Genomic DNA, 57,671 nt, shown 5'->3' with positions numbered 1-57,671 from the left:
GAAGATATTTCTAAAGTTGGCATTGTTTTACCGTTATAAATTCTTGTTGTTTCTAAATGAGATAAAAAGCCTGTGCCCTTTCTGGGAGAAAAAAAGGCACAGCAAAGCCGTAAGACGGTGCTTGGCACATCTCAAGTTTTGTTTTGCTAAGTTTTAAGTAAAAATGACTTAAAGCCTGAAAACCTTATGGCGTTCAAGCTGCTGTAATTTTTTAAGCTGTGTCGTTATAGCTTTTGGCGCTCAAGGCCAAGAAATGATGGATGTGCATAGCCAACTCCTGATTTTGGGAGTTCTGCCAAAGCATTCATTTGGAATTATGGTGGCAGAACGAGCAAGGGTTAGCAGACTGATAGTAAGAAATCAGCACACCCGAAGGTGTCCCTCACTCGTCCTACCGCAACGAGCGAGGGACGATTGATACACATAAGACTACTCCTCAGAAGGAATAATCTGATGCTCTTACTATGCGGTCTGCTAAAACCGGCTGGCAATGTGGCCAGCACGCAAAGCATAATCTGAGAGTTTGGATGTGTCAATGTGGCTTTAATAACAAGTGTTTAAATTTCTTATTGTTTTTCATTAGATTAACTAAATTATTATTTAAGATATTATATTTAATTATATTTTTAAATGGTTGTGTATTACTGACTATATGTGGAACAGATGTAAATTAAGTAATGGTGACAGGACAAAAGTGGAGTAGCAGACTGACTCAAGAACCAGTACGCACAGAGGCGTCCCCACTTTCACCCTACCATAATGGTAATGAAGCCCACCCAGTTATTCTTAAAGAATGGCGGCGAAACGAAAGAAGGTTAACAGACTGGCTTTGAGTACCCAGCACGCACGAGGCGTCCTTCTTTCATTTCGCCATAATAGAGAAGTTTCCACCAATCATTTTCAAATAATGGCAGTAGAACGAAAGGAAGTTGACAGACTGCCCCAAGGATTCAGTACGCACTAAGGCGTCTCCCTCTCGTCCTACCATAGTGGTAAGCAGACGAGAATAATTTGGAAGACTGCTTGTGTCAATATTGAAAAATAACGTAAGTTATTAAATTTATTATTATTTTTTAGATTTATTAAATTATCATTTTAAATTTTATAAAAAGTGGAATTAGACAGTCTCTGTCTGCCCCACTTGGTGATAAGCACGGTTAAAGTAAACCAAACTTTGGTCATGTTGGCTTTGTTTAATCGCCACAATCGGACATATAAAAATCGTGTGTGTGCCGACTTGTTGAATTTGCTCAATCTCACAATCGAAGCTCACCAAAGCATCTTCCAACACAGGTGCGCCTGTTTCTAACTCAATCCATTCGCCATGTTTAAAGCGTTCTTCTGGTGTGAGCTTAGATGAAAATGCTTTTGAAATATGTTCGTGGTGCGCGCCTAACACATTTACGGTTAAGATTTTGTTATCTAGGAAATGTGCATGTGAACTCGCAGCTTGGTTCATACAGACCAATAATGTCGGCGGTGTGTCAGTCACACTACAAACAGCAGAGGCAGTAAATCCAAAACGGCCAGACATGCCTGCCGTGGTCACAACACTAACCGCACTTGTGAGTAAAGACATTGCATTTCTAAAGTCTGTTGCTTGAACCATGACATTATTCCTAAATTGAACCGTACCTTGTCCTGTGTGTTTGCTATACCGCCCAACTCCATCAGGAAGGTACTATCGACATGCGATCTGATTAGAGCGACATGTAGTAAGTAAAATGAGGGTTACTTGTTTGATTATCAACCACCATCAAAAAAGTAACCCTTTATACCACTTATTGGTAAATATTAAGCAGTAAGATCATAACCCGTAAGTTCTCGGCGAACGATTTCTGCACCTGCACTTAAGGCATTTAGCTTGCCGCGTGCCACTTCACGAGAAAGAGGTGCCATACCGCAGTTTGTGCACGGGTAAAGCTTGTCAGAGTCTACAAACTGAAGCGCTTTACGTAGTGTGTTGGCCACTTCTTCCGGTGTTTCAATCTGGTTCGTTGCAACATCAATTGCGCCGACCATGACTTTTTTACCACGAATAAGTTCAAGCAAGTCGATTGGCACACGAGAGTTGTGACATTCTAACGAGATGATATCAATGTTAGAAGTTTGAAGTTTCGGGAAAGCTTCTTCGTACTGGCGCCATTCTGAACCGAGTGTCTTTTTCCAGTCAGTATTGGCTTTAATACCGTAACCATAGCAAATGTGCACCGCAGTTTCACATTTTAAGCCTTCAATTGCACGCTCTAAAGTTGCAATACCCCAGTCATTTACTTCGTCAAAGAAGACGTTAAATGCAGGTTCATCAAACTGGATAATATCTACACCAGCAGCTTCTAACTCTTTCGCTTCTTGGTTCAAGATTTTGGCAAATTCCCAAGCAAGCTTTTCACGGCTCTTGTAGTGACCATCATAAAGCGTATCAATCATGGTCATTGGGCCAGGTAACGCCCATTTAATTGGTTGATCAGTTTGCTGACGTAAAAACTTTGCATCTTCAACAAATACAGGCTTTTGACGAGACACCGCACCTACCACAGACGGTACGCTTGCGTCGTAACGGTCACGAATACGAACTGTTTCGCGCTTCTCAAAATCTACGCCATTTAAGTGCTCAATAAATGTCGTCACAAAGTGTTGGCGGGTTTGTTCGCCATCGCTGACAATATCAATGCCTGCAAGTTTTTGCTCGTGAAGTGCTAAACGTAGCGCATCTTTTTTACCTTCAATTAAGCCTTCGTTTTCGAGTTTCCACGGCGACCAAAGCTTTTCAGGTTCTGCAAGCCAAGACGGTTTAGGTAAGCTGCCAGCAGTTGAAGTCGGTAATAACTTTTTCATAATAAATGACCTATATGTTGATTAATTAGGAGCGTAATTCGCAGACCACTGCTCAAGAATCGCTTGGTATGGTTTGATAAATTGCTCTTCAACAAACTTCCCCTGCTCTATAGCCAAACGGCTACGTTCTTCACGGTCATACACAATTCGAGTAAGTGAATAATCTTGGTGCTTCAAGCTTGGTTGATAAGACTTTCCAGCCACTGAATTTGCATTGTAAATTTCAGGACGGTAAATCTTTTGGAACGTTTCCATCGTGCTGATGGTACTAATCAACTCAAGGTTGGTGTAATCACTCAACAAATCGCCCGTAAAGTAGAACGCTAACGGCGCAACGCTATGCGGCGGCATGAAATAGCGAACCTTTAAGCCCATTTTTTGGAAATATTCATCAGTTAATGAATAGTCCTCTTGCTTGTATTCAACACCCAAAACAGGATGTTCGTTTTCAGTACGGTGATACACCTTACTTGTTGAAACGCTTAGGCAAATGACTGGTGCCTTTTTAAAGTTGGCTTTATAAGTCTCAGAGTTAATAAAGCTCTTAAATAAGTTACCGTGTAATTCGCCAAACTTTTCTGGCGTGCTAAACGTAGACTTGTTTTTGTTGTGGTCTAACAACAGCACACTAAAGTCATAGTCACGTACATAAGACGAGAAGTTGTTACCTACAATGCCCTCGATGCGTTCATTGGTCTTTTTATCAACAATATTGGTTTTCAATATTTCGATTAAAGGAAGCCCGCTAGTACGGTTTTCGGCATCAATATTCATTTCAACTGAAATGATTTCAAGTTCAACGCCATAGCGGTCGCCCTTAGGGTTGTCCCAATGAGCTAAGGCATTGAAACGATTGTCGATCATCCGTAATGTGTTGCGCAAATTTTCTTCGCGGCTCATCCCTCTCGCCAAGTTAGCAAAGTTGGTTGTAATACGCGTATTGTCTGCTGGACGATAGTTCTCATCGAAACAAATACTCTTAATCGTAAATGTAAATTCTTTACTCATTGTGATCAGTACCCTAATTTCTGAGATAAACCTAAAAAATCTTTTTGCTCTTTTTGAACTTTCCAACCTTGTCAGTTTTGTGCCTTATGGTCTTATCAAAAGTGAATAACTGGAGCGCTTCAGAGCATGGATAGATTTATACCGCAATCACAACATGAATAAAAATGATTTAGTCTCATTCAAAACTGAGTGAAATTCATGTTTAGGGTTTAATAAATAAGTATGAAGTTAAATATTTTTCATCTTAGGGAATTTTAGACAGCAGAAATTCAATATACAGCACTCGCTTTGTTGTGCCTGAAAATTTAGAATTTATGATTATTTTCAGTTAATTAAATCATTTTTCTTTAAATAAAACAGATAAGCCTAGAGCAATTTATGTTGACTCTCATTCATCTCTGCTTTTAGCCATTCTAAAAATATGGTTTTGCGTGGATCTTCCTCAAAAGCACTATGAGAAAGTAAAAAATAGGCTGAATTATCTCGCACAACAGGTGAATTTTTTTTCAGTAAGTTCCACTCAAGCTCTTTTTCAATCATATAAATTGAGATGACCGTTGCGCCAAGTCCAGCCAAACAGCCTTCTAAACATAGGTAAAAATGTTCGAGTTCAACTTTGGTGTAGCCTTTTAAGCTTTGCTTTAACTCAGCAATGCGACTCATGTTTTTGAAAAAATTTGGTCTAGAAGTCGAAATGAGTACGTCGTTGGTTTCCGATGGCTTAGTTGCTTGAACTAGAGCGATATATTCATCGGCAATCTTTTCGCCATAAATATGCTCTCCCCAATCAAAGTCATTTCTGCAGAGTATAACAGCCTGCCCAAAGCTGGCCTGACCGATCTACCATAATGAGCATAGCTGATCAGACCTTTTATGCAAAAAAGCCGCTTTAGAGCAGATGTTTTCTATCCTCTTTTGAATTAAACAGACTTCCATATCTGCCACCGAGTTTGCGGTGTAACACATTTAACAATGTGCTAAATCAATTAATAAAGATAACAAAGTGTTGTCAACACATTATTTAATTGCTCGTAGTAAGGTGTTATGTCAAGATAGCAAGGTGTTATATCTACTAACACCTTGTATCAAATGATCTTCGGCTATGTATGATCATTAAGCTTTATCAAAATTAATTTTTATATAAGTTATTGATCAATTTATCTTTTAGGATTTTAAAGACAATTTATGAAAATTGAATCGTTCGCAGTTACTGGGTTGCATGGTACACGTGGTCCAATTTATCTAGAGTTTCATAAAGATTTGAATATATTGTCTGGCAGAAACGGTGCTGGTAAAACAACAATTCTTAAAATGATGTGGTATTTCATTAGTGGGAATTTAGAAAAAGCATTAATTGAAGTTCCATTTAAATCTGCAACTTTAAAAACAGATTTATATACTATCTCTGTTACTGTCAATGATGGTCAAGATAAACCTTATGAGGTAGATTTTAAATTTAATGATAGCTTACCTATAAAACCATCATCATTATATGACATAGGATTTGAGAAAATGAATCCTAGAGTTAAACATGTTATTACTAAATATCTTGGTAGTTCATATTTTTTCCCTACATTTAGAATAATTGAAGGTGGATTTACTATTGAAAAATATGATATTAAGCATGAGTTATTGCAGTCTTTTTTAAAAAATAAAAATAATAGCGATTCAGATTCAATTGACTTATTAAATAATTTCAAAGCATTGTCAAGTAAGCTTTCTCAAAATGATCATGGATTTATTACATCTGTATCAGCATCAAATATTAATGAAATACTCATTAGTAAATATGCAGAAATAATGTCTTTAATTCAGCCATACCAAAATGAGAGACGAAAATTAACTGAAGAAATTATAGAAAATGTATCCTTAAAAGATGGAAAGGTTATTATCGAAAAAGGTTTGGAAATTGATAAAGTTGCCTCATTTCAAAATAAAATGAGTGACATCGAAGAGCAGATTAATTTTTTTAGAAAACCTTTAAAACGATTCCATGATTCAATGAAATTTTTCCTGCATAATTATGAATTTCATTTCAGTAAAAATGTACAATTTACTGATGATAGATTAAATGATGAAAGAAGAGACCCTACCAACTTTGAAAAATTTTTGGGTATTGATTTAAGACAAAAATTTCAAGATTTAAATGTTTTATCTTCGGGTGAAAAACAAATTTTAACACTGATTAGTTACAATTCTTTTTTTGACAATACAATATTTTTTATAGATGAACCCGAAATTAGTTTACACGCAGATTGGCAACGTATTCTTTTTAGAATTTTGATGAAACAGAACCCAACAAATCAATTTATCATTAGTACTCATTCACCTTTTATTTATAGTAAATATCCTGATAAAGAACTTTGCATTGATCCAAAATCTGACCGTGGAAATGAGGATGGTTCTTTATAATGAGTGAAGCGGTTAAGGAACAAGAGGCAATTGATACATATGTAGCTCAAATCGAGCGCTCAAATCTTTTTACTATTGTGATTGAAGGTAAAGATGATCTTCTTGTCTATAGAGAATTTGAAGCAATTTATGATGAGTTAAATTGCTTTGTAAGTGTGCTACCTGTAGGAGGACGAAATACTGCACTTGGTATTTTTAAAAAATTAAAAAACACTTCCCATATCAACCGTACAATTTTTATTGTCGATCAGGATGAATGGATAATAAAAGGTAAAGACCCTGTTTATAATCATGATCGTATTATTTGTACGCATGGTTATTCATTTGAGAATGATATTTTTATTGATGGAAATCTTGAAAATGACATGCAAACAAAAAATCCTATAGTTTTTAATAATGAATTACCAATAGTTTTACAATGGTACGCACTTGAAATGAGCCGTATTTTAAGTAGTAAACCAACTGCAAATCTAAAAATGCATATTGATAATTTATTTAATCAAGCATCTATTTATACTGTTCCACAAAGTGGGGAAATTTTCCCAACACCATTATTTTCTCGTTTGCAGTCAGAATACCCTCACTTATTAAGAGGTAAGACATTATTGCAATTTTATATAAGAGTAATGAACAACCGACCGGGTTTTAAAAATGCTCATAGTGTTATCTCTACTGTAGAAAATGTTACTAAACATAAAGGTTCTTGTTTGAACCGTATCTTTCAGGAAGTTGATAATTTAGTTAAAACATCCTAAATAAAAAAGCCGCTTAAAGCGGCTTTACTTATAAAGCTTTAACACAAGTACCTACCTCGACATTTGTGTTTATTGTATTGGCAGTACAACCGACTAAAAGTAAAGTAATTAATAAAATTCCATTTGTCATTAAGAGTCCTCCAACTCAGGAGATAAATTAAGATTTGGAATAAGTTCTATTTTATGTCTATTAGGTGTGATCCTGCTTTTTACTAATTTTCAGTAGAGCCGCTTAATTTTTCAGCACCTTTTTAATCTATTACTGTTAATATAAAAATACATGATAGATTTCCCAATCCTTCATATCTCTATAAATCAAGGATGATGAGCGAATACATTTATTATGGAAATCAAGCAAATTAAATATTTTTTGACGGTCGTTGAATCGGGCAGTATTGGAAAAGCTGCCCAAAAACTCGATGTGGGTGCTTCAGCGATTAGTCAGCAAATTAGTAAGCTCGAGCAAGAGTTAAGCATTCGCTTATTACAGCGTAATGCTTTTGGTGTGACTCCAACTCCTGCTGGCCTTGCCTTTTTAAAGCACTCGCAACTTATTTTGCGTCAAGTGAACTTCGCCATAGATGCTGCACATTCAGCACGGCTTTCAGGTCATGTTAGCCTTGGTTTTCCACCGACCATTACTGCTTTAATTGGCATCCCTTTAATGAAACTAATGTCTGAACGTTATCCAGATATTCGTTTAGAGATTGTAGAAACGCTGTCGGGGAACCTGATTCAGTCGATTAATTCGCGTCAGCTTGATATCGCCATTATTTTTACCAATGAAATTGATAAACAGTGGTCTATACAGCCTTTGGTGCGCGAGCAAATGTATTTAATGGCACGCAAAGAAGTGCTCGAAAAATACGGACTTAGCGAATGCATTAAAAGCGGAATTATTCAGTCACAGCAAATTGGCGATATTCCTTTAGTGTTGCCACGTCAACGCCATAGCTTACGAAAACTGCTTGAGCACAAGATTGGACAGCTCAATGTCGTCTATGAAATTGATGGCTTGCATTTGCTTATGGACAGTCTGATTCATCTTGATCTTGCGAGTGTTCGTCCCGGTAGTGCTTGCTTACAAGAGTATAAACACAAGCTGCAATTGCTTAAGGTTGTCGACCCGGAAGTTGAACGAATTAACTATTTGGTGAGCCTTGCCGAAGAAGAATTATCACCTGCCGCACTTGCTGCCAAGTCAGCCATTAAGGCATGTGTGAAAGAATTGATTCAAAACCAGATTTGGCCATGTTCTGAAATTATTTTATAAAGGGTCATTAATTTTTCTAAATACCTAATTAATTTTCTCCTCTCACTCCCTCCTGCTTTTTAAGATTACATTTTCCTTCGAATGATAAGTGGTTTTCTGTTTATCGAAACATAGATGTGTAGTTTGAACTGGAAACAAGGCATCACATTTTCTACGAAGGACACCTTTAAATCTCATCTCTAACCCATTTCCTATTTAGGTTTATTGATTGAATCAGTTTACGTCCAAACCTTGAAGATCGTGAATGTTTCCATTTTGTTAGGCCAAGGAGGTCTCCAATGGATGTCGTTAATAACCGTAGGGCTACTTTTAAAAAAATATTAAATGTAACGAGTGGCAACTTTTTAGAACAGTACGATTTTTTTCTTTTTGGTTTCTATGCCACCTATATCGCAGCAAAGTTTTTCCATTCTGATAATGAATATGTCTCTTTAATGATGACATTTACCGTGTTTGCTGCGGGTTTTCTTATGCGTCCTCTCGGCGCTATTTTCTTGGGTGCCTATGTCGACAAAGTCGGTCGTCGTAAAGGTTTGATTGTCACTTTAAGTCTTATGGCAATTGGCACCATCTTAATTACCTTTGTGCCGGGTTATGAAACCATTGGTATTATCGCGCCAATTTTGGTGGTAATTGGGCGTCTATTACAAGGCTTCTCGGCAGGTGTTGAATCTGGCGGTGTTTCAATTTACCTCGCTGAAATTGCAACCGATAAAAACCGTGGCTTTATTACTAGCTGGCAGTCTGGTAGCCAACAAATTGCGGTTGTATTTGCGGCCTTACTTGGTTACTGGCTCAACACCATTTTAACTCATGCTCAAGTAGGTGAATGGGGCTGGCGTATTCCGTTCTTAATTGGCTGTTTAATTATTCCTTTAATCTTCTTGTTCCGTCGTACTTTAGAGGAAACTGAAGACTTTAAAGCGCAAAAAACTCATCCATCTTCAAAAGAAATTTTCAGCACACTTGTAAGCAACTGGCGTATTGTACTTGCCGGCATGATGATGAGTGCGATGACTACGACAACTTTCTACTTTATTACGGTTTACACCACCGTGTATGCAAAACGCACTTTAGAAATGTCGGTAACAGATAGCCTTTTAGCAACCGTGTTTGTAGGTTTATCGAATTTCTTCTGGTTACCAATGGGTGGATTACTTTCCGACAAAATTGGTCGTCGTCCAGTATTAGTGGGTATTACGACACTTGCGATCTTTACCAGCTATCCGGTTTTAAGCTGGTTGGTGAGCGACATTAGCTTCTCAAACCTACTTATTACCCTTGCTTACTTCTCGTTCTTCTTTGGTATGTACAACGGCACTATGGTCGCAACACTTGCCGAAGTGATGCCAAAACGTGTACGTACCGTTGGCTTCTCTTTAGCATTTAGTCTTGCAGCCGCGATTTTTGGTGGTATGACTCCAATGGCATGTACCTTCCTTGTCGAAAATACAGGTAATGCAAGCACACCAGCGTTCTGGCTCATGCTCGCTGCGGTATGTAGTCTCATCTCAAGCTTGTATTTATGTCGTGGTTCTAAACAGAAAGACCCTGATGCAATTGCTGAACCTGCAAAGGTTAGCGCTTAAAACAACTCATTCCTTAACCTGAAATTTTAATAAACAGTACGGCAGACCTTAAATCTCCGTACTGTGCTTTCTTGCAATTCAAGTGAGGCACCATGAAAAAGTCCCCTATCTTCATAACCATTTGCCTAGCTGGTGCAGGCTTAGGATCTACATTTGCCAATGCAGATACGCTCGAAGTAATTAGCTCAGGCGGTTTCTATTCATCTATGGAAAAACTCATTCCAATATTTGAAAAGCAAACCGGTCACACGGTTCACCTCTCATCTGGTTCGTCTATGGGTGAATCACCGACTGCAATTCCAAATCGACTCAATCGTGGTGAACGTTTTGACATTGTTGTGTTGGCTGCTCCTGAACTAAGCAAACTCGCAGAAAAGGGTTATGTTGACCCAAACTCACAAAGCGCTTTGGTGAATTCAAGCATTGGCATGGCTGTGCCTAAAGGTGCACCAAAGCCAGACATTAGCTCTGCGGCAAAATTTGAAAAAGTTTTATTAAATGCCAAGCACATAGGCTATTCAGCAAGTGCGAGTGGTACGCATCTTGAAAAAGATGTTTTCCCAAGCTTTCCACCTGTCGAATACAAAGTAATTTCGAGTAAAGCAGAAAAAGTGGTAGGTGACCGCGTTGCAAAACGTATTGCCGAAGGCCAGTTTGATATTGGTTTCCAGCAAATTAGTGAAATCAAACCTTTTACCGGCAAATATGGTCAAGTTGAGTTAGTTGGTCCAATCCCTGCGCCTTACCAAAAGGTTACCGTGTTTGCTGCTGGTATTGGTAAAAACTCGGAACATGCAAAAGTCGCAAAAGAACTTATTCAATTTGTGAAATCGCCTCAAGCGACACAAATTATTGAAGAACAGGGTCTTGAGCAGGTTAAACAATAAAAGCTCTAAAAGGCAGCATTTTGAGAGGATGTTGCCTTTACTCTTTGAACGGTTTACGCAGCGTAATAGAACAAAATGTAGAGCAATAAACCAGTGTAGAATAATTAACAAAGGTCAAAGTAGAATTTGCCGTGGAACTTAAACAATTAAAGTATTTTATTGCAGTGATCGAGTCAGGAAGCTTGGGTAAAGCTGCAAAAAATCTCGATATTGGAACGTCTGCATTAAGTCAGCAAATCTCAAAATTAGAAAGCGAGCTTTCTATTCGCCTTTTACAACGTACTGCTTTGGGTACGGTTCCCACCCCTGCGGGTTTAGCTTTTTTTCAACAAGTTCAACTGGCGCTTAGGCACTTAGACCATGCTGTAGATTCTGCACACTCTTCACGTTTAAGTGGTCATGTCACCGTCGGTTTTTCGCCAAGTGTCGCATCGGTTATTGGCACGCACTTTTTAAAACTCATGAGAAACCGTTATCCCGACATTAAAGTCCGTTTAATTGAAGGCTTATCGGGTGACCTCAAAGCCTTGGTGAATGCAAGGCAGCTCGATGTGGCTATCATCTTTAGTGACGATGTCGACCCACAATGGGCCATACAGCCTTTAGTCAAAGAACAGATGTTTTTAATCTCGCCAAAAGAAGTACTGAGTCAGTACCATCTTGAAAGCTGTATCGATACTCAAACCATTACTCATTCACAGCTTAAAGAACTTCCACTGATTTTACCAAGCCAGCGACATGGACTGCGTTTGTTGCTCGAACAGAAAATTCACCAGCTTAAAGTGGCCTATGAAATTGATGGGCTGCATTTGTTAATGGAAAGTATTAGCCAACTCGAAATGGCAACCATTCAACCTGCGGGTGCATCATTAAACTCAAGGCAAGACTTATGTTTGCTACGCGTTGTAGAACCTGCCATTGAACGTATTAATTATTTAATTAGTCTCTCTGAAGAAGAGCTCTCACCTGCCACCTTAGCCACAAAAGTGGTGATTCGTGCCTGTGTAGCAAACTTGATTAATGAAAAGCGCTGGCCCGGTGCGGAACTCATAAACACTTAAGCCATTAGTGTTTATTTTTGCTAAACACCCATTCAAGCCTAGCCCCTCACTTCATCTTCCCTTTTGAAGCTACATTAGCCCTAGCTGAGAAAGGGAGAAATCCATGCATGATGTAATTGTGATTGGTGGTGGGAATGCCGCACTGTGTGCCGCACTCACAGCAAAAGAAAGCGGCGCTTCTGTGCTTGTCATAGAAGCAGCACCCAAAGAGTGGCGTGGTGGTAACTCACAACACACTCGTAACCTTCGCTGCAAGCATGATGCTCCTCAAGATGTATTGGTCGATGCCTATCCCGAAGAAGAATATTGGCAAGACCTACTTAAAGTCACTGCGGGCAAAACCAATGAACACTTAGCCCGTCTGGTTATTCGTAGCACGGCGACTTGCCGCGACTGGATGCGTAAACATGGTGTGAATTTTCAGCCGCCGCTCTCAGGTGCCTTACATGTTGCACGTACCAATGCCTTTTTTATGGGTGGCGGTAAAGCCCTCATTAATGCGTATTACCGAAGTGCTCAAGAGCTTGGCATCGAAATTTTATACAACACAAAAATTAAAGATCTAAAGTTAAACCAAGGACACTTTGAAGCCGCAATTGCGGAAGATGGCCGTGTGTTTAAAGCCAAAAGCTGTGTATTGGCCGCAGGTGGTTTTGAATCAAATCTCGAATGGTTAAGAGAAGCATGGGGACAAAATGAAAACGGCGAATGGCCTGCCGATAATTTCATTATTCGCGGAACCCGCTTTAATCAAGGCAACTTACTCAAATTTATGATAGATCAAGGCGCCGATATTATTGGTGACCCATCACAATCACATTGCGTCGCTGTAGATGCACGCGCACCATTATATGACGGCGGCATCTGCACCCGTATTGACTGCGTTTCTTTGGGGATTGTAGTCAATAACAAAGCCGAACGTTTTTACGATGAAGGCGAAGACTTCTGGCCAAAACGTTATGCGATTTGGGGTCGTCTTGTTGCCAAACAGCCACAGCAAATTGCCTATTCGATTATCGACTCAAAAGCCATTGGTCGCTTTATGCCCCCTGTGTTTGCAGGTGTAAAAGCAAATAGCATTCAAGAGTTAGCCGAAAAAATCGGGCTGGATGCAAAAACCTTATGCCATACCGTAGAAGAATTTAATCAAGCCTGTGTGCAAGGCACCTTTAACCATACCGTTTTAGATGACTGCACCACCGAAAATATTATTCCCAACAAAACCCACTGGGCCGTTCCTCTCGATCAACCACCCTTCTATGCCTATGCCCTTAAACCCGGCATTACCTTTACCTATTTAGGCTTAAAAGTAGAAGACGATGCTGCTGTGCGTTTTAACAATAAGCCAAGCCGCAACCTGTTTGTCGCAGGTGAAATGATGGCAGGCAACGTACTCGGACAGGGTTATACCGCAGGCGTTGGTATGTCGATTGGCACGACCTTTGGGCGCATTGCCGGAAAAAATGCAGCCCACTATGCACTTTCACAAGGAGTTGAACATGAATGCTAGTACCAAAGCCCTAATTCCAGTTGTTCAGCTCTCTGACCATGAGCAGGAAGTTCAAAGAGCGCTACAGATTTGTAATGCTTGTCGCTACTGTGAGTCATTTTGTGCTGTTTTTGCGGCTATGACCAAACGTCTTGAGTTTAACCAAGCCGATATTCATTACATGGCAAACCTCTGTCATAACTGTGGTGCTTGTTTACATGCTTGCCAATATGCCCCACCGCATGAGTTTGGGGTAAACATTCCAAAAGCGATGGCACAAGTACGTTTGGAAACTTACCAAGAGTTTGCGACACCTCAGCCTTTAGGCCGACTTTATAAGTCTGTTGGGATTCCTTTTGTTTCGGCGTTATCAGCTATTTTCTTCTTATGCATGTTAGCTGTGGTGTGGTACAAAGGCACCGACCTGTTTGCAGGCTATCAAGGTAATTTCTATGCAATTTTCCCGCATAACTTTTTAGCCCTATTGTTTGGAGCAACCTTTACAGTTGCGATTGTTTTGCTCGGTATTGGAATTAGCAAATTCTGGCGACAGACGTCTAAAGTCATTCATGGCAAAGTTGAGAAACCCGATCTGGTTCAAGCTACCCAAAACGTATTAACACTTAAATATTTAGATGGTGGTCATGGCAAAGGCTGTAATGAGCAAGATGACCGGTACACACAAATCCGCCGCGTGTTCCATCACCTGACATTTTATGGCTTTATGCTCTGCTTTGCAGCCACAGGTGTAGCGACTTTATATCACTATTTCCTTAACCTGCATGCGCCGTACCCTATCTTTAGCTTGCCTGTTATTTTGGGTACGTTGGGTGGGTTTGGCTTAGTGATTGGACCATCTGGCTTGCTTTATTTAAACCTTAAACGCCATCCGTTGCATGGTGACCGTGAGCAAAGACCTGTAGATCGAGGCTTTATTTTCCTTTTAATTTTAGTCAGTACTTCAGGCTTAGCTCTCATGGCATTTCGCAATACCCCTTACATGGCACTTTTACTGATTTTCCATTTAGCTACGGTCATGACATTCTTTATTACCATGCCTTTTGGAAAGTTCGCACACGGTTTTTACCGCAGTGCTTCTTTACTTAAATTTGCCATTGAAGAGCGTATTTCGAAGAAGTCATAATGTTTAAGATTAGAAAAACTTCCTAATAAAAAACCGCTATAAAAGCGGTTTTTTATATTCAACTACAATGATAATTGAATGGACATATTGAAAACGGCAATAGCTTAAGCAATTTTTCCATCAATAATGCCTTTCTCTTTTAACGCAGCTAGCTCTTCTGCCGTTTTAAATCTCGATAAGATTTGAGCAGTATTTTCACCAAGCTCTGGCGGTGCATGATGATATTCAACGGGAGTATCAGACAGTTTGATGGGTGAGCCAATGGTTTGGAAGTTTTCATTTAAACGATGAGGAATGTTCACCACCAAGTTGCGATGTACAATTTGTGGTTCAGCTAAAGCATCTTCAATAGAGTTGATAACACCTACTGGTACTTTTAACGCATGAATCATGTCGACCCATTCTTTGGCAGTTTTCTGCAAAAAGTGCTCGGACAATAAAGGAATCAGTTCATTTCGATATTTTACGCGGTCTTGGTTGCGCACAAACTTATCATTTTCGAGCAACTCTGGATAACCAATCGCAATACACAAATCTTTAAACTGTTTGTCGTTGCCACAAGCAATAATAAATTCTTTATCTTTAGCCTTAAAAGTTTGATACGGCACAATACTTGGGTGTTGATTACCCATGCGTTGTGGGGCTTTACCTGAAGCTAAATAATTCATTCCCTGATTTGCCAGTGCCGCGACCTGTACGTCAAGGAGTGACATATCAATATACTGACCGCGTCCTGTGTGTGAGCGTGCAATCAGTGCCGCTTGAATGGCAATGGTGGAATACAATCCAGTTTGAATATCTACCACAGCCACACCAACCTTTTGCGCACCACCACCTGCCACATCATCAGGCTCGCCAGTAATGCTCATTAAGCCAGACATACCCTGAATAATAAAATCATAACCGGGTTCTTCTGCACGTGGGCCATCTTGCCCAAAACCGGTAATCGAGCAATAAACAATGTTCGGGTTCAACTCACTTAATGACGCGTAGTCCAAACCATATTTAGCCAAAGACCCTGTCTTATAATTTTCAATCACGACATCGGCAGTCTTGGCAATTTCATAAATTAAGGCCTGACCTTCTGGTGTGGTAATGTCCACTGCAACCGAATATTTATTGCGGTTGGTACACTGGAAATAACCAGATTCACGGGTCATGTTTCCATCTTGATCGGGCATCCAAGGTGGCCCCCACATACGGGTGTCATCACCGACTCGAGGACGTTCAATTTTAATCACTTCCGCGCCAAGGTCTGCCAAGATTTGCCCACACCAAGGCCCTGCAAGCACACGACTTAAATCTAAAACCCGAATTCCTTGTAATGCACCCATAACGATACCCTTATCTTTTTAGAAGGTACTAATGCACCTCCCTGTCATTGTTTATGATTGTTTTTGCGGATCGTACTGACGATCTTTAATAAATAAGCCCGGCAATACACCCGCAACAAAATACGCAGCGCCCATCACAATAAAGGCCATGGTAAACGTACCGCCCGATGCCAAGAAACCAATGGTAGCTGGTGCAATCGCTGCCCCGACACGACCAATGTTGTAAGCACCGCCAATGGCTGTTCCGCGCACATCGGTTGAAAAACTTTCAGCCATATAAGTCGCATTCACACCGTATGGAATGCCATATAAGAAGCCAAAAGTGATTAATAAATACAGAATATTGTCAGGGGTATTGAAGAAAATAATGATTGGCAAAAACACAGCACTGGCAATTGTTCCAAACACAAAAACAGCACGGCGATTAAATTTGTCAGCAAGATACCCTGCTAAAATTTTGCCTAGAATCATTGCAGTATATGAACCCACCATATAACTGGTTAAATTTTTAAAGTTCATATGCACTTCTGTTTCTAAATAACTTGGCATCCAGTTGTTAATACCGTAATAACCAAACTGTAAGAAGAATGCTGTGGTCATCCACAACAAAAACATTTTACGGTGCTTAAAGTTATTAAAGATTTGTTTGTAGATACTGCTACTTTTTGGCTTTTCAGCCACCACTCTTTCTTTAGGCTGTCTGTTGCCTTGTAAGCTTTCAATTTTGGTGAGCTGCCAAGATTTTGGCTCCGGCACAAATCGTTGCAGGAAAATATTAACGAAAGCAGGTACTACGGTCAGGAAGAATAAAACGCGCCAGCCATAATCTGGAATAATTGCGCCAGCTAATAACGTTGCAGCAATATAACCTACAGTCTGGCCCGTCTGTAACGTGCCCAAGACCGTTGTACGGTAAGTGGTTGGCACATATTCAGCCATTAAGGTATTACACGCCATATAGAGTGCTCCGATTCCTAAAGCACCTATAAAACGTAGAGCCATAAATTGCTCGAAGCTTTGCGTAAAGCCTAACAAACAAGTCGCTACAGAAAAGAAAGTCACCGAGTTGGCAATGGTCCGTACGCGACCAAACTTGTCACATGCCCAGCCACCCAAAATACCGCCAATACCCATACCCGCCAAAGAAGCACTGCCTAATGCACCCGCTTGAAAGGTACTTAAACCAAACTCTGCCTTTAAACTGGTCAAGCTATAAGATAGCAGCATAATATCAATACCATCGACCACCATTGCAAAATAGGCAAATAACAACGCCCATTTCCATGTATTTGGTCCAATCTTTTCATATGTTCCAAGGTTACTTGGAAATGTGGTTCTTAATTCTTTCGATATTACTTGAACGTCATTGTTCATATTTAGTTCCTCATTTTCCCAAATGAGTCATCGGTAGCTTACTTATGTTTTCTGCATGACTTAATCTTCTATATTTTCATCATCTTACATTTGGTTTTAAGTACACAGAGACACATCTTCACATGAGTATCCTTACGATGAATCTTGTCATTTTCCATAAATTTTTGCGTAAAAATCCCTAAAGGTGCTCCCGAAAGAACACCTCTATTTTTAAAAATGAGTGTGTTAGTTACTAAATGCGGCAATGCCAGTTTGTGCACGACCTAAAATCAAGGCATGAACGTCATGTGTACCCTCGTAGGTATTTACAACTTCAAGATTGACCAAATGACGTGCCACACCAAACTCGTCACTAATGCCGTTTCCACCCATCATGTCACGCGCCATGCGGGCAATATCAAGCGCCTTTCCACAGTTGTTGCGCTTAATGAGAGACGTGCCTTCAACTGATGCAATGCCATCATCTTTCATACGACCAAAACGTAAAGCCACTTGCAAACCCAATGCAATTTCAGTTTGCATATCTGCCAGTTTCTTTTGAATCAACTGATTTGCGGCCAACGGACGACCAAATTGTTTGCGGTCCATGGTGTACTGATGGGCGGTATGCCAGCAGAACTCGGCAGCACCCATTGCACCCCATGCAATGCCATAACGAGCGCTATTCAAACAGGTAAATGGGCCTTTCAAACCTCGAATTTCAGGGAACGCATTCTCTTCAGGTACAAAAACGTTATCCATTACAATTTCACCTGTAATCGAGGCACGTAAACCGACCTTGCCATGAATTGCTGGTGCAGATAGGCCTTCCCAGCCCTTTTCTAAAATGAAGCCGCGAATATCACCGACATTACCTTCAGCAGAAACTTCTTTTGCCCAAACCACAAATACATCTGCAATTGGACTGTTGGTAATCCACATTTTGGCGCCACTTAAACGATAACCACCGTCAACTTTTTTAGCACGTGTAATCATACTGCCCGGATCTGAACCATGATCAGGTTCGGTCAAACCAAAACAACCAATGTATTCACCAGTAGCAAGTTTAGGTAAGTACTTCTGCTTTTGCTCTTCAGTACCAAATTCATGAATCGGAACCATCACCAATGAGCTTTGCACGCTCGCCATAGAGCGGTAGCCCGAGTCGACATATTCAATTTCACGCGCAACCAAACCGTAACTCACATAGTTCAAACCCGCGCCACCATATTGCTCAGGAATGGTTGGGCCAAGTAAGCCAAGCTCTCCCATTTCACGGAAAATAGATGGCTCTGTTGTTTCATGACGAAATTGTTCAAGTACACGTGGTTGTAAACGTTCTTGACAATAGGCATGAGCCGCATCACGAATCATGCGCTCATCTGGGCTAAGCTGTTGCTCAATTAAAAATGGGTCTTGCCAATTAAATTGAACTTTTGCTTTTTTTGTTGTCACCATGTGATTCATCGCATCCTCTGCTTGATTTGATCTTCTTTATTTAACTCGATGTTATGCGTGAAAAATTCAGTAATCAAACGATAAATGTTCATGCAGATATGCGACTTACGCATATTTAAAATGGGTCGCATTAAATTTAGATATTTAATTGGTTGTATTTCATTAAAAATGGCTTATTTTTATACTAAACTCGGATATCTGCATTTAGGTCATATGCTGTTTTGAAATATGATGACAAATAAAAGGATTTGTTTATGCGAAGAAGTATCCCGTCCATTCAGGGTCTAATTTGCTTTGAAAGTGCAGCAAAACATCTAAGTTATACCTATGCTGCGCAAGAGTTATGCATTACCCAAAGCGCGGTCTCTCGCCAAATTCAGCAGTTAGAAGATTTCTTGGGTGTTGAACTCTTTATACGTACTCGGCATGGTGTTGAACTCACCATTGCAGGACAACAATATTTTAAAAGTATTAAGCCCTACTTATTAGGTTTAGAGAAATGTACAGCCGATGTGATTTCTCATAAGGGTTTAGGTGGCACACTAAAGTTAGGTGTAGTACCTACCTTTGCAACGCGCTGGTTGTTACCCAAGCTCCATCTTTTAAATCAAAAACACCCTGAAATTACGGTTCACTTAGAAACCAGTACCAAGCCCTTTTTATTTAATGACAATATTTTTGACGCCGCTATTTTTGCAGGTACGCAGCAGCAAATTGATCACTGGCCCGGCATACAAGCACATTATTTAATGGATGAAGAAATTGTACCCGTGTGCTCGCCGAGGCTCATCGAAAAGTATTTTCCAGATGCAGTCATGATCAATGAAAATACCTATGATTTAAGCTCGGAAGATTTGCTGAAAATTCCTCTACTGCAACAAACCACTCGGCCTAGCATTTGGCAAGAATGGTTTCTAACTCATCAGATGCAACACCCTAAACCTTTTGATGGACAACGCCATGAGTTATTTTCAATGCTTGCGGTTGCTGCAAGCCATGACATGGGAATGGCTTTAATTCCACAAATGTTGATTGAGTCTGAACTACAAAAAAAAGAACTGGTGATTGTTTCCAATAAGAAACTAAAAGGTAGCCGAAAATACTATCTCATCCATTCAAGCCAAGACATAACCCCAACCATTCAAAAATTTGTTGAATGGATTTACCAAGAACTAGAACTACTAAAGAGTAATTCAAATTAGCTGAGCCACTTTGTGCGATCTATACGCATAAAAAAAGATTGTGATTGATAAGATCACAACCTTTTAGTTAAGCATAAATGACTTTGAAATTAATGACTCATTAATTGAATATCTGAACCGCTACGTTTCGGGTCAATCAAGATTTTGGCATGCTGTTCAGGATCACGTAATGCTTCAAATGCATTAGTTACACCTTCTAGGCCAACAACACCAGTAATGAGCGGTGAGCAATTCACTTTCCCTTCTGCAATCATGTGTAGCGCATCTCTAAACTCAAGCGGTGTATAGCCCAACACAAACTGAATTTCTAACTCTTTATTAATTGCAAGTGCGGGTTCTATTTTGTCACTTTGCATGCACACGCCCACCCCAACAATTCGGGAAAACAAAGGTGCACCTTCAATAATTTGCTGCAAAACACCCGGTACGCCTACACACTCAAAAATAACAGGACGTTTTGGTAGAGCGCCTAATTTGTCAATCATGCGCCATCCATGCCACCACGGTAAGCGTGTCGCTTGCAACTTATCAAATAGTCCCATGCCCATGTTAATTGCATCAGAAACATTGCCAAGCAAACCAAACTCTTTCCAGTTGGCAAATGGCGATGTCTCTTTAGGGTCTACCACAATATCCGCACCACATTGCTCGGCAAGCTTACGGCGGTTTGGTGAAAAGTCACTTGCAACTACGGTTTTAACCCCAGCAGCTTTAAGCATTAATATGACACCTAGCCCGACAGGACCACAGCCAATCACAATCGCAGGTTCACTTGTTTTTACACGGCTACGGCGAACAGCATGCAATGCAACCGCCATAGGTTCAGTCATGGCAGCACTATCCGCATCTAGACCATTCGGGACTTCAAACATCAAGCTTGATTGAGCCAATACTTGCTCGGCATAACCACCCGAAGCATTTGGGGAAAGTCCCGTAGACAAATAACCATGCTGATCTACATTCAAAAGCGGCATTGCACAAACGAGTGTGTCGGCTTTAAATTTATGGCGTGTTTTTGGACCGTAGTCTAAAACCTTGCCGCAAAACTCATGTCCTAGTACAAATGGGTCTGTAGACTTGGCTAAACCATTAAACCCGACACGTGCAGCCAAATCATGCATGTGGTCGCAGTGGTGCTGCATATGTAAATCTGAACCACAGATCCCACATCGCACCACTTCCAATAAAACTTGTCCTTTTGCAGGCGTTAAGTTCGGTTGGTCTACTACTTGCAATGTTGCTTGATGACAAAGTACCGACTTCATTTGAGTGCTTCCTATTTCTTCTTTTTCATTTACTTGCCAGAAATAGATTTCTACAGATAAATTAATCGCTTTATCGGTTTGGTCTTTAGCAAGCCTTTATTCATCTTTACAAGTAAAAGGCAAAATACCAATGACCATTCTTCAGCCAATCCACTCTTGAAGAGTCAACAAAAAACAGGCTCAGCGAAATTAAAAACAATAAAAATCTTGGTGCTTGTATCTTACACAGACTGTGTTGTCTTCTTAGGCCAGAACAATGTCATCAAAATTAAAACTTATACAAATATAGTAAGTTCAAAAAACTCAACTCAACCATTTTCACAAAAACATAGCAAATCCAAACTTTTATCAGTGCATCTAAACAGGCATGATGAATTAATAGCAACAGATAAGAAGAAATTTATGATTACTAAAACACTTCCACTTACAGATATACACCGCCATCTTGATGGCAACATCCGCATTCAAACCATTTTAGAATTGGGGCAACAATACCATTTAGATTTACCAGCCTATGACATTGAATCTTTACGACCACACGTACAAGTGATGGATAACCAACCCGACTTATTAAGTTTTTTATCGAAGCTCGATTGGGGCGTAAAGGTATTAGCGAGCCTAGATGCCTGCAAACGTATTGCTTTTGAAAACATGCAGGATGCAGCACAGCAAGGCCTAGACTATGTAGAACTACGTTTTTCACCAGGTTACATGGGTATGACCCATCAACTCCCACTTGAAGGCGTTGTTGAAGCAGTTATTGCTGGAGTAAAAGAAGGCAGTCAGGCGTACGGCGTAAAAGCGAATTTAATTGGTATTATGAGTCGTACTTTTGGTCAAGAAGCCTGCGAAAAAGAATTAAATGCCCTCCTTGCCCATAAAAACGATATTAAAGCACTTGATCTTGCTGGAGATGAGCTTGGTTTTCCGGGCAATTTATTTATTGATCATTTTAAAAAAGCGCGTGATGCAGGCTGGCACATTACAGTACATGCAGGTGAAGCTGCTGGCCCAGAAAGTATTTGGCAAGCTATTGAAGAATTAGGTGCTGAGCGAATTGGACATGGTGTTAAAGCAGTTCAAGATTTAAAACTTTTAGATTATTTGGCTAAACATCAGATTGGTATTGAGTCTTGTCTCACCTCAAATATTCAAACCAACACAGTGCCTTCTTTAGCAGAGCATCCATTAAAGACTTTTTTAGAACATGGTGTGCTTGCTACCATTAATACGGATGACCCAGCAGTAGAAGGCATTGAGATACAGCATGAATATTTAACTGCTGCCCCACTAGCAGGTTTAAGCCCTGAGCAAATTTATACAGCTCAAGAAAATGGACTTAAAATCGCATTTTTATCAGAACAAGAAAAAGATGAGTTAAGACAGAAATATCAATAGCAGAGAACAGAGCTTATATAAATAAGTTCAGATATTGGAGCAATTTGGAATTAAAATTTTATTATAGAAAACAAAAAAATTCCTTCTATCTTATAAGATAAGAAGAAATGATTTTAATATATGGGATATTTTAGAAAGCTTAAACGCTTTTAAATATGGTCGGAGCAGTAGGATTCGAACCTACGACCCCCTGGTCCCAAACCAGGTGCACTACCAGGCTGTGCTATGCTCCGAAATTGGGGTGAATGACGGGATTCGAACCCGCGACAACTGGAATCACAATCCAGGGCTCTACCAACTGAGCTACATCCACCATCAAATAAGTTCTACGTACCAAGCTACCAAATGGCGCGCCTGACAGGATTCGAACCTGTGACCATCCGCTTAGAAGGCGGATGCTCTATCCAACTGAGCTACAGGCGCTTAACCGATGATGCTTATCATGCGATACTTCGCCGATCTTAAAATATTCTTTTAAGTGGTCGGAGCAGTAGGATTCGAACCTACGACCCCCTGGTCCCAAACCAGGTGCACTACCAGGCTGTGCTATGCTCCGATCTATCTCAGCTTTTGCTGTATCGCACATCGTGCGGTACGGTGTGCATTCTAGGCGCGACGCCCTCAGACGTCAACACCTATTGTCAAAAAAAGTTAAAAATCCTTATCAAATGTATATTTAACAAGCATTTTGAGGCTTTTTAACGTTTTAATGATGCACTAAAGGCTAACATTCGATCTAAAGGCATTTTGGCACGTTCAGCAAGTGCTGGGTCAACGTGTATTTCTTGATCACCTTTTTGTAAAACTTCTAAAATTCCATCAAGTTCATTCATCGCCATCCACGGACAGTGTGCACATGAACGACAAGTTGCGCCCTCACCCGCTGTTGGGGCTTCAACCAGAATCTTATCTGGTACTGCTTGCTGCATTTTGTAGAAAATGCCACGGTCCGTTGCCACGATTAAACGTTGGTGTGGCAAAGTTTGTGCAGCTTTAATCAATTGAGATGTACTACCCACTGCATTTGCAATTTCTACCACCGACTCTGGTGACTCAGGATGGACCAATACAGCCGCATCTGGGTACAGTGCTTTCATGTTAGCAATGCCACGTGCACGGAATTCTTCATGCACAATACATGCGCCATCCCAAAGCAACATATCAGCGCCAGTTTTCTTTTGAATATAACGACCTAAGTGCTGATCTGGTGCCCAAATAATTTTTTCACCCAAGCTGTCTAGGTGCTCAACAATTTCAACTGCACAGCTTGAAGTCACCACCCAATCCGCACGAGCTTTAACAGCAGCCGATGTATTGGCATAAACTACTACAGTGTGGTCAGGGTGCTGATCACAAAATGCCGTGAACTCATCGACTGGACAACCTAAGTCAAGTGAACAGGTTGCCTCAAGTGTCGGCATAAGAATTGTTTTTTCAGGAGACAGAATTTTTGCTGTTTCACCCATAAACTTAACGCCAGCCACAACCAGTGTAGAGGCTGCATGATCTCGTCCAAAACGGGCCATTTCTAAAGAGTCAGAAACGCATCCACCTGTTTTTTCGGCAAGTTCTTGTACATCTGGATCGCAATAGTAGTGAGCAACAAGGACAGCATCACGTTTTTTGAGCTCTGCTTCGATCTGTGCAAACTTTTGTTGTTTTGCTTCTTCACTTAGGCGGTTGTCTTTTGGTTCACCTAAACGGTCTAAATGCGCTTGTACAATGTTTTTTGCATCGTTGGCAATTAAAGTCGCATCACTCATAAAACGTCTTCTCTATCCTTCATGCTGGCATACCTGCTCGCATATAACGTTACTGCTTAAACGATTTACTAAATTCAATCATTTAATATCAAAAGATGGGGCTAATAAAAAAGCCTCTTTGTCGAGGCTTGATTATAACTGAATATTTACGAACGGTAATCTGCATTAATCTTGACATAGTCGTAAGATAAGTCACACGTATATACCGTGTCTTTGGCTTGTCCGCGGCCTAAGTCAACACGAATGGTAATTTCGGTTTGTGCCATTACACGAGCACCTGCTTCTTCGGTATAGTCCTCGGCGGCGCCACCATCTTTACAGATTTGCACGTCGTCTAACCATACCTGAATTTTAGACACGTCTAAGTCTTTCACTCCAGCATAGCCGATTGCAGCTAAAATACGTCCCCAGTTCGGATCAGATGCAAAAAGTGCAGTTTTAACAAGTGGTGAATGCGCAATACTATAAGCAATGTCACAACATTCTTGAGTATTTGCACCGCCTTCAACAGCAACAGTAATAAACTTCGTCGCACCTTCTCCATCACGGACAATTAACTGTGCTAAACGGTTCATTACACGAGCAAGTACTTCTAACACTTTAGCGTAGCGTGCATCGCTTTCCGATGTAATTTCAGTGCCGCCCGCCTGACCAGTTGCTACAAAAATACAAGAGTCATTTGTTGAGGTATCACCATCAATGGTAATACGGTTAAATGAATGCTCAACTGTAGTCTTTAATAGCTTTTGTACTAAATCACGGCGAATAGGCGCATCTGTTGCCACAAAGCTCAGCATAGTTGCCATGTTTGGACGGATCATCCCAGCGCCTTTACTAATACCGGTCATGGTATAAGTCATACCATCAAGCTCAAATTGTTCAGATGCGCCTTTAGGCACTGTGTCTGTTGTCATAATGCCAGATGCCGCATCACTCCATGCAGCGTCTTGTACGCTATTTAATGCAGGTTGTAAGCCAGCGAGTAAACGTTCCATCGGAAGCTGCTCACCAATCACGCCTGTTGAAAATGGAAGTACTTCGAAACTGTTAACGCCAGCAAGCTCCGCTAACTTTGCACAAGTATCCTGAGCATTTTTCAAACCTGTAGGACCAGTACCAGCATTGGCATTACCTGTATTAATCACTAAATAGCGCGGATTGCCTTGTGCAAGATGGGCTTTAGAGACATGAACAGGTGCCGCACAGAATGCATTTTGCGTAAATACACCTGCAACATTTGAACCTTCTGCAAATTCAAAAATGACTAGATCTCGTCGGTTTGGGTAACGTACATATGCTTCTGTTGAGCCAATTTTTACACCTTTTACCACATGCATTTGTGGCATTGTTACGTCACCGACAGCCATTTTTAAAACATCCAGAGTTTGTTATGAATAGATTAATATTTCAGAAAATAGCGAGGTTATAAAACACGCTTTATATGAAATATCAGAATTGACAGCTTATTAGAAAAGCCTGAAAAAATCGAGCGCTAAAAATAGCTTATTTTTGCTCTAATCTTAATAAAATATCTTTCTTATCAAGACCACCGGCAAAACCCACCAAAGCGCCACCCACACCAATGACTCGGTGACAAGGTGCAATAATTGAAATCGGATTTTTGCCATTTGCAGCACCCACTGCTCGCACTGCTTTTTCATTTCCGATCTGAACGGCAATATCTTTATAACTTCTTGTTTCACCATACGGAATCGTCAGTAATGCCGCCCAGACCTGCTTTTGAAATGCAGTCCCTTCAAAATCTAGTGGTAATGTAAACTCACGGCGTTTGCCTTCAAAATATTCTTGTAATTGTTGTTCGGTCTTTAATAAAACTGGATGCTCAAGTTGTTCGACCAGCTCTGCCAGTCGAACACGTTTTGGATTTTCATTGTCCCAAAGTACTGCCACCAAAGCATTTTCATTCGCAACCAGTTTTAATTGCCCAACAGGCGAATTGATATACTTATAAGACAGCAACATACTTGATCCTCTTAGGATGGAGACGAAATTTTCATTAGAACCAGTCCTGATACAATCAGTACAGCAGCAATCATCCTCATCGCACCAATAGGCTCATGAAGAAAGAAAATACCAACTAAAAATGATCCAATTGCACCAATGCCTGTCCAAACCGTATAAGCAGTACCAAGGGGTAAAGTTTTCATTGAAATTGAAAGTAGAACTACACTCAAAATCATAAAAACTACGGTAATAATACTAGGTGTTAAGCGTGTAAAACCTTCAGACATTTTCATAGAATATGCCCAAATCACTTCAAATACACCTGCTAAAATTAAAATAGCCCAAGCCATAACATTCACTAATTTTTATAGTGTCAGGTCGTCCCGACATGATTACCCATTATGGGGGAGGTCGTTCCTCCTTTATGTGAAGACTCAGTTTACTTTAAAATAAAAAATGAAGGCAAACCCGAACTCAAACTTGCCTCTATCAGAAAATATTATTCATTTTTTAACTGTAAAATTTTTCGTGCACCATTTAAAACGAACAAAACAATAATCAATCCAATAATTAAATCAGGATAACGAGAGCCTGTGATTGCAACCAGTATTCCCGCAATAATGACACCTAAGTTTACGATGACATCATTTGCAGAAAATATATAACTCGCCTTCATATGTGCCCCGCTCTCTTTATGGTCACTCATTAAGTAAAGACAACTAATGTTGGCTGCAAGCGCTAATCCCCCAATTAAAATCATTAAAATTGAAACTGGTTCACTGCCATATATAAAACGGCGCAGCACATCAATTAAAACGATTATGGCTAAACCAAATTGAAACCATCCGGAAAGATGCGCAGCCTTTAATTGAGCGTCGAGGTTTTTACCCACCACGAATAATGCAATACCATAAATTGCAGCATCGGCAAACATATCGAGCGAGTCAGCAATTAACCCTGTGGAGGAGGCAATGATGCCTGCCATTAACTCAATGACAAACATGACCCCATTAATGAGTAACAGCCATTGTAGTACCTGTTTTTGTGCTGCATTAGTTGAGGAACTTGGTCGAACCTTTTTGGGTTTTTCAATAGGCTCATAATGTGGTTGGGTTTGTTGTAATTCGGCTCCTAAACCTAGACGTTGCAGGCACTGCGTAATCTTCTCATCTTGAGTACTGTGATACACCGCTAAGTGGCGGGCGGGCAAATCAAAATAAAGTTCTTGAATATGCTCAGCATAAGAAGCTAAAGCCATTCGTACCATTTGTTCTTCGGCTGCACAATCCATACGGGGAATATGATAATAACTCACCCATTGGGTTTTATTTACCCTAGATTCACTTGCCACAGAAAAGTCCTGAGCTGCTACATTTGAGCACCCACAGCCAGAACAGCTTTTATTTACATTTATTTGATTCTCTTGTTTTTCTAAAGCCATCTTTGCACCATAACTGACACAAAAAACAATGCCATCAGTATAAACCAATGGCATGTCATTAAGCTTACTTTTTGTTCGGCAATTAGAATTTTAGTGTTAACCCAGCTCCATAATACCAACCATGTTCTGAGCCGGTTCCAGTTTGCCAAGCGGTTTGTTTTAAACCTTTTTCATAACCATAACCGAAATCAACAAATGGCATTACCTTTTTATTGATTTCATAACGGGTTTGAAAGCCAGCTTGTAAACTCGACAGGCCTGTTTTACTGGCATAGCGAGATTCATCTTGTAAAACAACATCTGCTTTTAAATAGGGCTGACCAATCAACTTTTGAGTAAAAAGCAAATCTTTTTCTGTCTCTAAGCTTAACTTCCATAACTGATCTTCACCTACATAAAGATAAGCATCGGTTTCAAAGAAGTAAGGCGCCATGCCATGTAAGCCCACTACACCAGCCCAGCGATCTTGCTTTTCGTCTTCCCGTTGTAAACGTTCATAGTTTACCCCGGCCTGTACATCCCAATAGTCAGCTACATTTCGACTATAAAGTACTGAACCGCCATAATTGGCATCTTCCGACTCGGCATTTTCAACATGGGCTTTAATGAACAATTTATTTTCATCAGTTCCCACCCAGCTTTCCAATTCAGAAGAAAAACTGCCTTCACCCTCTTCATTTTGGGTCCAGGCAGTATCAATCTTTGTTGCTTGATAAACCTGTCCACCATGTTCGCGTAAATGATCGTGTGTTAAAGGTTCTTGAGCAAAAGCAAATACAGATATACCCGAGAAAGCACCGCAACATATCATTTGAGAAAATAACTTAGTGATGCGCATGACTAGCTCCTTTCTCATTTTCAGATTGAACAGTTGGCTGGGACTGAGCGGGTTGTTGCCCATCATTGACTTGAGCAACAATTAATTTATTCATCATTCCAGCACTCATGTGATAGAGCAGATGGCAATGAATCGCCCATTCTCCCAAGGCATCGGCTGTCAATAACGCAGTAACGGTCTTTCCAGGTGGAACAATAATGGTATGTTTATTTGGTAAGTTTTCAGCTTGTTGACCATTTTCCAATTGCATAAACATGCCATGTAAATGCATTGGATGAGCCATCATACTGTCATTCACAAACTTCAAGCGTATGCGTTCACCATACTTAACTTGTAAAGGTGTCGTGTCACTAAATTTCTTGCCATTAATGGTCCAGATATAACGCTCCATGTTGCCACCTAAACGAATGACTAATTCTCGTTCGGGCGCACGGGTATCTGGCTGAGGTGTTAAAGATTGCAAATCGCTATATTGCAGTGCTTTCATACCCGCTGGCGTTGAAGCATTTGCCCAGCCATAAACTGGTTCATCCTTTTTAGGCTTATTCTCAGATTGAGCAGGCATCTCATGATTCATATTCATCATAGAGTGGTCATGCTCGCTAGATGACATTGCCTGCATATCATGGTTCATTTCAGACATCGCTGACATATCATGCTTCATGTGCATCATGGAATGATCATGTTCGCCAGATGATATATTTTTCATGTCATGATCCATTTTCATCATTGTGTGATCATGATTAGCCTGACTCGTCTCTTTTTTCATTTCAGGCATGGCCGACATGTCATGTTGCATGTTCATTTGATGGCCAGCATGTTCATTACTTCCACCACCATGACTCATGCCCATATCATCCATGGTCAATAAAGCACGTGGACGTGGTGTTGGCATTTGGACTGGCCCCACAGCCTGCGTATTTTCATTGTGCAAAGTACCGATAGCAAAACCACTACGGTCAATAGACTCTGCTTCAATCTGATAATTTGGCTGTTTAGGTTCCACAATGACATCGTAGGTTTCAGCTGTACCAATACGAAACTCATCAATTGCTACAGGTTTAACTGGCTGCCCATCTGCACTTACGACAGTCATTTTTAAATTTGGAATTCTGACATCAAAAAATGACATTGCTGATGCATTAATAAATCGTAATCGAACCTTATCGCCAGCTTTAAAATTAGCTGCCCAGTTTTGCTGAGGAGTCTTGCCGTTAACTAAGAAGGTATAACCCGTCACATCAGACATATCGGTTTTTAACATCCGCATCTGATTCCACATCGAACGATCTTGCCAAGTTGCTTTTAAGCCTTGTGTTTTAACTTGCTTCAAAACATCAGATACGGTTTCACGGCGGTTTTGATAATACTCAGCAGATTTCTTCAAATTCTTCATAATGCTATCGCTAGAAGAATCATGGAAATCTGAAAGCATCACTACATAATCACGATCAGTTTTTTCATGCGCCGCAACTGGTATTTTGCCTTTTGGGTAAATCACAAGCGGCCCATATAAACCGTCTTGCTCTTGGCCTTTACTATGGGCGTGATACCAATATGTGCCATTTTGTTTCACCTTAAAGCGGTAAACAAAATCTCCATTTGGAGCAATCCCTTTAAAATTATTAAAACCCGGCACACCATCCATTAACCCTGGCAGTAACAACCCATGCCAGTGTAAAGAGGTATCTTGATTCTTTAATTGGTTATGGACGTGAATAACAGCCTCATCCCCCTCTTCAAACTCAAGGAGTGGTGCTGTAAATTTTCCATTTACGGTAATTCGTTTAAGGGGTTTGCCCGTAACATTGACCTGTTGTTCATTAATATTAAGGTGATATTCCTTAATTGCCGCGAGAGTCCATGGTGAAACCAATAGACCAAATACAGCGACGAGGCTGCTAATCGTTTTATGAGACATTGCTTTAATCCTTTTAACTAAAAAAATAAGTAAGAAAGGATTAAGCTTTTGGTGGACGTAAGATTTCTTGCCAGTATCCGGCTAAATGCTGTGCCTGATAAATACTACTAAATTGAGATGGAATAGGAATAAATGATGATTCAATATCTGGTACAGCTTGCTGTAAAGCCAGATTTACCATCTGACAATGGACCGGGTTACAGTCTTGGCAGTGTTCACCATGTTGGTGAGAAACCTGCCCCATAGATTGATGACACGTTGCCTGCTCATCAGCTTGAATATGCATAGAGTGATGTTTCATTTGCTCACTATGACACGGCATAGTATGAAGATCATGCTGCATAGGTGTCTGAGCAATAGACACACCACTCCACCCAATAACTAAAGTCATCAGGAACACAAACCAAGCATACTTGCGTAAGTGTTGCAGTGTCATCATTTATTGCCTTGAGCAATCTACTTATCTTAGTTGTTTAGCATAACCAAGTTTTAAATTAGATACAATTTTCCATCTTAGATGATTGTTATTGAAGTCATTAAGCAAATGGAGGTTGATGCTGAAGAACCAAATCAATTACCTGTAATGCACCTTCTTGCTCATTATTTGCAGTTGTGTAAGGAGCAACGGCTTTTAAGGCTTCAACTGCATTTTCGACTGCAAACCCATAACCTGCTGCTTTAATCATCTGGATATCATTATTGTTATCACCAATCGCAACGACTTGATCGGGTTGAACCTGCCATTTTTGCAATAATAGCTTCAAACCATGTGCTTTGTGCTGGTCCGGAAGGATTAAATCGATAAAATTAAAGCCACTTGAAACTGGTACTAGAACCTTATCTTTTACAAAGCTTTGCTTCTGAAAATGCTCAAAAATTGTAAAACTTTCATTTTCCTGCGCAGTAAAAGTAATTTTACACACCAAGTCATCTAGTGCATAAAAGTCATCTATAACCGTCAGCTTTTCAAAATAGCGAGCGACTTTAGCATAATCTTCCGCGTTCATACTGCTATGCACATAAGCACTCTGTTTTCCGCAGATCACCATTTTAGAGGTATACACTGGGTCAATCGCATTTAAAATCTCAATGAATTGCTCTTTGCTTAAATGGGCAAAAGCTAACTCTTGCCCCGCATCTACAACATGAGCACCATTTTCGGCAATAAAAGCAATCTCATGATTAATTTCTGGAAAATACGTAACAAGCTTTGCAAGCTGGTTACCACTAGCGACTACAAAACGGATATTATTTTGTTTTAGTTGTTCATACTGTTTTAAAAAACGTGCTTTGTTGTACTGCTTCTTAGAATTAAGAAAAGTTCCATCCATATCTACCGCTAAAATTTTTACTGTCATTAATGATCTAGGTCTCTTACTAAAATCTTATTAAATCAAATTTAGCTTTATTTTTCATGACACTTTTACAGTTTTCTATTCAATATATTTTAAAAAGTTTTACACAAGCCCTCTCGTTTTTTGCACAGGTTATTTTTTAGCAAAGCTTAATAAAAAAACAGATCCCAAAATATCCCGATAGAATAGAAAAAGAACGCCAAAGCGTTCTTTTTTCATACATTTTGCTTAGAGAATAAACGGTTGATCTCATTTTGTTTATTTTACCAACATCTTATCCATATGGTTATCAACACAGTTATCCATACAGTTATAAACAAAGTTATCCACAAGTTTACTCTCAGCTTAATATTCTTTTTTTAAGCGTCTACACTACCGACTTTTGCAAGCTCTGCACGCATTTGATCAATCACAACTTTATAATCTGGTTGACCAAAAATTGCCGAACCAGCAACGAACATATCTGCACCAGCTTCTGCAATTTCACGGATATTTGCAGGACCAACACCACCGTCTACTTCTAAACGGATATCACGGCCACTTGCATCAATAATTTTACGCGCTTCACGTAATTTTTCTAAAGTCATTGGAATGAACTTTTGCCCACCAAAACCTGGGTTTACACTCATTAATAAAATTTGGTCAACTTTATCAAGAACATAGTCTAGATAATGCAATGGTGTTGCTGGGTTAAAAACTAATCCTGCTTTAGCACCACCAGACTTAATAAGCTGTAATGAACGGTCAATGTGATGAGAAGCTTCTGGGTGAAACGTAATGATATCTGCGCCTGCTTCTAAGAAATCACCAATAATACGGTCAACTGGAGATACCATTAAATGCACATCAACAGGAGCAGTAATTCCATAATTTTTTAAAGCCTTACACACACCTGCACCAAAAGTTAAATTTGGAACATAGTGATTATCCATCACATCAAAATGCACTACATCGGCACCTGCAGCTAACACTTTGTCTACATCTTCGCCTAAACGAGCAAAATCGGCAGATAAAATAGAAGGAGCAATCAAATAAGGCTTGGACATAGGTGGATGACCTGGCTAAAAATTTAAGGAGAGGCTAAAAATTATAACAAAAAAGAACCTACTTGGCCCGCTCTTCCTTGCTTAAATGACAACATTTCAAACTTGCAACGTAACGTTGCTACTATAGAATGCCAAGTGCCAAACGAATTTGTTAAGGTACATTAAACCAATGTGAGGATTGATAATGAAAAGCACAACTCATCTATTAACAAATGATGGAAAACGCATTGCAAAACGTCTAGTTAATCATTGGAAACATAAATTTGAAGTACAAGAAACTGAACAAGATTTTAAAATCTTAATGCCTACCGCAACCATTACGCTTGCACCAGAAACAGAGCAGTTAAATGTTGCCATTGATAGCCAGTTAGATGACCATGATCACTTGGAAAAAGTTGTCCTTGATCATCTAAACCGTATGGCTCAACAAGAATTTCAGGTGGAATGGCAGCACTAATTATTCGCCAGCGACCTTTTCCAACTGGATTGCATGGAACTGCAAATGCTCATCCATAAAGGTCTGGATAAAATAATAGCCATGATCATAGCCAGCATGTTGTCTTAAAGTTAAAGGCTGTCCTACTTTTAAACATGCTTGCTTAAATTTTTCAGGGTGAAGTTGTTCATAAAATTGATCATCTAACCCCTGATCCACCAAAATTTCATTAAATACCGCACCATTTTTTGAGACTAAAGCCGTGGCATCATGAGCCAACCAGCTATCGCGGTCTGTACCTAAATAATGGCTAAATGCTTTTTCACCCCATGCACATTCAGTTGGCGCGCAAATCGGTGCAAATGCAGACACTGACTTAAACTTCTCAGGATATTTAAAAGCTAAAGTTAAGGCGCCATGTCCCCCCATCGAATGTCCAAAGATACCGACCTGTTGAGCATTGACTGGAAAACTTTTTAAAATAAGTGGATATAACTCATCGATTAAATAGCTTTCCATTTGATAATGCTCAGACCAAGGTGCTTCTGTGGCATTAATATAAAAGCCTGCGCCCTGACCTAAATCCCAATTGTCACCTACTGCAACTTGTTCACCACGAGGTGAAGTATCAGGTGTAATCAGTATAAGACTAAGCTGGGCAGCCATATGCTGTGCATGTGCCTTAATAGCAAAAGTTTCTTCAGTACATGTTAAACCCGCTAAGTAAAACAAAGTTGAGCAAGGTTTACCTTCTAAAGCAGCAGGTGGCAAATACACCCCAAACTTAGTAGAGCCTTTTAATAATTGAGAATCAAACTGATAAATGCGCTGCTCACCTTCAAAGCAGCGGTTTTTTTGCAGGAGTTGCATCGTTTTTAGCCTCTGTTTGTGTCTGAGCAATATTTACGCTACCTGTATTTGGTTGAGGAAAAAGATATTTTTCCAACTGAGGTAGCATAAGTTCCATATTTTTACCAATCATCCATTGTGGCTCTGAAGGTTCTACACCTTGAGCTACTTCCCATTTGGTTACGGTTTGCTTAGCGGCATTAAACGAATCTTTCATAGAAGACTGCTCTCGCATCGCCAAATCAAAGAAAGCTCGTCCAAAATAAGTATAGTCTGCTTCGTTATTACAACCGAACGAAGTTTTATCCGCAGCAGATGCCGTAATAATTAAAGTATCAGGTGACTGTAACGCCGGAATAAAACTTCCTGAGTAACAAGCAGAAATGACAATCACACGCCAACGTATCCCCGCTTTATCGAGCGTTTCACGTAACCATTTCGGATCGACTTGCCCCAAATCTAGAGGTGCATTTTCAATTTCAAAATGGTTTTGTTCACCGTGCGATGTCATATATAAAAATAACACATCACTATCACGGTTCATTTGCTGGCCCATACGGCGTAAGGCCAACTCTATACTGGTTTTAGATGCAATCGGGATTTCGGTTCGGGTATCCGGATTATTGACCAGCATCATTGAACGCCCGACTGTACCAAAACGCGTATCAAATTGTTCTTTAATACGAACCACTTCCGATTTAAAAACGTCTTGATAACTATCGCCTGCAACACCCAAGAAATACCAATGACTTTTAGCTAACTCACCATATTGAACTTGCTCTAAAGCATCATGAAGTAATTTACTTTGTGCATAAAAAGCATCTTCGGCAAAAGTAGGTGGAGAATCTTCCACTTTCCAAATAGGCTGATCTTTTACTGAAAGTTGCCAAACCACCATGGTCGCAATGGTCGCAACCATAACCAACGCCCGCTCCCACCAAGGCCACTTAAGCTCACGTGAGAAAACCCAAATAACCGCCAAACTTTGCCACACAAAAAGTGCTACAAACAAACCAGGTAAAATACCGTTATAAATAGCATCCGGAATAAAGTTTAGATAACCATTAGATCCCAAATATTGAATTAAACACTGTATTAATAAAATATTGGTATCTAAAACCAACCACAATAAGGCTGGAACCAACATTAAACGCGGCTGATTAATACGCTGTGATAAGAAAATACCAACAATAAGCGCAATAAAAGGCCAAAGTGCGTATCCAATTAGACCCTGTGAGTTGAAGTCGCCAATTTGACCGGCTACAAGCCAACTATAAAGTGAGTTGGTACACCCACCTAATATTCCCCAAACAATAAGCTGAAGAATAGAGGGATGTACGATCTGTAAGGAACGTCTTGACCCCAAAAATAACCACATTCCGGCAAGCTGGTTACTTTTAAAATCATGCCAAAAGTTAATGGAAGGTTTGAGATCAATCATAAAAAGGTTTCAAAAATTTCGTTTTTTGTCAGGCACCATAAGTGTATGCCTGCTATGAATTTTAGCAATCATGCTTTTGAACTATATCACATATATTTGTGCATTATTCAAGCAATAAAACTTAACCTTACATAAGCTTACTGAAAGTAAGCATCAAAACGACAAGCATCCCCCTGCCACTGATGGGCTGGCTCTTGATTTGCTAAAAAAATAGCATGTCGTGGACGTTTTACAATCACTCGCTTTGCAACTTTTTTGGCTAGCTCCAGCAAATGATCACCCAAATCCATTTCTCCATCTTCGGGTAAAAGTAAATGCAAAAGCTGCATCTGCTTTTTGACTTGGGCTTGTTTTTTAATTGCTTGTTGATTTTGATCGCGCTGTGGGAACATCGGGTCAAGGTAGACCACATCCACTGTTTTTTCTTCTTGATCTAATTGCTGTAAATAGCTTGCAGAGTCAGCGAAGATCAGTTGAATACGATCCATAAATTGGCTTAAAAATGGATCATGCTGTGCCTGAGCTTTTGAATCTTCAAGTAAAGTAAATAAAATCGGATGGCGCTCAACAAGCTGGATTTGGGCTCCTAGATAAGCCATAAGTAAGCTGTCATGACCTAAGCCCGCTGTAGCATCGACCAGTACTGGCTTTTCACCTAACTGACAAGCACGAGCAATCATTTCCGATTTAAGACTTGCTCGTTTTAAACGAGGAATTTCAGCTTTCCAATCAGGCTGCATTTTCATGCCGTTAGCAGATAACCAAAGTCCGTTTTCATCTACACAAAGAGCCAAGTCAGGATTTAAACGTAAAAAACGGGCATTAAGTTTTTCAATAGGCTGTAAATCGACAGTCACGCCTCTAGAATAAAGCACAGCTTGGTAGTGCTGTGCTTGTTTTTGAAAATCTACTTCAAAATATATGTGCATGCGCAGTGCCTTTAATTTGCTTTGCCCTGATCCGCAATTTTTTTCCATGCATCATCACGCAAGTAAACTGGTAAAGCATGTTCAGCATCAACCCACTGCTTTTGCGCTGCATACACACGTGCAATCGAAGCAATGTCTTGTGCAGTGGCAGTGATTGTTTGATGTTCTGCATCAGTTTGAAGAAGCTTAGCACCCGAACCGATTAAGCAATGCTTTGCATAGGCAGCCGCTTGCTCGTAGTTCATTAATTTTTCTTCATCTATACACTGCATGATGCCTTGCTCATCTAGAACAAAACTTGCAATGTAAACTTCATTCATACGTGCATCGAGTACCGCAGTCACCTGTTCTAAACCTTCAAGTCGGTAAGCCGCTTGTGCTAAAGCCTGTAAGGTAGAAACTGGAATTACTGGTAAATCTTGAGACCAAGCTAAAGCCTGAGCAACTGCTGCATTAATTCGAACACCACTAAAAGAACCGGGCCCTCGACTAAAGGCAATTGCATCTAAACTCGCTACGTCAAGTCCGATTTGTTGTAACCCTTGCTCAATCATTGGCAAAATGGTCTGGGTTTGTGCTTTCGCTCGCGTATCGAGTTGGAAAAAGAGTTCTTGGGTTTCATCGATTAATGAAATGGAACATTGCTCGTTTGCAGTTTCCAACGCCAGCAGTTTCATGCACAACCTTAGTATTCAATCAGATTAAAAACGGAAGTTATGATACCCCACTCGGCTCTGATAGGCGAGTTGTTCCTATCTAAATAAAAATGCCAAGCTGGTGCTTGGCATAGAAAATATCTCGCTAAAATTTTAAAAGTAGAATTCTTTCAAATCGGCATAGCTTTTAAAGTGTTCAGCATAATGTAGTGCGCTCAAGCGTATTTTTGCTGCGCCTTCTTCATCTAAAGTTTTTACAATTTTGCCAGGTGAGCCCATTACCACTGAGTTATCTGGAATCACTTTACCTTCCGGTATTAAAGCATTCGCGCCAATAATACAGTTCTTACCAATCACGGCTCGATTTAAAATGACAGCATTCATACCAATCAAACTGTTATCACCAATCGTACAACCATGCAACATGACTTTATGCCCAACAGTGACATATTCGCCAATATTTAGCTCAAGGCCCGCATCAGTATGTAATACCGAATTTTCTTGAATATTAGAAAAATTACCAATCCGAACGACACAATTATCGGCACGCACTACAGCACCAAACCAAATACTGACCTGACGGCCTAGTTCTACTTGTCCAATAAGCGTTGCAGTTGGAGCAACCCAGCCATCCCATGGCTCATGTAAGGCTTTTGGATGCTGTCCTTGATAGCTATACATCATAATTTATCAGTCCTGATCTTTATTTTTTATGAGAAAATTTTGGCATTCCAAACGTTGGTGCATTCAGTAGAAATGGCCATTCTTTTTGGTAGCCTAAACCATATTTAAATAAGGCAATTAACATTCGCGCTGTGAGACCCCAAATAATTTCATTATCAATCTGCAAGCTTGGGAAGTATAAAGATTGATGAGCATATCGCACTTCATATGGTGTCGGACGCGTCTCTATAAGTTGCTGTAAAGGCACAAAGAAAATTCGATCAATTTCAGTGGGCTGAGGAATTAAAGTTACCTCAGGAGGAATAAGCCCAACAATCGGTTTTACAGACAAGCCACTTCTTGCACGTTGCATCGGCAAATCGCCTAACAACTGCACATCAAACGGATTTAAAGCCGTCTCTTCTTGAGCTTCTCTTAGCGCTACAACAATATTACTAGTATCACTAGGGTCACGCTTGCCACCAGGAAAAGAAACTTCCCCCGCATGGTTGTTCATATGTATTGAACGGCGTGTAAGCAGTACCTTAGGATTATTTTCATTCGTAATCGCAATAAGTACCGCAGCTTGTGCTTCTTGTATGCGGGTGGAAAAGCGCAATCTTTGCTGTAACTTTTGTGTTAGCAAGTGCTCTTCCATACCATTCACCTATTATTCTGTCTCTCTTTGCATCATATCTGAAAATCAAACTTAGGGAATAGAGTTGATGCGTAAGTCTAAAAATTCAGTTATGCTGAGGCATCTCTATACTCGATGATAATTATGAGTTTCTGTGTAGCGTGTGGGCATAAAACCGAACAAAAAATTCCTTTAGGTGATCATAAAGTACGCCGTGTTTGTACTCATTGTGGAAATATTCACTATGAAAACCCCAAAGTAATCTGCGGTGCCTTAGCGTTATGGGAAGATAAAGTACTACTTTGTCGTCGCGCGATTGAACCTCGTTATGGCTTATGGACTTTGCCTGCAGGTTATATGGAATTGTTCGAAACTATGGAACAAGGTGCGGCGCGTGAAACTCGTGAAGAGGCAGAAGCCGAGATTGAAATAGAACAACTTTATTGCATGTATAATATTCCCCGTATTGGGCAAATTTATGTGTTGTTCAAAGCCCAGCTTAAAGATGGCCTTTTCGGTGCTGGCGAAGAAAGTATCGAATGTCGACTGTTTGAAGAACATGAAATCCCATGGGGTGAACTTGCCTTTCCTAGTGTTGAACACACATTAAGACATTATTTTGAAGACCGTAAACAACAAGTTTTTCCAACACATCTAGAGACGTTAGGAACTCGTTTAGACCATACAGGCTAATCAATTAAATAATAAAAAAGACCGCTTTTGCGGTCTTTTTTATTTGTTGAATATGTTAAGACTTAGTTTTAATTGCTTTACAAGCTGGAATAGATTGATCGGCAAGTTTAATTGTTACTGTACCAAATTTACGTTGAGCCAAAGCTTTATCCGCAGCGGTTGGAGCAGGCACATCCTTAAGCATATTATAGCTTTCTTGAGCTGCTGCATGTTGATTAAACCAAGCCGTATTATTATCAAAATTAATGCTTGTACTATCCACCTTATTTGCCAATAAATTAAATAGATTCAATTTCGCAGGCCCCGGAGAAACGCCTACAAAAGTTACCCCGACCATCACACCATCAATATTTGCAAATTTTGGATTAGATAAAATCATACGAACATAAACAGATTGATCACCATTTAAAGGATCATTAAATGTCGCTGCTGTGGTACCAATTCGATATTGTTGCATACCATTGTTATCAATTAAACTTGCATCTGATACCGTAGCACATTGACCAGACATATCCGTTGTTGTCGAATTAGGTTTGATATCAGTACGAATATCACCATGCTCATCAATCACAATACCTAAATTTACAGGTTGGATAGTGGTATCTGAGAAATTAAATGTTAAAGTAGCGTAAAGAGGGAAAATATATTTTTCTCCTGTCTTCACATTCCCTGATGTTTTAAAAACATTTCTCTCTAGATAACTAATAGGATTACTTTTAATAATACTCAATACCCCATTGTAGTTATCACCATCAACATTTTGGCGCCAGAGGCCATAATGCTGTGGATTACCTGTACTCAGCTTCGTCAAATACTTATAGAATGCTTCTGTACCCGCCACTCCATAATCATTAAAGAATTTTCCTTGATAAATCTGTAGATCTTCGTTTGGATTATTTGAAAAACTCAAACGGAGTGGTGTAGTTGACTGAATTTCTCGACTAACAGGATTTAACCAATTATTTTGTGCATTTACATTGAGTTTAGCTGGTTTGACTTTTGTAGTTAACAAATACGGATTTTGTACTTTGTTATCTATTACAATGGCACTTCCCTTCCACTGTAAACCATAGCCCAACGTATAACCTTGACGGTCCGATAATAAATAAAGATCATCTGTTGAATGACGTAAGTTAATTGTATTATTCAAGCATTCTTCCTGAGTACTTCTATTGCAACCATTAAACACTTGATAATTTTGAAGGATTGTTGAGTTAATAAATAAATTGAATGATTGGAAAACACCAGCATTACTTAAATTAGTCGTTTGTACTAAAAGTTTATATGCATCATCATCAGAAATTTGATTTACATCTAACCACGGTTTCAAAATGCTTGCATAAGCTCCGTTTTGGAACTCTGTAGCAGTTACGCTCTGAGAAATTTTAGTAAGTTGATCTTTCTTTATATCTGTAAGTTGAGTGGGTTGTATATCACCGATGAGATTATCACCATTTTCTACACCAATGCTTTGGAAGATTTTTATTAAAGCAATCGCCACTTTAATTGTTTCATCATTTTTATCTAATGTTGTTGGTGCTTTACCTGTAATACCACTTGCCAAATCCAACACTCTTAAATATATCGGATTGATCTCTTTAGACTTACCATTAACGGCAGTAAATTTCCCAATCGTATCAAGATTAACATTTCCTAAAAAAACCTTTTTATTATCTTTACTTTGAATATAAAAACGTGCTGTATCACCAACCTTACAGGATCCTATTACAGCATTTCCTGAAATTTTAGTCGCATAATGAAAATTTGTGGCAGAACTACAATCAAAATTGATACCCGCTATTGGATAATCTAAAGCAAATTGCAAACAAGTTGAATCTTCTGCACCATTATCACTAGTAGTTGGTGTACAACTGCCAGAAGTTAAGTTTCCGTTATTAGTACCAGAATTTGGATCTTCATTAATTGTCGAACTTCCTCCACCACAACCATTTAACATCAATGCAATTGTGGTAAGAGCAAAAGGCCATAAAATTTTTTTATTCATTTAGCTACCCTACTTATTTTTAACGTAATACCGAAATTTGAATTTGTCCCTGATTTGTTAACTCTTTTTCTGTAACATCCACGGCAGAAGATAAAGGCGTCATCATAATATAATGTGCTGAAGGCGGTACTTTTAAAACTCCTTGAATCGATGCATGCTGTAACATAGTCGAAGGATAAGATTTGCTTTTAAACCCGCTCACTCCTTCCAAAATACAGCCTTTATCATCCAAAAATACAACGAGTGGCCAATAATATAGAGGCTTCTCATTACTAGAAGCAAAAGACATAACTTTTAAATGCTGAACAGAAGGATTTAACTGTACCAACTCATATTCAAACTTTTCTTTCAATGGCTTCCGTGGCCATAAGTTTACTTCCTTATTTATGCTAAGCGTTTTAATTGATTTTTTATAATCTTTAATAAAGCACTTATCTTGTTCAAAAGCTGCTTCTAGCTCTTGTGAAGACAAACGCATATACGTTGGTGCTAAAACAACAGTAGAGTCTTGGTCTTGAGTTTGTCGATTGAAAAGCTGATCTAAAGTTGATCGACTTACACCCTTTTTCCGCTCTACTGATTCAGTGCGCCCCAAACCATCAGGCATAAGGTAAAACCGCTTTTTACCTTCAAGGTTAAATTCTTGATCTTCAAGATATTCATTATTTACATACTCTACACCATCAATAGTTGTAAATTTAGATTTATCGAGTGAAGAATCGGAGGATGATGCAGCTTGAGATGTACTCTTTATTGGTGGAGGAACGAGAACTAACTTTTTTTGCCATTCATTATTAGATACTGAAGGGGCATTTTCGCTCTCAATAATTTTATTTTTTTCTGTGGATGTTTTTAAATCATCACTGACTACTGAAACAGTTTTTGTATTTTTCTGAGTTTTTTGCAGTGCAGTCGGTGCAGTCGGTGCAGTCGGTGCAGTCGGTGCAGTCGGTGCAGTCGGTGCAGTCGGTGCAGTCGGTGCAGTCGGTGCAGTCGGTGCAGTCGGTGCAGTCGGTGCAGTCGGTGCAGTCGGTGCAGTCGGTGCAGTCGGTGCAGTCGGTGCAGTCGGTGCAGTCGGTGCAGTCGGTGCAGTCGGTGCAGTCGGTGCAGTCGGTGCAGTCGGTGCAGTATTTAATTTTTCTTGGACATGTTGTTCAAGTTTTTTCGGTAAATTTTTAGTTTGTTCTTTTTCTTTAGATGTTTTTTGTACAGCATCTACTATAGGTTGATTCTGCTGAGTTTGTAATTTTCTTTCCTCTATTTTAGGGATAGGTTGTTTTTTCTGATCAATTCTTTTACTCGGTACAATCATAGGCCGCCCATCTGGCCCAATAATTGTATAAAAACCGTCTGCATAAGATACAGAAATACTTGCTATCGCAACGCATAAAGTTGTGATAGCGACTTTAGGTCGAAATATCCCTTTATATTGTTTTACCATTTTGTTCTATAGCTCAAACCAAGTACTGTAACTTTTGTATTCGTTTTTACATCTAAGCCAGAATAAGGGTTTAATAAAATATTATCGACACCACATTTATTCGATAAAGTACTCGTACAAGCTGGGATGTTGTCACGACTACGAAGGAACCCTACTGAAAGATCTAGATCTGTATCTGCATCAAAACGATAACCTACACCAAGACCAAATAATTGTGCGTTATTAATTGGAACCATGGTATTGCGTTTGTCATTAGGTATTGAACTGGCACGAGGCTCATAACCAGCTCGTAATTTCAAACGATCAGTTGCTGAATATTCAAGGCCAATCCCCCAACTCCACGGCGATGTAAATTTTAATGGTAATGCTAAAGAATTATCAGTAACGTCATTAGATAAAAGTTTAGCAACTTTTAATAAGGTGATTTGCCGGTCAAACTCAAATTTAAATTTATTCCATGCCGAATAATCAGTCCATCCAACATCTAAATTTAATTGTAAATCTGGCAATATTTTATATTTAATACCCGCTTGAAAATGTGCTGGGTATTCAAGATCCATTGCAACCAAACCGGACTCAATATCAGGAACATAACCGGGTAAGCCAAGAATAGCAGCTAAAATTTGGCCTGTTGCAGAAGAATTCAGGCCACGTACTAGCTCTTGAGGTGCTTTGGCATTATCAATCATATATTTACCTTTTAGACGCATCTTGGCTGCACTTTGATATACCATACCAAAACCAAAATCGTCTGTTGGTTCCCATAGCAATCCCAAGTTATAGCTTGGACTTAATGATTGTTCTAAAGAAACTTGTAAGGCACCCATTTTATTAAATGGGTTCATTCCTTCTTTAGCATTACAAATTCCTAATAACAACAAATCAGTAATCATATCGTTATTATCTTTGAAGGGTGCGCACACCACATCATCGACCATACGTAAAACACCAATCATTTCATTAGGAAAACGTAGATCAGTTTTCAGTGCGATTGCGTTATAGGACATCCCTACGGAAGCACCAATAGATAAATGATCATTTACCTGATAACCAAAAGATGGCGATAAATAAGTGATCCGCTCAACTGCAACTTGCTGTCCCATGTAGTTGCCTGGATTACCATTTTCAGCTCCGAAACCTGCGACTAATGGTGCATACATAGCTGTAGCATAGGTGACTTTTGATCCTGGTGGCTTATAGGCAATTCCGGCTGTAGGGGCAACTAGTGGATAACCCGCCCCAAGATCAACCATCTTTTTAAGAATTGGTACATATAAACTTGCATATTCAACATCACCATGTACTGATCCTTTAAAATCTGTACAAATATTAGCTGAAACCTCAGGACCATCATTACAAACAAGTGGGTCATCGGAATAACCAAAAATGTTATAACCAGGTGGAGCGGAGAACTCACGTTGAATATCGAAGTTAGCAAGAATCCCCTGCACATCTGTTTGCAGCCCATCAATTTTTGCTAAAGCTGCAGGGTTAAAATGGACTGCACTAATACCTGGAGGGTCTGCAGTTACAGCATTCCCCATCGATAGTGAGCGGATATCAACAGCTAAGTTTTGTCCTAATTGAGCATTGGCAAAGCTAGAAAAACCGGAGATAACAATTGCCGCCGTTAAAGGACATAATTTAGGATATTTCACCTGCATATCTCCTTATTTTTGTTTTTTATTAAAACCTAAAATATCTAACGGGAATGACAAACCAAGTGAAATATCTGGCGCATCTTCGGTTAAACCAATACCAACGGTACCGTTAACAATCGTTTCAGGTGAAACCCGAACACCTAAAGCAAAAGACAACATCGCACTACTTTGATCAGGTGATTTATAGCTTTCTCCATTTTCAAACTGGAATTCAGCATCCATATTAAAACTTTGCTGATATGACATGGTTAAAGACACGTCATAGTTAAATGAGTAAGCGAAACCAAAAGAAAAGCCACCGCTAATCCCTGGATCAAATGAAGTTAATGTACGCGAACCTCGGGCTTGATTAAGGCCACTTTCTTTAAAGCCGTAATTGGCAGAAGCAGAAGCAAAGAGAACGACTGGATCAATATATTTACGGGTACTTGCTCCCACACCAACTGAGTAATAACCTTTACCCGTTGACAATTCATCTAAACCAATCTCATAAGGACTATCGCCAGTCTTCGTTGACAGGCTACCAAAAAGAACCAAAGGTAAACGACCTTGTTTTAAAGGAAACGGCTCCCAACGTGCGCCAAATGAAATATCTCCCAATCCTGCAGTTGTTGTATCACGAATAATTTCAGACTTTGCTACAAAAGGAAGAGTTGCGGATAAAGTTAAGTTATCTAATACCCCATATTGCAAAGTAAAACTATTTGTTAATGTATGGTTTGCATCTTCCTCAACACGTAAACGGTTGAGCTGAGAGGAATTATCCGATAAGGCTAAATCAATACGAGTATCACGATAATAAGTGTAGTCAAGATCATAATAAGAAGAAATTACACCCTTTTTAATCAAAGAATATTGGCGCTCATTTGAAGTAAATACCTCTTGTAAATTTGTCTCCTGGCTAGCATCACCTTCTTTTTTCTGTAGTGCACTTGCAGCTTGATGTGCCTCACTATTAGATGCTGGAACTACATTATTAGTTTCAGAGACATTAGATGTTTGTGTAGTACTATCTGTTGTAGCCTCACTAGAACTAGTAGTATCTGAAGCACCAGAGTTTTCATTTGCTTCTACAGACTGATTAGAATCGGATACTTGCGTTGATTGCACTTGCTCTTCGGCATAAATTGTCCCTGTAATGGCACTCATACTTAAAGCCAACACACTCATCTTTATCCATCGATTATTCATGTTTTTCCCACCCAATTTATTTATTTTACTAACTTTAAATTTGACTATTTACGCTTGTAATAAAGCCGCATATAGGTTTCTATCGGCTGTCCATAAGTCGCAGAATGATTATCGTTATCCAAGACACGCCTCATAGTTGATGCTTTGTTTGCTAAACGGTCATAATTAAACGCTGGATATTGCACATCAACAAAAGCATATCTATTGACCGTTGCATCTTCCACATGGCGCATATCTGCATCTTTTAACGCCAATAAATCTTTACGCTGTGATGCAGGAACAGAAATAACAAATAAAGTATTATTATCCCAAATTTCTTTAAAACGTCCCTCATCAAAACTGATATTCCCTAAAGCAGGGTCAGCTACGTATACTCTTCCATCTTTATAAGCTTTATATACGACAAAATGTTTAAAACCAGCATATGAAATAGGCACAATTGCTGGCTGCCCCAGTTTGACTAAATCAGAAAACTCACCTCGATAACCACCGCTTTCTAAACCAATTGCTGTGACAAAGCGTTTCATATCAAGTAATGAGAAACTTCGTCGCTCAATAATACGTTGATATTCGCCATACTGCAGCAAACCACTCATTGTTTGCTGTTCAGTTAAACTTGTTCCAACATAGCCGTTTAATAAAGTCGTAAGCGCAGCAGATCCACAACTATAATCGTAGGCTTGCCGAACAATACCACGAAACTGGTCTTCAACAGCTGGTTTTATAGTAACTGGTTCAATATGATTTCGATGAAATGATAAATTACGCGAATCGGCAGTCTCTGTATAATAAACAGTTCCCGGCGGCTTTTTTTCTATTTCAAAGGCTTCTGTCGCAAAGTAATACATCAATGCTGAGCCTAAAACTATCTCTAACATAAGCACTTGGTCTAAATGGTGGCCTAACCGGCCTTATTCATTTTATTCTTAGAGCAATAGCTCTACATCCCTGTGTGTTGAAGATACCTTTTTTTCTGTAAAAAACAGCTTTTTTTTAATCTTTTTGATGAATGCATAGTTTTACATTTATAAACTGATAATTAATTCTCGTTTTCAAATGTTTTATATTCTTTCCTATTATATAAGCTAATATTATTTAAACAGAAAAGCATAGATATTAGTTTTATTAAAATAAATAAAAAAAGCGCGTATAAACGCGCTTTTTACAAATCTTTAAATTAATGACCAGAGATAGTAATTGTAGATTTACCCACATTTAAACCTTGAATTTCCAAATCACCAATTGAAGCATTACCCGCTGCACCTAGGTGTACGCCTTGTGCATAAACATTCATACCTTGCGTACTGTTATTTTGGATACGTAAACCTGTAGGAACTACAGAAATATCTGCATTTACATCCAAGTCACCAGTTGTATTACCAGCACCACGAACCATTACTTTGTCTAGGACAATTTTACCGCCACCTGCAGCATCATTAATACCGAAGTTAGATAGTGTTAAACCACCTTGCAAACTAGAGTTCACTTTAATCATCGCGCCTTGCGGAGTTGAACCTAACTGAACATTTGCAGAAATTTGGCCCAAAGATAAATCTAAGCCAGAAATAATTTCAGTTGGAGCTGTTTCAGTAATACCACGTACAGCGGTTGTTTGATTTAACGTACCAGAAGTACCTACACCAATTGAACCTACATGTACATCAACCGCCCCTACTGTTGCAGCAACGTTTAAGAAAGCGCCATTTGAACCAGAAGCACCATTTGTGTCAATTGCTAAATCTAAAAGATTACCTTTACCTTTTTGAGTTACAGTGACACCACTAATTGCGATTGCACCAGCAGTACCTGAAGCACCCGTAATACCAGTTGATGTTGCTAAACCATCATTATCGTGTAGATATAGTTTATCGATAGTAATACCACCTGAACCTAGAGCAATACCAATATTAATACCATCTTGACCTGTAGCAGCACTAAGCGCAGCATCATCCATTGATTGCATTGCCATTGCATTTGCACTGATAGCTAAAGAAGAAACTAAAGCAAGTTTAGTGAACATTTTCATTGAGCACTCTCCCAAGAGCATTTATTTTTTGACTTTAACCACTCTTACTGTCTCAAGTTGCATTTTTCTTTTATGGCAACCGAAACTTCCAATCCTTGAGTAGTTTTGCTTAGCAATTACTAAATTACAGCTACGTTAATTTTTGTTCAACTAGTGTAATGCATTTTTTGCCAATTACCCGACAAACGGTACAGTGTCTGACTGACTAAAAAGATTTATTCCTATTTTGAAATCTGAAGGATAATTCGGTTATTTTTTCCACGAAATGTTAGGGTCTTTTCACTCAACTGCCTGTTGAACTCTAACTTGTAGTAAACTATGCCACCTCTTCCAAACTTTCACATGTTTAAAATGTCTCATTTAAAGAAAAAAATCTCTTTAGAAAGCTATTACTCTGCTGCCGATATTTTAAATAAATTAGAAGAGTTAACTGGACTTGTATATCTTCAAGATGATAACAATCCTATTATTGGTTTTTTGCCAAAAAATTATTTAATCACTCAAAATAACCAAAACTTTTTATTCACTAAAACTGATTTAAACAAATATAAATTTTCATCTTATATAGAAAATCTTTTAGATTTTACACAATTCCAATCTCAAGAACTAAAAAATAGCAATAGAGAAAAAATAAGTTTTAAGGGTGGATATATTGGTTTTATTAGTTATGACTTTTCTGCACATCAATTTATAAATAATCAATCACATAAACAACCGTCTTTATTTATAGGTTCCTATTATTCTTTTATTAAAAAAATAAATAATGAATGGTATTTTTTTAGCGATGAAAATAATGCTTTTGAAATTTTTAACTATCTTTTAGCTCTACTCAATAAACCTTCTAGCAAACTACAAAAAAACAATTTTAAACTAGAACAAAATATTCATCCTCGCTGGTCTAAAAATACATACCTAACTGCTTTTCATAAAATACAAGAATATATTAAGGCAGGAGATTGTTATCAAATTAACCTTACTCAAGAATTCAAAGCGAATTTTACTGGTTTGTTATTAAATAAAGCAGATGAGCTATGGAATTTAACCAATGCACCATATTCTGGTTATTTAAAATTAACAGAATTTGAGTTATTAAGTTGCTCTCCTGAATTATTTATTGAATTTAATGTAGATAAGCAAATTAAAACCAGACCCATTAAAGGTACAATGCCTCGTTATGAGAATAAAGAGCAGGATTTACTTTCAAAACAAACTTTAAAAAATTCTAAAAAAGATCAAGCAGAAAATGTGATGATCGTTGATCTATTACGTAATGATTTGAGCATTTATGCCAATACAGGTTCGGTAAAAACAACAAAACTATTTGAAATTGAGAGCTTCAATCAAGTTCATCATATGGTGAGTGAGATTACGGCTACACTTAAAAATGATATTAATCCTATGCAGATGTTACTCACTGCTTTACCAGGAGGATCAATTACAGGAGCTCCTAAAATTCGGGCAATGCAAATTATTGAAGAGCTAGAAGGCGCACCTCGGGGAGCATATTGCGGCACTTTAGGATATTTTAATTTCGATGGTACTGGACGCTGGAATATTTTAATTCGTAGTTTTCAACAATATCAAAACCAGCTCTCTATTTGGGCAGGCGGCGGTATTACTATTGCTTCAGAGGCTGAGGCTGAATATCAGGAAAGCCTTGATAAAATCTCTGCTATGCTGAACTTGATGAACAGCACAGCAGAATAAGTATTAAAGAATATCTTGCTTCAAAGTTTGAACTAAACGCGCGTTTTGCTCATCAGTTCCAACCGTGATACGTAAAAACTGATTAATGCGAGGCTTATTGAAGTAACGAACAATAATGCCCTGCTCACGTAATTTTTGTGCAAGTTGCCCAGCATCATGCTGTGAATGCGTAGCAAAAATAAAATTCGCTTTCGATGGCAAAACGTTAAAACCAAGTTCAGTTAAATCACGAACAAGTTTCTCTCGACTTGTTATAACTTTTTGACACTGCTCTTCAAAATAAGCCTGGTCTTCAAAAGAAGCTACCGCTGCTGCAATAGCAAAGCGATCAATTGGATATGAATTAAAACTATTTTTTACAGCCTCAAGTGCTGCAATCAAGTGTGACTGAGCAATCGCAAATCCGACTCGTAGGCCTGCTAAAGAACGAGACTTTGAAGTCGTTTGGCATACCACAAGATTTTCATAGCGATTTATCAAACTTACAGCTGACTCAGCACCAAAATCAACATACGCTTCATCAATCACAACTACACGATCCGGATTTGCCTGTAATACTTGTTCGATCTCTGCCAAGCTGAGCGCAATACTGGTTGGTGCATTTGGGTTGGTAATAATAACCCCACCATTTGGCTGGGTATAATCTCGCACATCAATTTCGAAATTCTCATTGAGAGGAATTTCTTTTGTTTTTGTGCCAAAAAATTGGCTATAAACTGGATAGAAACTATAAGTGATGTCCGGATACAGAATTGGTTCATCTTGAAGAAAAAATGCTTTAAAGATATGAGCCAATACCTCATCAGAACCGTTACCTACAAAAACTTGAGATACATCAATATTCTGTTGTTTCGCAATTGCTTGCTTTAACACTGTCGCATCCGGATCTGGATATAGACGCAGCACATCGGCTTGTTCATGTAACACCGCTTGAACTGCTTCTACTACTTTTGGTGATGGTGGATACGGGTTTTCATTGGTATTTAACTTTAATAGATTCTGGATTTTAGGTTGTTCACCTGGCACATACGGCTCTAATTCACGAACCTCAGGACTCCAAAAACGCATTTGTGCTGTAGATACAGTCATAGTCTTATCTCAAAAAAGGGCTGAAAGTCAGCCCTGAATAATCATGAAAAACACTGATAGGCTTAAAACTTATTGATAACGATAACGCGCCGAGCGTGCATGGGCATCGAGATTTTCTTGAACAGCAAGTACATCAGCTGTTTTAGCCAAAGTCTTAACGCCATCTTTTGAACACATGATCAAACTAGAGCGCTTTTGAAAATCATATACACCAAGTGGCGAAGAGAAACGAGCTGTGCCTGATGTCGGTAATACGTGGTTTGGGCCAGCACAATAATCACCAATTGCTTCAGGTGTATAGCGACCCATAAAAATTGCCCCTGCATGACGAATATCTTGGCTCATCGCTTCAGCATCATCAAGACATAGTTCCAAATGCTCTGGTGCAACCTGATTAATTAAATCAACTGCTTCAGCACGGTCTTTTACCAAAACTAATGCACCACGATTTTTAATCGATGTACGCGCAATCTCGGCTTTAGGCAATTCATTTAAATGTTTCTCAATTGCAGACTCTACTGCTTCTAATAATGCTTCATCTGGAGTAATAAAAATAGCTTGAGCTACTGTGTCATGTTCAGCTTGAGATAATACATCCATCGCTAACCATTCAGCATTATTCACACCTTCTGCATAAACTAATATTTCAGAAGGTCCAGCAATCATGTCAATACCCACCTGACCAAATACAGCACGTTTAGCAGCTGCCACAAATCGGTTTCCAGGACCCGTAATTTTATCAACACGTGGAACAGTTTGAGTACCATAAGCTAAAGCAGCAACAGCTTGTGCCCCACCAATGGTAAATACTCGGCTAACACCTGCTAGATAGGCGGCAGCTAAAACGAGTGGATTTAGTTCACCATTTGGGGCTGGCACAACCATAATAATTTCAGGTACACCAGCCACATGTGCTGGTACCGCATTCATAAGTACAGATGAAGGATAAGATGCAAGTCCGCCTGGTACATAAATACCAACACGGTCAAGTGGAGTCACTTTTTGTCCTAGGGTATTACCCAAATCATCCACATAAGTCCAGCTATCTTGTTTTTGAGCTTCATGAAAAGTACGAATACGATCAGCTGCAAGTTGCAGGGCTTCACGAATCTCTTGATTTAAACCATCAAAAGCAGCTTTAAGTTGTTGTTGAGACAATTCTAGATCGGAAAATTGATGCGCTGGATGTCGATCGAACTGTTGAGTAAGTTTTAAAACATGATCATCACCATGCTGACGAACATCAGCAATAATTTGATCTACTGTTTGAACTAAATTAGGATCATTAACGGTTTCAAAAGCTAAAAGCTCGGCAAAAACCTGTTTGAAGTTCTGATCTTGAGTCGATAAACGTCGCATCAATTTACCCACAAGGCGAAAAAGAAAAACCAAGTTTACTCTTTTTCTAAGCTCTTGTGGGCATCATATCTACAACTATCGCAAAAGCATGATAGGAAATTACTTTTAACGTGATTGAACAGCTTGTTCAAGTTGGGAAATGATTGGGTTCAATAAAACCTGTTTACGCTTAAAGCTCGCTTTATTGACAATAAGACGTGAAGATACTTTGCAAATTTCTTCTAATGGCTCAAGACCATTTGCTCGTAAAGTATTTCCAGTATCCACTACGTCAACAATATAATCACCCAAACCAACTAATGGCGCTAACTCCATAGAACCATAAAGTTTAATAACATCCACCTGCTCGCCTAAGCTCGCATAATATTGACGTGTAAGATTGACATACTTAGTGGCAATTTTTAAACGACCTTTTGGGCGTTCCATTCCTACTTTACCAGCAGTCATTAATTTACATTTCGCAATCTGCAGGTCCAATAACTCATAGACATGCTGAGCGCCATGTTCCATAAGTACATCTTTACCAGCTACACCTAAGTCAGCTGCACCATTCTCAACATAAGTTGGCACATCAGATGCACGTAAAATTAAAATACGAACCTGCTTATGTGTGGTTGGAAAAATCAACTTACGCGATTTTTCCGGGTCTTCAAGCAAGTTAATACCGGCTGTAGCAAGTAAAGGTAAAGTTTCTTTTAAAATACGTCCTTTACTCAGTGCCAAGGTCAAACCATGATCAAAATTACCCATTACGTTAAAATTAGGATCATCGTTTCTTACATCATTCATTAACTTACTCGCTTAATTTTGGCACCTAAACCTTGAAGTTTTTCTTCGACATGCTCATAACCACGGTCAATATGGTAGATACGGTCAATTAATGTATCACCTTCAGCAACCAAAGCCGCTAAAACCAAAGAGAATGAAGCACGTAAATCTGTTGCCATTACAGGTGCTGCTTGTAATTTTTCAACACCCGTCACAACAGCATCATGGCCTTCGACCTGAATATTAGCACCCATACGTGACAATTCAGGAACATGCATGAAACGATTTTCAAAAATGGTCTCGGAAATCGTTGCAAACCCACGACCAATTGCATTTACAGCCATAATTTGTGCTTGCATGTCAGTCGGAAATTCTGGGTGAGGTAGTGTTCTAAAACTTACTGCTTTAGGACGCTTACCCAACATATCCAATTCAATCCAGTCATCGCCACGGGTAACTTCAGCACCCATTTCTTCAAACTTATCTAAAACAGCCTCAAGCAATGAAGGATCTGTATGGGTGGTTTTTACACGTCCACCAGTAATCGCAGCAGCAGCTAAGTAAGAACCTGTTTCGATGCGGTCCGCAACAACTGCATATTCACAGCCATGTAGACTTTCTACACCAGTAACAACCAATGTATCCGTATCTAAACCTTCAATTTTTGCGCCCATTTTAATAAGCATTTGCGCAAGATCAGTAATTTCAGGTTCACGTGCAGCATTACGGATTGTGGTTACACCGTCTGCCAAAGCAGCTGCCATTAAAATATTTTCGGTACCACCCACGGTAACCATATCAAAAACCACTTCGCCGCCTTTCAGACGACCATCAACAGTGGCATGTACATAACCATTTTCAACTTCGATATGTGCACCCAATGCTTCTAGGGCTTTTAAGTGTTGATCTACTGGACGAGAGCCAATAGCACATCCGCCAGGTAATGAAACCTTGGCATTTCCGTAACGCGCTAATAATGGCCCTAATACCAAAATAGATGCACGCATTGTTTTGACAAGCTCATAAGGAGCAAACTGGTTATCTAAAGTAGAAGTATCCGCCTTAACCGTGTCATTTTCATAACTAATTGTGACACCCAGTCCACCAATTAATTTCACCAAAGTATTTACATCTTTAAGATTTGGAACATTGGTTAATGTAATTGGAGAGTCAGCAAGAATCATTGCCGCAAGTAACGGTAAAGCCGCATTTTTAGCACCAGAAATGCGTACTTCCCCTTCGAGCTTAACACCGCCCGTGATTAAAAATTTATCCATTAATATTTAAGCTCCGAAAAGGCTTGCTTTGCGCCATTCATCTTTGGTCATCGCACGAATTGTTACGGCATGAACTTCGCCACTTGCAATATAAGTATTTAATGGTGCATAAACTGCTTGTTGGCGGGCAACAGTACGCTTACCTTCAAATTGATCATCCACAATACGGAGGTCAAATTTTCCAGCCTGTCCGCTCACCACTACTTCCGCCTCAGGAAAAGCTTCTTTTAAAATTTGAGTGAGCTGTTCACTATTCATTGCAAAGACCTCTGACACAACCTACGGTGTAAAACGAAGTATTTTACTATAACTTTTTCAAAGAATTCAGTACGTGTTTATATTTTATCAATAAAAAAGAGGCTATATTTCAAGCCTCTCTCAATTATTAAAAACTTATTAAATAGAAACAGCAACTTGAGAATACGTACATTGCATTTTCCGATATTTTAACAATTGTTTTTTTAATTTTTCAGTCAGTTTTTTTATTGAAGTATACATATCATCCGCTGTTGCTTGAGCAAACAGCTCAATTCCAGGTAATCGAACTATCGCTTCAGCCACATGATTAGAGCTACCCTTATGTGAGCGCTTATCAATCTGATGATCTTTCGTTAATTTAATCTGCATACTATTCACCTGATCAAGATGTTTCGTTAACTGATTAAATTTTGCTTTAATATTTTCTTCTATAGCTGGTGTAATTGCTAAATGATGTCCACGAATCGTTATTTGCATAATTCTATCCCTCACCTTTTTGGGTTATATAAAGAAGAACTAAAACGATTTAATGCAATCTAAAAAGATGATTTGGGACAATTAAACCATTTTAGCTACTCCTCTTGGTGAAAATGAAATTTCATTATTTCGTCATAATGAATGAGTAGAATAGCCATACTTCAAAATTTAGATCAAGACTTTTCTCTCGGATGACGATGGAATATGTAACGATTCTCTATATTTTGCTACAGTCCTTCTAGCTACTTCTATTCCCTCTTCTTTCAATAAAGCAGCAATTGCATTATCAGACAAAGGTTTACGCGGATTTTCATTAGAAACTAACTTTTTAATCATCGCCCGAATTGCGGTAGAAGAAGCCTCACCTCCTGTGGTTGTCCCCACATGACTAGAAAAGAAGTATTTCAACTCAAAAAGTCCACGTGGAGTAAGCATATACTTATTTGTGGTAACGCGAGAAACGGTCGACTCATGTAATTCTACTTCTTCTGCAACATCCCTTAGTACTAAGGGTTTCATTGCTTCGGGACCTATTTCAAGAAATGCTTTTTGATGCTCAATAATACAAGTCGCAACTTTTAATAATGTTTTGTGCCGTTCATCAATACTTTTTATAAAATTTTTAGCCTCAAGCATTTGATTACGTAGGTATAAATTATCATCACTTTGATCTGCCCTACGAATCATACTCGAATAAAAAGAATTGATTCTTAATTTTGGCATCACATCAGGATTTAACTGAACTTGCCAATGCAAGTCCTTCTTGGCAACGACTACGTCAGGAATTTGATATTCTGATTCTTGCTTTTCAAAATCCATGCCTGGATAAGGCTTTAATGTTTTTAATAAATCAACTGCAAATTTTAACTGTTCTTTGGAAAGCCCTGTTTGCTTCAATAATTTATTAAGATCATTCGCAATCAGTAATTCGTAATATTGAAGTAGACTTCTGGCTTCTTTCAAATATTCAGTTTCTCGAGGCAAGAACTCCAACTGAACTTTTAAACATTCAGCTAAATTACGAGCTCCGATACCAATTGGATCAAGACGTTGAATATGTTTTAAGACTACTAAAACTTCATCCTCTTCCACTTCCTCATCTATATCCATCTCACTTAATAAATGCTGTACTGCCAAAATAATCTCTTCTAATTCAGCATCCAGAAAACCTTTATCATCTAAAGCATCAACTATGCAATAAGCAATCAACTGATCTATTTTTGAAAAATGCAGTAAGTTCACTTGCTCCAAAATATGTTCTTTAAGCGTCAGGTGAACTTGGCGATTATCTTCACGCTCTTCGAACTCAGGAGTACTCAAAGCAGTGGATTGATGTGTATAAATGTCATCCCATTCAGTATCAACAGGCAAGTCATCAGGTAAGTGATCAGCATTCAACTCTGTTGTAAGATCATCAGTTTCTTTGTGTTCTAAAGTAGATAAACTTTCTGCTAGTGATTCATCTTCTACTTTTTCAAGTAATGGATTACTATCTAATTGAATTTGGATTTCTTGCTCTAATTCTAGGCTAGAAAGTTGTAGTAAACGGATTGCCTGCTGCAATTGAGGCGTTAACGATAATGAATTCGCAACTTTCAATCCAACAGATAATTTCATATATTTCTCTTTCCAAAAAACAAGCAAAAATCATGCCTATTAATTATTTATAGCATAGAGTTCTGATTTATCCTATACATTGACTCATCAATTCATGAGAAAAATAGAAATTTATTTATTAAAAACGATAGGATTTTTATTCTGTCTTATTCTTTAGTATCGATGATTCTCTGAAATTTTGATTTTCCATATAAAAAAACACCCCAACCTCTTTTGAGATTGGGGTGTTTAGAATAATGAGCTGGCGATGACTTACTCTCACATGGGTAATCCCACACTACCATCAGCGCTAAGAGGTTTCACTTCTGAGTTCGGGAAGGGATCAGGTGGTTCACTCTTGCTATGGTCGCCAGCACAACTGTTTATGGATACTTGCTTAGGTCTTATTTAATGCCGAAGCGTTTTCCAAATCTGTAACAGACTGGGCTGATTGAATCTTACTTTATCTGTTCATTTTAGCTAGAGGTATAACTAAATCAAGTTGCTTTGCATGTTTATGAATCGATTGATGCTTCATATACAACTGCTTGGGTGTTGTATAGTCAAGCCTCACGAGCAATTAGTATTGGTCAGCTTCACATATCACTATGCTTCCACATCCAACCTATCAACGTCCTAGTCTCGAACGGCTCTTTAGAGGACATAAAGTCCTAGGGAAATCTTATCTTGAGGTAGGCTTCCCGCTTAGATGCTTTCAGCGGTTATCCCTTCCGAACATAGCTACCCGGCGATGCGACTGGCGTCACAACCGGTACACCAGAGGTTCGTCCACTCTGGTCCTCTCGTACTAGGAGCAGATCCTCTCAAATTTCCAGCGCCCACGGTAGATAGGGACCGAACTGTCTCACGACGTTCTAAACCCAGCTCGCGTACCTCTTTAAATGGCGAACAGCCATACCCTTGGGACCTGCTTCAGCCCAGGATGAGATGAGCCGACATCGAGGTGCCAAACACCGCCGTCGATATGAACTCTTGGGCGGTATCAGCCTGTTATCCCCAGAGTACCTTTTATCCGTTGAGCGATGGCCCTTCCATACAGAACCACCGGATCACTAAGACCTACTTTCGTACCTGCTCGACTTGTGGGTCTCGCAGTTAAGCGCGCTTTTGCCTTTATACTCTACGCGTGATTTCCGACCACGCTGAGCGCACCTTCGTACTCCTCCGTTACTCTTTAGGAGGAGACCGCCCCAGTCAAACTACCCACCAGACACGGTCCTCGTCCCGGATCACGGGACAGAGTTAGAACCTCAACATTACCAGGGTGGTATTTCAAGGACGGCTCCACTGGAACTAGCGTTCCAGCTTCAAAGCCTCCCACCTATCCTACACAAGTAAGGTCAAAGTTCAGTGTCAAGCTGCAGTAAAGGTTCACGGGGTCTTTCCGTCTAGCCGCGGGTACACTGCATCTTCACAGCGATTTCGATTTCACTGAGCCTCTGCTGGAGACAGCGCCGCCATCATTATGCCATTCGTGCAGGTCGGAACTTACCCGACAAGGAATTTCGCTACCTTAGGACCGTTATAGTTACGGCCGCCGTTTACTGGGGCTTCGATCAAGAGCTTCGCTTACGCTAACCCCATCAATTAACCTTCCAGCACCGGGCAGGCATCACACCCTATACGTCCACTTTCGTGTTTGCAGAGTGCTATGTTTTTAATAAACAGTTGCAGCGGCCTGGTTTCTGCGGCTGTC

Annotated in this window: 50 protein-coding genes, 4 tRNA genes, 2 rRNA genes and 1 pseudogene (2 of these 57 cut by a window edge); 13 read left to right on the top strand and 44 right to left on the bottom strand. The window is 39.4% G+C overall.

What is annotated here, in order from left to right; translation table 11 throughout:
* The 5 genes and pseudogenes from EGT34_RS14675 to EGT34_RS14650 all read right to left on the bottom strand — a co-directional run.
* Positions 1-23, bottom strand: partial view of a TetR/AcrR family transcriptional regulator gene (locus EGT34_RS14675; RefSeq protein ID WP_001142566.1) — the beginning only. It extends 529 nt beyond the left edge of the window; only the first 23 of its 552 coding nucleotides appear in the window; the start codon lies at positions 21-23; its stop codon lies beyond the left edge, outside the window.
* A 1,094-nt stretch (positions 24-1,117) separates the two neighbouring features.
* A complete protein-coding gene (locus EGT34_RS14665) occupies positions 1,118-1,609 on the bottom strand; it encodes a flavin reductase (protein ID WP_000249482.1) in 492 nt (163 codons plus the stop codon).
* 185 nt (positions 1,610-1,794) lie between these two features.
* Positions 1,795-2,838 carry a methionine synthase gene (locus EGT34_RS14660; protein WP_000735351.1) on the bottom strand — a complete coding sequence of 348 codons (1,044 nt, stop codon included), beginning with the start codon at positions 2,836-2,838 and terminating at the stop codon, positions 1,795-1,797.
* Positions 2,839-2,859: 21 nt separating this feature from the next.
* The gene (locus EGT34_RS14655) at positions 2,860-3,846 is read right to left on the bottom strand and encodes a DUF1852 domain-containing protein (protein WP_000031355.1); all 987 of its coding nucleotides are present in this window, start codon (positions 3,844-3,846) and stop codon (positions 2,860-2,862) included.
* 366 nt (positions 3,847-4,212) lie between these two features.
* Positions 4,213-4,659, bottom strand: a pseudogene (locus EGT34_RS14650) (LysR family transcriptional regulator); the annotation flags it as partial.
* Positions 4,660-5,031: 372 nt separating this feature from the next.
* Here EGT34_RS14650 and EGT34_RS14645 point away from each other — a divergent pair.
* The 8 genes from EGT34_RS14645 to tcuB all read left to right on the top strand — a co-directional run bounded on the left by EGT34_RS14645 (position 5,032) and on the right by tcuB (position 14,456).
* On the top strand, positions 5,032-6,258 hold the full coding sequence (locus EGT34_RS14645; RefSeq protein WP_000687861.1) for an AAA family ATPase: 1,227 nt from the start codon (positions 5,032-5,034) through the stop codon (positions 6,256-6,258).
* Positions 6,258-7,013 (top strand): DUF4435 domain-containing protein, encoded by a 756-nt coding sequence (locus tag EGT34_RS14640; RefSeq protein ID WP_001287627.1) that lies wholly within the window; start codon positions 6,258-6,260, stop codon positions 7,011-7,013. The genes EGT34_RS14645 and EGT34_RS14640 overlap by 1 nt, the downstream gene beginning before the upstream one ends.
* Positions 7,014-7,356: 343 nt before the next feature.
* Positions 7,357-8,286, top strand: a complete 930-nt coding sequence (locus EGT34_RS14635) for a LysR family transcriptional regulator (protein ID WP_000403826.1) — start codon at positions 7,357-7,359, stop codon at positions 8,284-8,286.
* A 278-nt stretch (positions 8,287-8,564) separates the two neighbouring features.
* Positions 8,565-9,875: an MFS transporter gene (locus EGT34_RS14625; protein ID WP_000383636.1), complete on the top strand. Its 1,311-nt coding sequence runs from the start codon at positions 8,565-8,567 to the stop codon at positions 9,873-9,875.
* Positions 9,876-9,967: 92 nt separating this feature from the next.
* On the top strand, positions 9,968-10,762 hold the full coding sequence (locus tag EGT34_RS14620; RefSeq protein ID WP_000749505.1) for a substrate-binding domain-containing protein: 795 nt from the start codon (positions 9,968-9,970) through the stop codon (positions 10,760-10,762).
* Between the two features lie 131 nt (positions 10,763-10,893).
* Positions 10,894-11,823 carry a LysR family transcriptional regulator gene (locus EGT34_RS14615; RefSeq protein ID WP_000421146.1) on the top strand — a complete coding sequence of 310 codons (930 nt, stop codon included), beginning with the start codon at positions 10,894-10,896 and terminating at the stop codon, positions 11,821-11,823.
* Positions 11,824-11,926: 103 nt separating this feature from the next.
* Positions 11,927-13,333: an FAD-dependent tricarballylate dehydrogenase TcuA gene (gene tcuA, locus EGT34_RS14610; protein ID WP_000543950.1), complete on the top strand. Its 1,407-nt coding sequence runs from the start codon at positions 11,927-11,929 to the stop codon at positions 13,331-13,333.
* The gene (gene tcuB / locus EGT34_RS14605) at positions 13,323-14,456 is read left to right on the top strand and encodes a tricarballylate utilization 4Fe-4S protein TcuB (protein ID WP_000994365.1); all 1,134 of its coding nucleotides are present in this window, start codon (positions 13,323-13,325) and stop codon (positions 14,454-14,456) included. Before tcuA ends, tcuB begins: the two co-directional genes overlap by 11 nt.
* Positions 14,457-14,560: 104 nt before the next feature.
* Here the strand turns inward: tcuB and EGT34_RS14600 are convergent, their stop codons facing one another.
* The 3 genes from EGT34_RS14600 to EGT34_RS14590 form a co-directional block, all read right to left on the bottom strand.
* Positions 14,561-15,790 (bottom strand): CaiB/BaiF CoA transferase family protein, encoded by a 1,230-nt coding sequence (locus tag EGT34_RS14600; protein WP_000501132.1) that lies wholly within the window; start codon positions 15,788-15,790, stop codon positions 14,561-14,563.
* Between the two features lie 51 nt (positions 15,791-15,841).
* The gene (locus EGT34_RS14595) at positions 15,842-17,164 is read right to left on the bottom strand and encodes an MFS transporter (RefSeq protein WP_001058262.1); all 1,323 of its coding nucleotides are present in this window, start codon (positions 17,162-17,164) and stop codon (positions 15,842-15,844) included.
* A gap of 225 nt (positions 17,165-17,389) precedes the next feature.
* Positions 17,390-18,610, bottom strand: coding sequence for an acyl-CoA dehydrogenase (locus EGT34_RS14590; RefSeq protein WP_024437340.1), 1,221 nt, complete (start codon positions 18,608-18,610; stop codon positions 17,390-17,392).
* Positions 18,611-18,855: 245 nt separating this feature from the next.
* On the opposite strand from EGT34_RS14590, the gene EGT34_RS14585 reads away from it, so the two are divergent.
* Entirely contained in the window at positions 18,856-19,803 is a 948-nt protein-coding gene (locus tag EGT34_RS14585) for a LysR substrate-binding domain-containing protein (protein WP_001254614.1), read from the top strand.
* A gap of 89 nt (positions 19,804-19,892) precedes the next feature.
* Here EGT34_RS14585 and EGT34_RS14580 read toward each other — a convergent pair whose 3' ends face one another.
* Complete coding sequence (locus tag EGT34_RS14580; RefSeq protein WP_000843791.1) at positions 19,893-21,068, bottom strand: zinc-binding dehydrogenase; 1,176 nt, start codon at positions 21,066-21,068, stop codon at positions 19,893-19,895.
* 402 nt (positions 21,069-21,470) lie between these two features.
* Between EGT34_RS14580 and add the strand changes: the two genes are divergently transcribed.
* Positions 21,471-22,466 carry an adenosine deaminase gene (add, locus tag EGT34_RS14575; RefSeq protein WP_000629031.1) on the top strand — a complete coding sequence of 332 codons (996 nt, stop codon included), beginning with the start codon at positions 21,471-21,473 and terminating at the stop codon, positions 22,464-22,466.
* Positions 22,467-22,622: 156 nt separating this feature from the next.
* Here the strand turns inward: add and EGT34_RS14570 are convergent.
* The 14 genes from EGT34_RS14570 to rpe form a co-directional block, all read right to left on the bottom strand.
* Positions 22,623-22,699, bottom strand: a tRNA-Pro gene (locus EGT34_RS14570).
* 4 nt (positions 22,700-22,703) lie between these two features.
* Positions 22,704-22,779 (bottom strand) — tRNA-His (locus tag EGT34_RS14565).
* 33 nt (positions 22,780-22,812) lie between these two features.
* Positions 22,813-22,889, bottom strand: a tRNA-Arg gene (locus EGT34_RS14560).
* Between the two features lie 56 nt (positions 22,890-22,945).
* Positions 22,946-23,022 (bottom strand) — tRNA-Pro (locus EGT34_RS14555).
* Between the two features lie 142 nt (positions 23,023-23,164).
* Complete coding sequence (nadA, locus tag EGT34_RS14550; RefSeq protein ID WP_001278266.1) at positions 23,165-24,229, bottom strand: quinolinate synthase NadA; 1,065 nt, start codon at positions 24,227-24,229, stop codon at positions 23,165-23,167.
* A gap of 146 nt (positions 24,230-24,375) precedes the next feature.
* A complete protein-coding gene (argJ, locus tag EGT34_RS14545; RefSeq protein WP_000268136.1) occupies positions 24,376-25,596 on the bottom strand; it encodes a bifunctional glutamate N-acetyltransferase/amino-acid acetyltransferase ArgJ in 1,221 nt (406 codons plus the stop codon).
* A 136-nt stretch (positions 25,597-25,732) separates the two neighbouring features.
* Positions 25,733-26,212, bottom strand: a complete 480-nt coding sequence (locus EGT34_RS14540) for a methylated-DNA--[protein]-cysteine S-methyltransferase (RefSeq protein ID WP_000927480.1) — start codon at positions 26,210-26,212, stop codon at positions 25,733-25,735.
* Positions 26,213-26,223: 11 nt separating this feature from the next.
* Positions 26,224-26,544, bottom strand: coding sequence for a DMT family transporter (locus tag EGT34_RS14535; RefSeq protein ID WP_000312237.1), 321 nt, complete (start codon positions 26,542-26,544; stop codon positions 26,224-26,226).
* A gap of 149 nt (positions 26,545-26,693) precedes the next feature.
* A complete protein-coding gene (locus EGT34_RS14530; RefSeq protein ID WP_001131873.1) occupies positions 26,694-27,689 on the bottom strand; it encodes a cation transporter in 996 nt (331 codons plus the stop codon).
* 28 nt (positions 27,690-27,717) lie between these two features.
* On the bottom strand, positions 27,718-28,473 hold the full coding sequence (locus EGT34_RS14525; protein WP_001223252.1) for a copper resistance protein B: 756 nt from the start codon (positions 28,471-28,473) through the stop codon (positions 27,718-27,720).
* Positions 28,460-30,394 carry a copper resistance system multicopper oxidase gene (locus EGT34_RS14520; protein ID WP_000018542.1) on the bottom strand — a complete coding sequence of 645 codons (1,935 nt, stop codon included), beginning with the start codon at positions 30,392-30,394 and terminating at the stop codon, positions 28,460-28,462. The genes EGT34_RS14525 and EGT34_RS14520 overlap by 14 nt, the downstream gene beginning before the upstream one ends.
* 40 nt (positions 30,395-30,434) lie before the next feature.
* Positions 30,435-30,830 (bottom strand): hypothetical protein, encoded by a 396-nt coding sequence (locus EGT34_RS14515; protein ID WP_000174924.1) that lies wholly within the window; start codon positions 30,828-30,830, stop codon positions 30,435-30,437.
* Positions 30,831-30,930: 100 nt separating this feature from the next.
* Positions 30,931-31,752, bottom strand: coding sequence for a Cof-type HAD-IIB family hydrolase (locus EGT34_RS14510; RefSeq protein WP_000216413.1), 822 nt, complete (start codon positions 31,750-31,752; stop codon positions 30,931-30,933).
* A gap of 356 nt (positions 31,753-32,108) precedes the next feature.
* On the bottom strand, positions 32,109-32,795 hold the full coding sequence (gene rpe, locus EGT34_RS14505) for a ribulose-phosphate 3-epimerase (RefSeq protein ID WP_000043044.1): 687 nt from the start codon (positions 32,793-32,795) through the stop codon (positions 32,109-32,111).
* A 184-nt stretch (positions 32,796-32,979) separates the two neighbouring features.
* Here rpe and EGT34_RS14500 point away from each other — a divergent pair, with 184 nt between their 5' ends.
* A complete protein-coding gene (locus EGT34_RS14500) occupies positions 32,980-33,252 on the top strand; it encodes a DUF2218 domain-containing protein (protein ID WP_000843452.1) in 273 nt (90 codons plus the stop codon).
* Here EGT34_RS14500 and fghA read toward each other — a convergent pair whose 3' ends face one another.
* The 6 genes from fghA to EGT34_RS14470 form a co-directional block, all read right to left on the bottom strand.
* Entirely contained in the window at positions 33,253-34,101 is an 849-nt protein-coding gene (gene fghA, locus EGT34_RS14495) for an S-formylglutathione hydrolase (RefSeq protein ID WP_001176397.1), read from the bottom strand.
* Complete coding sequence (locus EGT34_RS14490; RefSeq protein WP_000566251.1) at positions 34,070-35,521, bottom strand: C13 family peptidase; 1,452 nt, start codon at positions 35,519-35,521, stop codon at positions 34,070-34,072. Before EGT34_RS14490 ends, fghA begins: the two co-directional genes overlap by 32 nt.
* A 137-nt stretch (positions 35,522-35,658) precedes the next feature.
* Complete coding sequence (locus EGT34_RS14485; protein WP_000548453.1) at positions 35,659-36,450, bottom strand: class I SAM-dependent methyltransferase; 792 nt, start codon at positions 36,448-36,450, stop codon at positions 35,659-35,661.
* An 11-nt stretch (positions 36,451-36,461) separates the two neighbouring features.
* The gene (tsaB, locus tag EGT34_RS14480) at positions 36,462-37,127 is read right to left on the bottom strand and encodes a tRNA (adenosine(37)-N6)-threonylcarbamoyltransferase complex dimerization subunit type 1 TsaB (RefSeq protein WP_000770250.1); all 666 of its coding nucleotides are present in this window, start codon (positions 37,125-37,127) and stop codon (positions 36,462-36,464) included.
* 132 nt (positions 37,128-37,259) lie between these two features.
* Positions 37,260-37,787 carry a gamma carbonic anhydrase family protein gene (locus EGT34_RS14475; RefSeq protein WP_086223200.1) on the bottom strand — a complete coding sequence of 176 codons (528 nt, stop codon included), beginning with the start codon at positions 37,785-37,787 and terminating at the stop codon, positions 37,260-37,262.
* Between the two features lie 22 nt (positions 37,788-37,809).
* Entirely contained in the window at positions 37,810-38,436 is a 627-nt protein-coding gene (locus EGT34_RS14470) for a CoA pyrophosphatase (RefSeq protein WP_002000136.1), read from the bottom strand.
* Positions 38,437-38,550: 114 nt separating this feature from the next.
* Here EGT34_RS14470 and EGT34_RS14465 point away from each other — a divergent pair, with 114 nt between their 5' ends.
* A complete protein-coding gene (locus EGT34_RS14465) occupies positions 38,551-39,099 on the top strand; it encodes an NUDIX hydrolase (RefSeq protein ID WP_000006665.1) in 549 nt (182 codons plus the stop codon).
* A gap of 55 nt (positions 39,100-39,154) precedes the next feature.
* Here the strand turns inward: EGT34_RS14465 and EGT34_RS14460 are convergent, their stop codons facing one another.
* From EGT34_RS14460 to EGT34_RS14435, 6 genes are all read right to left on the bottom strand, one after another.
* Positions 39,155-41,104 carry a hypothetical protein gene (locus EGT34_RS14460; protein ID WP_001035103.1) on the bottom strand — a complete coding sequence of 650 codons (1,950 nt, stop codon included), beginning with the start codon at positions 41,102-41,104 and terminating at the stop codon, positions 39,155-39,157.
* A gap of 19 nt (positions 41,105-41,123) precedes the next feature.
* Positions 41,124-42,524, bottom strand: a complete 1,401-nt coding sequence (gene filE, locus EGT34_RS14455) for a putative pilus assembly protein FilE (protein WP_416376731.1) — start codon at positions 42,522-42,524, stop codon at positions 41,124-41,126.
* Positions 42,525-42,538: 14 nt separating this feature from the next.
* Positions 42,539-44,203: an OmpP1/FadL family transporter gene (locus EGT34_RS14450; RefSeq protein WP_002023213.1), complete on the bottom strand. Its 1,665-nt coding sequence runs from the start codon at positions 44,201-44,203 to the stop codon at positions 42,539-42,541.
* Between the two features lie 12 nt (positions 44,204-44,215).
* Positions 44,216-45,397, bottom strand: coding sequence for a hypothetical protein (locus tag EGT34_RS14445; protein ID WP_002156440.1), 1,182 nt, complete (start codon positions 45,395-45,397; stop codon positions 44,216-44,218).
* 44 nt (positions 45,398-45,441) lie between these two features.
* The gene (locus EGT34_RS14440; protein WP_000890111.1) at positions 45,442-46,275 is read right to left on the bottom strand and encodes a C39 family peptidase; all 834 of its coding nucleotides are present in this window, start codon (positions 46,273-46,275) and stop codon (positions 45,442-45,444) included.
* Positions 46,276-46,574: 299 nt separating this feature from the next.
* A complete protein-coding gene (locus tag EGT34_RS14435; protein WP_024437408.1) occupies positions 46,575-47,423 on the bottom strand; it encodes a DUF6160 family protein in 849 nt (282 codons plus the stop codon).
* A gap of 318 nt (positions 47,424-47,741) precedes the next feature.
* Between EGT34_RS14435 and EGT34_RS14430 the strand changes: the two genes are divergently transcribed.
* Positions 47,742-49,130 carry an anthranilate synthase component I family protein gene (locus EGT34_RS14430; RefSeq protein WP_001134879.1) on the top strand — a complete coding sequence of 463 codons (1,389 nt, stop codon included), beginning with the start codon at positions 47,742-47,744 and terminating at the stop codon, positions 49,128-49,130.
* Between the two features lie 3 nt (positions 49,131-49,133).
* On the opposite strand, the gene hisC is transcribed toward EGT34_RS14430, so the two are convergent.
* The 9 genes from hisC to EGT34_RS14385 all read right to left on the bottom strand — a co-directional run.
* Positions 49,134-50,219, bottom strand: coding sequence for a histidinol-phosphate transaminase (hisC, locus tag EGT34_RS14425; protein ID WP_000218889.1), 1,086 nt, complete (start codon positions 50,217-50,219; stop codon positions 49,134-49,136).
* 69 nt (positions 50,220-50,288) lie between these two features.
* Positions 50,289-51,578 (bottom strand): histidinol dehydrogenase, encoded by a 1,290-nt coding sequence (hisD, locus tag EGT34_RS14420; RefSeq protein WP_001253726.1) that lies wholly within the window; start codon positions 51,576-51,578, stop codon positions 50,289-50,291.
* A 105-nt stretch (positions 51,579-51,683) separates the two neighbouring features.
* On the bottom strand, positions 51,684-52,367 hold the full coding sequence (gene hisG, locus EGT34_RS14415; protein ID WP_001000724.1) for an ATP phosphoribosyltransferase: 684 nt from the start codon (positions 52,365-52,367) through the stop codon (positions 51,684-51,686).
* Positions 52,367-53,623, bottom strand: a complete 1,257-nt coding sequence (murA, locus tag EGT34_RS14410) for a UDP-N-acetylglucosamine 1-carboxyvinyltransferase (RefSeq protein ID WP_000357156.1) — start codon at positions 53,621-53,623, stop codon at positions 52,367-52,369. Before murA ends, hisG begins: the two co-directional genes overlap by 1 nt.
* Positions 53,624-53,629: 6 nt before the next feature.
* The gene (ibaG, locus tag EGT34_RS14405) at positions 53,630-53,881 is read right to left on the bottom strand and encodes a BolA family iron metabolism protein IbaG (RefSeq protein ID WP_001083680.1); all 252 of its coding nucleotides are present in this window, start codon (positions 53,879-53,881) and stop codon (positions 53,630-53,632) included.
* Positions 53,882-54,019: 138 nt separating this feature from the next.
* Complete coding sequence (gene hpf / locus EGT34_RS14400; RefSeq protein WP_001167461.1) at positions 54,020-54,358, bottom strand: ribosome hibernation-promoting factor, HPF/YfiA family; 339 nt, start codon at positions 54,356-54,358, stop codon at positions 54,020-54,022.
* Positions 54,359-54,526: 168 nt separating this feature from the next.
* A complete protein-coding gene (locus tag EGT34_RS14395; RefSeq protein ID WP_000778210.1) occupies positions 54,527-55,975 on the bottom strand; it encodes an RNA polymerase factor sigma-54 in 1,449 nt (482 codons plus the stop codon).
* Positions 55,976-56,214: 239 nt separating this feature from the next.
* Positions 56,215-56,329, bottom strand: a 5S ribosomal RNA gene (gene rrf, locus EGT34_RS14390).
* A 184-nt stretch (positions 56,330-56,513) separates the two neighbouring features.
* Positions 56,514-57,671: ribosomal RNA gene (locus tag EGT34_RS14385) — 23S ribosomal RNA — on the bottom strand; it runs 1,728 nt beyond the window's last position.

Source organism: Acinetobacter sp. FDAARGOS_558 (genome assembly GCF_003937785.1).
GTDB classification, from domain to species: Bacteria; Pseudomonadota; Gammaproteobacteria; order Pseudomonadales; family Moraxellaceae; genus Acinetobacter; species Acinetobacter baumannii.
The sequence above is the reverse complement of the archived record's forward strand: the minus strand, read 5'-3'. Positions and strand labels throughout refer to the sequence as shown.

Coding starts and splice junctions, on each gene's coding strand:
- EGT34_RS14665 (WP_000249482.1), bottom strand. CDS start 1,609: ATGGTTCAAGCAACAGACTTTAGAAATGCAATGTCTTTACTCACAAGT.
- EGT34_RS14660 (WP_000735351.1), bottom strand. CDS start 2,838: ATGAAAAAGTTATTACCGACTTCAACTGCTGGCAGCTTACCTAAACCG.
- EGT34_RS14655 (WP_000031355.1), bottom strand. CDS start 3,846: ATGAGTAAAGAATTTACATTTACGATTAAGAGTATTTGTTTCGATGAG.
- EGT34_RS14645 (WP_000687861.1), top strand. CDS start 5,032: ATGAAAATTGAATCGTTCGCAGTTACTGGGTTGCATGGTACACGTGGT.
- EGT34_RS14640 (WP_001287627.1), top strand. CDS start 6,258: ATGAGTGAAGCGGTTAAGGAACAAGAGGCAATTGATACATATGTAGCT.
- EGT34_RS14635 (WP_000403826.1), top strand. CDS start 7,357: ATGGAAATCAAGCAAATTAAATATTTTTTGACGGTCGTTGAATCGGGC.
- EGT34_RS14625 (WP_000383636.1), top strand. CDS start 8,565: ATGGATGTCGTTAATAACCGTAGGGCTACTTTTAAAAAAATATTAAAT.
- EGT34_RS14620 (WP_000749505.1), top strand. CDS start 9,968: ATGAAAAAGTCCCCTATCTTCATAACCATTTGCCTAGCTGGTGCAGGC.
- tcuA (WP_000543950.1), top strand. CDS start 11,927: ATGCATGATGTAATTGTGATTGGTGGTGGGAATGCCGCACTGTGTGCC.
- tcuB (WP_000994365.1), top strand. CDS start 13,323: ATGAATGCTAGTACCAAAGCCCTAATTCCAGTTGTTCAGCTCTCTGAC.
- EGT34_RS14600 (WP_000501132.1), bottom strand. CDS start 15,790: ATGGGTGCATTACAAGGAATTCGGGTTTTAGATTTAAGTCGTGTGCTT.
- EGT34_RS14595 (WP_001058262.1), bottom strand. CDS start 17,164: ATGAACAATGACGTTCAAGTAATATCGAAAGAATTAAGAACCACATTT.
- EGT34_RS14590 (WP_024437340.1), bottom strand. CDS start 18,610: ATGAATCACATGGTGACAACAAAAAAAGCAAAAGTTCAATTTAATTGG.
- EGT34_RS14585 (WP_001254614.1), top strand. CDS start 18,856: ATGCGAAGAAGTATCCCGTCCATTCAGGGTCTAATTTGCTTTGAAAGT.
- EGT34_RS14580 (WP_000843791.1), bottom strand. CDS start 21,068: ATGAAGTCGGTACTTTGTCATCAAGCAACATTGCAAGTAGTAGACCAA.
- add (WP_000629031.1), top strand. CDS start 21,471: ATGATTACTAAAACACTTCCACTTACAGATATACACCGCCATCTTGAT.
- nadA (WP_001278266.1), bottom strand. CDS start 24,229: ATGAGTGATGCGACTTTAATTGCCAACGATGCAAAAAACATTGTACAA.
- argJ (WP_000268136.1), bottom strand. CDS start 25,596: ATGGCTGTCGGTGACGTAACAATGCCACAAATGCATGTGGTAAAAGGT.
- EGT34_RS14540 (WP_000927480.1), bottom strand. CDS start 26,212: ATGTTGCTGTCTTATAAGTATATCAATTCGCCTGTTGGGCAATTAAAA.
- EGT34_RS14535 (WP_000312237.1), bottom strand. CDS start 26,544: ATGGCTTGGGCTATTTTAATTTTAGCAGGTGTATTTGAAGTGATTTGG.
- EGT34_RS14530 (WP_001131873.1), bottom strand. CDS start 27,689: ATGCCATTGGTTTATACTGATGGCATTGTTTTTTGTGTCAGTTATGGT.
- EGT34_RS14525 (WP_001223252.1), bottom strand. CDS start 28,473: ATGCGCATCACTAAGTTATTTTCTCAAATGATATGTTGCGGTGCTTTC.
- EGT34_RS14520 (WP_000018542.1), bottom strand. CDS start 30,394: ATGTCTCATAAAACGATTAGCAGCCTCGTCGCTGTATTTGGTCTATTG.
- EGT34_RS14515 (WP_000174924.1), bottom strand. CDS start 30,830: ATGACACTGCAACACTTACGCAAGTATGCTTGGTTTGTGTTCCTGATG.
- EGT34_RS14510 (WP_000216413.1), bottom strand. CDS start 31,752: ATGACAGTAAAAATTTTAGCGGTAGATATGGATGGAACTTTTCTTAAT.
- rpe (WP_000043044.1), bottom strand. CDS start 32,795: ATGTCCAAGCCTTATTTGATTGCTCCTTCTATTTTATCTGCCGATTTT.
- EGT34_RS14500 (WP_000843452.1), top strand. CDS start 32,980: ATGAAAAGCACAACTCATCTATTAACAAATGATGGAAAACGCATTGCA.
- fghA (WP_001176397.1), bottom strand. CDS start 34,101: ATGCAACTCCTGCAAAAAAACCGCTGCTTTGAAGGTGAGCAGCGCATT.
- EGT34_RS14490 (WP_000566251.1), bottom strand. CDS start 35,521: ATGATTGATCTCAAACCTTCCATTAACTTTTGGCATGATTTTAAAAGT.
- EGT34_RS14485 (WP_000548453.1), bottom strand. CDS start 36,450: ATGCACATATATTTTGAAGTAGATTTTCAAAAACAAGCACAGCACTAC.
- tsaB (WP_000770250.1), bottom strand. CDS start 37,127: ATGAAACTGCTGGCGTTGGAAACTGCAAACGAGCAATGTTCCATTTCA.
- EGT34_RS14475 (WP_086223200.1), bottom strand. CDS start 37,787: ATGTATAGCTATCAAGGACAGCATCCAAAAGCCTTACATGAGCCATGG.
- EGT34_RS14465 (WP_000006665.1), top strand. CDS start 38,551: ATGAGTTTCTGTGTAGCGTGTGGGCATAAAACCGAACAAAAAATTCCT.
- EGT34_RS14460 (WP_001035103.1), bottom strand. CDS start 41,104: ATGAATAAAAAAATTTTATGGCCTTTTGCTCTTACCACAATTGCATTG.
- EGT34_RS14445 (WP_002156440.1), bottom strand. CDS start 45,397: ATGAATAATCGATGGATAAAGATGAGTGTGTTGGCTTTAAGTATGAGT.
- EGT34_RS14440 (WP_000890111.1), bottom strand. CDS start 46,275: ATGTTAGAGATAGTTTTAGGCTCAGCATTGATGTATTACTTTGCGACA.
- EGT34_RS14435 (WP_024437408.1), bottom strand. CDS start 47,423: ATGAAAATGTTCACTAAACTTGCTTTAGTTTCTTCTTTAGCTATCAGT.
- EGT34_RS14430 (WP_001134879.1), top strand. CDS start 47,742: ATGCCACCTCTTCCAAACTTTCACATGTTTAAAATGTCTCATTTAAAG.
- hisC (WP_000218889.1), bottom strand. CDS start 50,219: ATGACTGTATCTACAGCACAAATGCGTTTTTGGAGTCCTGAGGTTCGT.
- hisD (WP_001253726.1), bottom strand. CDS start 51,578: ATGCGACGTTTATCGACTCAAGATCAGAACTTCAAACAGGTTTTTGCC.
- hisG (WP_001000724.1), bottom strand. CDS start 52,367: ATGAATGATGTAAGAAACGATGATCCTAATTTTAACGTAATGGGTAAT.
- murA (WP_000357156.1), bottom strand. CDS start 53,623: ATGGATAAATTTTTAATCACGGGCGGTGTTAAGCTCGAAGGGGAAGTA.
- ibaG (WP_001083680.1), bottom strand. CDS start 53,881: ATGAATAGTGAACAGCTCACTCAAATTTTAAAAGAAGCTTTTCCTGAG.
- hpf (WP_001167461.1), bottom strand. CDS start 54,358: ATGCAAATAACGATTCGTGGACATCATTTAGCAATTACACCAGCTATA.
- EGT34_RS14395 (WP_000778210.1), bottom strand. CDS start 55,975: ATGAAATTATCTGTTGGATTGAAAGTTGCGAATTCATTATCGTTAACG.